This is a genomic window from Lysobacter sp. Root494 (genome assembly GCF_001427225.1).
Classification (GTDB): domain Bacteria; phylum Pseudomonadota; class Gammaproteobacteria; order Xanthomonadales; family Xanthomonadaceae; genus Agrilutibacter.
On the sequence record NZ_LMFH01000008.1, the window covers coordinates 115,171 to 172,841 of the forward strand.

At 64.3% G+C, this 57,671-nt stretch carries 48 protein-coding genes, 1 pseudogene and 1 riboswitch (2 of these 50 only partly in view); of the genes and pseudogenes, 24 read left to right on the forward strand and 25 right to left on the reverse strand.

Features of this window, described 5'->3' with window-relative positions; all coding sequences use genetic code 11:
- Positions 1 to 64 carry the final stretch of an outer membrane protein assembly factor BamD gene (locus ASD14_RS13380; RefSeq protein ID WP_056134776.1) on the forward strand. 809 nt of this gene lie to the left of the window's left edge, so the window shows 64 of its 873 coding nt (coding positions 810–873); the start codon falls outside the window, past its left edge; its stop codon occupies positions 62 to 64.
- Positions 65 to 230: 166 nt separating this feature from the next.
- Positions 231 to 1,070 carry a PhzF family phenazine biosynthesis protein gene (locus ASD14_RS13385; protein ID WP_056134778.1) on the forward strand — a complete coding sequence of 280 codons (840 nt, stop codon included), beginning with the start codon at positions 231 to 233 and terminating at the stop codon, positions 1,068 to 1,070.
- A 169-nt stretch (positions 1,071 to 1,239) separates the two neighbouring features.
- On the opposite strand, the gene ASD14_RS13390 is transcribed toward ASD14_RS13385, so the two are convergent.
- The 6 genes from ASD14_RS13390 to sucC form a co-directional block, all read right to left on the reverse strand.
- Positions 1,240 to 2,874, reverse strand: a complete 1,635-nt coding sequence (locus ASD14_RS13390) for an NAD+ synthase (protein ID WP_056134781.1) — start codon at positions 2,872 to 2,874, stop codon at positions 1,240 to 1,242.
- Between the two features lie 232 nt (positions 2,875 to 3,106).
- Positions 3,107 to 4,126, reverse strand: coding sequence for a ribonucleotide-diphosphate reductase subunit beta (locus ASD14_RS13395; protein WP_056134784.1), 1,020 nt, complete (start codon positions 4,124 to 4,126; stop codon positions 3,107 to 3,109).
- A 133-nt stretch (positions 4,127 to 4,259) separates the two neighbouring features.
- Complete coding sequence (locus ASD14_RS13400) at positions 4,260 to 6,584, reverse strand: ribonucleoside-diphosphate reductase subunit alpha (RefSeq protein ID WP_082539014.1); 2,325 nt, start codon at positions 6,582 to 6,584, stop codon at positions 4,260 to 4,262.
- A 395-nt stretch (positions 6,585 to 6,979) separates the two neighbouring features.
- Positions 6,980 to 7,231: riboswitch (cobalamin riboswitch) on the reverse strand.
- A 36-nt stretch (positions 7,232 to 7,267) separates the two neighbouring features.
- A complete protein-coding gene (locus tag ASD14_RS13410) occupies positions 7,268 to 8,362 on the reverse strand; it encodes a DNA topoisomerase IB (RefSeq protein ID WP_056134790.1) in 1,095 nt (364 codons plus the stop codon).
- A gap of 454 nt (positions 8,363 to 8,816) precedes the next feature.
- A complete protein-coding gene (sucD, locus tag ASD14_RS13415; RefSeq protein WP_056134793.1) occupies positions 8,817 to 9,692 on the reverse strand; it encodes a succinate--CoA ligase subunit alpha in 876 nt (291 codons plus the stop codon).
- 14 nt (positions 9,693 to 9,706) lie between these two features.
- Positions 9,707 to 10,873 (reverse strand): ADP-forming succinate--CoA ligase subunit beta, encoded by a 1,167-nt coding sequence (gene sucC / locus ASD14_RS13420; RefSeq protein ID WP_056134796.1) that lies wholly within the window; start codon positions 10,871 to 10,873, stop codon positions 9,707 to 9,709.
- A gap of 170 nt (positions 10,874 to 11,043) precedes the next feature.
- Between sucC and ASD14_RS13425 the strand changes: the two genes are divergently transcribed.
- The 16 genes from ASD14_RS13425 (at position 11,044) to ASD14_RS13500 (ending at position 28,114) form a co-directional block, all read left to right on the forward strand.
- On the forward strand, positions 11,044 to 12,648 hold the full coding sequence (locus ASD14_RS13425) for an ATP-binding protein (RefSeq protein ID WP_056134800.1): 1,605 nt from the start codon (positions 11,044 to 11,046) through the stop codon (positions 12,646 to 12,648).
- 269 nt (positions 12,649 to 12,917) lie between these two features.
- Positions 12,918 to 14,396, forward strand: coding sequence for a sigma-54 dependent transcriptional regulator (locus ASD14_RS13430; RefSeq protein WP_056134803.1), 1,479 nt, complete (start codon positions 12,918 to 12,920; stop codon positions 14,394 to 14,396).
- Between the two features lie 508 nt (positions 14,397 to 14,904).
- Complete coding sequence (locus tag ASD14_RS16620; RefSeq protein WP_056134806.1) at positions 14,905 to 15,303, forward strand: prepilin-type N-terminal cleavage/methylation domain-containing protein; 399 nt, start codon at positions 14,905 to 14,907, stop codon at positions 15,301 to 15,303.
- A gap of 68 nt (positions 15,304 to 15,371) precedes the next feature.
- Positions 15,372 to 17,321 (forward strand): hypothetical protein, encoded by a 1,950-nt coding sequence (locus ASD14_RS16245; RefSeq protein ID WP_056134808.1) that lies wholly within the window; start codon positions 15,372 to 15,374, stop codon positions 17,319 to 17,321.
- Between the two features lie 167 nt (positions 17,322 to 17,488).
- Entirely contained in the window at positions 17,489 to 18,355 is an 867-nt protein-coding gene (locus ASD14_RS16250; RefSeq protein ID WP_056134811.1) for a glycosyltransferase family A protein, read from the forward strand.
- A gap of 9 nt (positions 18,356 to 18,364) precedes the next feature.
- The gene (locus tag ASD14_RS13450) at positions 18,365 to 19,285 is read left to right on the forward strand and encodes a hypothetical protein (RefSeq protein ID WP_082538992.1); all 921 of its coding nucleotides are present in this window, start codon (positions 18,365 to 18,367) and stop codon (positions 19,283 to 19,285) included.
- 81 nt (positions 19,286 to 19,366) lie between these two features.
- Positions 19,367 to 20,137 (forward strand): glucose-1-phosphate cytidylyltransferase, encoded by a 771-nt coding sequence (gene rfbF, locus ASD14_RS13455; RefSeq protein ID WP_056134818.1) that lies wholly within the window; start codon positions 19,367 to 19,369, stop codon positions 20,135 to 20,137.
- Positions 20,119 to 21,219, forward strand: a complete 1,101-nt coding sequence (rfbG, locus tag ASD14_RS13460) for a CDP-glucose 4,6-dehydratase (protein ID WP_056134821.1) — start codon at positions 20,119 to 20,121, stop codon at positions 21,217 to 21,219. Before rfbF ends, rfbG begins: the two co-directional genes overlap by 19 nt.
- Complete coding sequence (rfbC, locus tag ASD14_RS13465) at positions 21,216 to 21,764, forward strand: dTDP-4-dehydrorhamnose 3,5-epimerase (protein ID WP_056134823.1); 549 nt, start codon at positions 21,216 to 21,218, stop codon at positions 21,762 to 21,764. Before rfbG ends, rfbC begins: the two co-directional genes overlap by 4 nt.
- A complete protein-coding gene (locus ASD14_RS13470) occupies positions 21,764 to 22,987 on the forward strand; it encodes a class I SAM-dependent methyltransferase (RefSeq protein ID WP_056134826.1) in 1,224 nt (407 codons plus the stop codon). Before rfbC ends, ASD14_RS13470 begins: the two co-directional genes overlap by 1 nt.
- Positions 22,984 to 24,102, forward strand: coding sequence for a DegT/DnrJ/EryC1/StrS family aminotransferase (locus ASD14_RS13475; protein WP_056134829.1), 1,119 nt, complete (start codon positions 22,984 to 22,986; stop codon positions 24,100 to 24,102). The genes ASD14_RS13470 and ASD14_RS13475 overlap by 4 nt, the downstream gene beginning before the upstream one ends.
- Positions 24,099 to 24,944, forward strand: coding sequence for a phytanoyl-CoA dioxygenase family protein (locus tag ASD14_RS13480; protein WP_056134832.1), 846 nt, complete (start codon positions 24,099 to 24,101; stop codon positions 24,942 to 24,944). Before ASD14_RS13475 ends, ASD14_RS13480 begins: the two co-directional genes overlap by 4 nt.
- Before the next feature lie 158 nt (positions 24,945 to 25,102).
- On the forward strand, positions 25,103 to 26,104 hold the full coding sequence (locus ASD14_RS13485) for a class I SAM-dependent methyltransferase (protein ID WP_056134836.1): 1,002 nt from the start codon (positions 25,103 to 25,105) through the stop codon (positions 26,102 to 26,104).
- Between the two features lie 6 nt (positions 26,105 to 26,110).
- Positions 26,111 to 26,626 carry a GNAT family protein gene (locus ASD14_RS13490; protein ID WP_056134840.1) on the forward strand — a complete coding sequence of 172 codons (516 nt, stop codon included), beginning with the start codon at positions 26,111 to 26,113 and terminating at the stop codon, positions 26,624 to 26,626.
- Positions 26,623 to 27,342 carry a WbqC family protein gene (locus ASD14_RS13495; RefSeq protein ID WP_056134844.1) on the forward strand — a complete coding sequence of 240 codons (720 nt, stop codon included), beginning with the start codon at positions 26,623 to 26,625 and terminating at the stop codon, positions 27,340 to 27,342. The genes ASD14_RS13490 and ASD14_RS13495 overlap by 4 nt, the downstream gene beginning before the upstream one ends.
- Positions 27,332 to 28,114, forward strand: coding sequence for a cephalosporin hydroxylase family protein (locus ASD14_RS13500; protein WP_056134846.1), 783 nt, complete (start codon positions 27,332 to 27,334; stop codon positions 28,112 to 28,114). The genes ASD14_RS13495 and ASD14_RS13500 overlap by 11 nt, the downstream gene beginning before the upstream one ends.
- Before the next feature lie 20 nt (positions 28,115 to 28,134).
- Here ASD14_RS13500 and ASD14_RS13505 read toward each other — a convergent pair whose 3' ends face one another.
- Positions 28,135 to 28,989, reverse strand: a complete 855-nt coding sequence (locus tag ASD14_RS13505) for a glycosyltransferase family 2 protein (protein ID WP_056134849.1) — start codon at positions 28,987 to 28,989, stop codon at positions 28,135 to 28,137.
- 160 nt (positions 28,990 to 29,149) lie between these two features.
- Here ASD14_RS13505 and pilB point away from each other — a divergent pair, with 160 nt between their 5' ends.
- The 4 genes from pilB to coaE all read left to right on the forward strand — a co-directional run bounded on the left by pilB (position 29,150) and on the right by coaE (position 33,804).
- Positions 29,150 to 30,868, forward strand: a complete 1,719-nt coding sequence (gene pilB / locus ASD14_RS13510) for a type IV-A pilus assembly ATPase PilB (protein WP_056134853.1) — start codon at positions 29,150 to 29,152, stop codon at positions 30,866 to 30,868.
- 111 nt (positions 30,869 to 30,979) lie between these two features.
- Entirely contained in the window at positions 30,980 to 32,176 is a 1,197-nt protein-coding gene (locus ASD14_RS13515) for a type II secretion system F family protein (protein ID WP_157475429.1), read from the forward strand.
- Between the two features lie 14 nt (positions 32,177 to 32,190).
- Positions 32,191 to 33,057: an A24 family peptidase gene (locus ASD14_RS13520; protein ID WP_056134861.1), complete on the forward strand. Its 867-nt coding sequence runs from the start codon at positions 32,191 to 32,193 to the stop codon at positions 33,055 to 33,057.
- Positions 33,058 to 33,186: 129 nt separating this feature from the next.
- Positions 33,187 to 33,804 (forward strand): dephospho-CoA kinase, encoded by a 618-nt coding sequence (coaE, locus tag ASD14_RS13525; RefSeq protein WP_056134864.1) that lies wholly within the window; start codon positions 33,187 to 33,189, stop codon positions 33,802 to 33,804.
- Between the two features lie 250 nt (positions 33,805 to 34,054).
- Here coaE and ASD14_RS13530 read toward each other — a convergent pair whose 3' ends face one another.
- The 3 genes from ASD14_RS13530 to ASD14_RS13540 form a co-directional block, all read right to left on the reverse strand.
- Positions 34,055 to 35,074 (reverse strand): Nudix family hydrolase, encoded by a 1,020-nt coding sequence (locus ASD14_RS13530; RefSeq protein WP_082538994.1) that lies wholly within the window; start codon positions 35,072 to 35,074, stop codon positions 34,055 to 34,057.
- 127 nt (positions 35,075 to 35,201) lie between these two features.
- Positions 35,202 to 37,931, reverse strand: a complete 2,730-nt coding sequence (secA, locus tag ASD14_RS13535) for a preprotein translocase subunit SecA (RefSeq protein ID WP_056134866.1) — start codon at positions 37,929 to 37,931, stop codon at positions 35,202 to 35,204.
- A 332-nt stretch (positions 37,932 to 38,263) separates the two neighbouring features.
- Positions 38,264 to 39,091 (reverse strand): M23 family metallopeptidase, encoded by an 828-nt coding sequence (locus tag ASD14_RS13540; RefSeq protein WP_157475432.1) that lies wholly within the window; start codon positions 39,089 to 39,091, stop codon positions 38,264 to 38,266.
- A gap of 112 nt (positions 39,092 to 39,203) precedes the next feature.
- On the opposite strand from ASD14_RS13540, the gene ASD14_RS13545 reads away from it, so the two are divergent.
- Positions 39,204 to 39,656 carry a DUF721 domain-containing protein gene (locus ASD14_RS13545; RefSeq protein ID WP_056134872.1) on the forward strand — a complete coding sequence of 151 codons (453 nt, stop codon included), beginning with the start codon at positions 39,204 to 39,206 and terminating at the stop codon, positions 39,654 to 39,656.
- Positions 39,657 to 39,972: 316 nt separating this feature from the next.
- Here ASD14_RS13545 and lpxC read toward each other — a convergent pair whose 3' ends face one another.
- The 15 genes and pseudogenes from lpxC to mraZ form a co-directional block, all read right to left on the reverse strand.
- Complete coding sequence (gene lpxC, locus ASD14_RS13550) at positions 39,973 to 40,884, reverse strand: UDP-3-O-acyl-N-acetylglucosamine deacetylase (protein ID WP_056134875.1); 912 nt, start codon at positions 40,882 to 40,884, stop codon at positions 39,973 to 39,975.
- A gap of 371 nt (positions 40,885 to 41,255) precedes the next feature.
- Positions 41,256 to 42,485, reverse strand: coding sequence for a cell division protein FtsZ (ftsZ, locus tag ASD14_RS13555; RefSeq protein ID WP_056134878.1), 1,230 nt, complete (start codon positions 42,483 to 42,485; stop codon positions 41,256 to 41,258).
- A gap of 108 nt (positions 42,486 to 42,593) precedes the next feature.
- Positions 42,594 to 43,844, reverse strand: coding sequence for a cell division protein FtsA (ftsA, locus tag ASD14_RS13560; RefSeq protein ID WP_056134881.1), 1,251 nt, complete (start codon positions 43,842 to 43,844; stop codon positions 42,594 to 42,596).
- Between the two features lie 59 nt (positions 43,845 to 43,903).
- Positions 43,904 to 44,584: pseudogene (locus ASD14_RS13565) on the reverse strand (cell division protein FtsQ/DivIB); the annotation flags it as partial.
- The gene (locus ASD14_RS13570) at positions 44,581 to 45,558 is read right to left on the reverse strand and encodes a D-alanine--D-alanine ligase (protein ID WP_056134886.1); all 978 of its coding nucleotides are present in this window, start codon (positions 45,556 to 45,558) and stop codon (positions 44,581 to 44,583) included. The gene ASD14_RS13570 and the pseudogene ASD14_RS13565, both read right to left, overlap by 4 nt.
- Positions 45,555 to 47,009 carry a UDP-N-acetylmuramate--L-alanine ligase gene (gene murC, locus ASD14_RS13575; RefSeq protein WP_056134889.1) on the reverse strand — a complete coding sequence of 485 codons (1,455 nt, stop codon included), beginning with the start codon at positions 47,007 to 47,009 and terminating at the stop codon, positions 45,555 to 45,557. Before murC ends, ASD14_RS13570 begins: the two co-directional genes overlap by 4 nt.
- Positions 47,006 to 48,121, reverse strand: coding sequence for an undecaprenyldiphospho-muramoylpentapeptide beta-N-acetylglucosaminyltransferase (gene murG / locus ASD14_RS13580; RefSeq protein WP_056134892.1), 1,116 nt, complete (start codon positions 48,119 to 48,121; stop codon positions 47,006 to 47,008). Before murG ends, murC begins: the two co-directional genes overlap by 4 nt.
- On the reverse strand, positions 48,118 to 49,425 hold the full coding sequence (gene ftsW, locus ASD14_RS13585) for a putative lipid II flippase FtsW (RefSeq protein WP_056134895.1): 1,308 nt from the start codon (positions 49,423 to 49,425) through the stop codon (positions 48,118 to 48,120). The genes murG and ftsW overlap by 4 nt, the downstream gene beginning before the upstream one ends.
- Positions 49,425 to 50,522 (reverse strand): phospho-N-acetylmuramoyl-pentapeptide-transferase, encoded by a 1,098-nt coding sequence (gene mraY, locus ASD14_RS13590; protein ID WP_056134898.1) that lies wholly within the window; start codon positions 50,520 to 50,522, stop codon positions 49,425 to 49,427. Before mraY ends, ftsW begins: the two co-directional genes overlap by 1 nt.
- The gene (gene murF, locus ASD14_RS13595) at positions 50,512 to 51,873 is read right to left on the reverse strand and encodes a UDP-N-acetylmuramoyl-tripeptide--D-alanyl-D-alanine ligase (RefSeq protein ID WP_157475434.1); all 1,362 of its coding nucleotides are present in this window, start codon (positions 51,871 to 51,873) and stop codon (positions 50,512 to 50,514) included. The genes mraY and murF overlap by 11 nt, the downstream gene beginning before the upstream one ends.
- A gap of 29 nt (positions 51,874 to 51,902) precedes the next feature.
- Positions 51,903 to 53,375, reverse strand: a complete 1,473-nt coding sequence (locus tag ASD14_RS13600; protein WP_056134903.1) for a UDP-N-acetylmuramoyl-L-alanyl-D-glutamate--2,6-diaminopimelate ligase — start codon at positions 53,373 to 53,375, stop codon at positions 51,903 to 51,905.
- Complete coding sequence (locus ASD14_RS13605; protein ID WP_056135385.1) at positions 53,372 to 55,198, reverse strand: penicillin-binding protein 2; 1,827 nt, start codon at positions 55,196 to 55,198, stop codon at positions 53,372 to 53,374. The genes ASD14_RS13600 and ASD14_RS13605 overlap by 4 nt, the downstream gene beginning before the upstream one ends.
- A 106-nt stretch (positions 55,199 to 55,304) precedes the next feature.
- On the reverse strand, positions 55,305 to 55,571 hold the full coding sequence (gene ftsL / locus ASD14_RS13610; RefSeq protein ID WP_056134906.1) for a cell division protein FtsL: 267 nt from the start codon (positions 55,569 to 55,571) through the stop codon (positions 55,305 to 55,307).
- Positions 55,568 to 56,521, reverse strand: a complete 954-nt coding sequence (gene rsmH, locus ASD14_RS13615) for a 16S rRNA (cytosine(1402)-N(4))-methyltransferase RsmH (protein WP_056134909.1) — start codon at positions 56,519 to 56,521, stop codon at positions 55,568 to 55,570. The genes ftsL and rsmH overlap by 4 nt, the downstream gene beginning before the upstream one ends.
- The gene (gene mraZ / locus ASD14_RS13620; RefSeq protein WP_056134912.1) at positions 56,518 to 56,964 is read right to left on the reverse strand and encodes a division/cell wall cluster transcriptional repressor MraZ; all 447 of its coding nucleotides are present in this window, start codon (positions 56,962 to 56,964) and stop codon (positions 56,518 to 56,520) included. The genes rsmH and mraZ overlap by 4 nt, the downstream gene beginning before the upstream one ends.
- A 506-nt stretch (positions 56,965 to 57,470) precedes the next feature.
- On the opposite strand from mraZ, the gene ASD14_RS13625 reads away from it, so the two are divergent.
- Positions 57,471 to 57,671, forward strand: the 5' end (the start) of a protein-coding gene (locus ASD14_RS13625; RefSeq protein WP_056134915.1) for a vanadium-dependent haloperoxidase. Its footprint extends 1,029 nt past the window's final position; 201 of the gene's 1,230 nt are visible here — the first part of the coding sequence; the start codon lies at positions 57,471 to 57,473; its stop codon lies beyond the right edge, outside the window.

A 57,671-nucleotide genomic window follows, 5' to 3' on the forward strand; every position in this document is an offset into this window, starting at 1 on the left:
CAACCTGCGAAAGCTCAATCCGTTCGCGGGCGAGAAGTCGGCGCTGGATAACGACGGCAACTGAGCGACTGGTTTCCACCCGTGCATGACGCCGCCCTCAGGGCGGCGTTTTTGTTTTGGTCCGCGGGCGCCGTTCCGAAGGGAAGCTCGCAGAACGCTGCGTGCCTGTTGCCGCACCCCGCACGTCGCCTTCGGCGCCACACTGTCCGCCCCTACCGGTCGACACTGCCATGAACGAACCCGAGATCCTCCGCTACACCGCGTTCACTGCGATTCCCAGCGGCGGCAATCCAGCCGGCGTAGTGCTGGATGCCCGCGGACTCGATGCCGCACGAATGCAGGCCATCGCCGCCGACGTGGGTTACTCGGAGACCGCGTTCCTGGTTCCTCGCACCGGCAACGAATACGACGTGCGCTATTACTCGCCGGAAAAGGAGATCACCTTCTGCGGTCATGCCACGATCGCCGCCGCGGTGGCGCTGGCGGAACGCACGCATCCAGGGACCATCCGTTTACACACGCGCGCCGGTGAAGTTGGAGTGGAAACGCACCGAGAAGGCACGCGCACCACCGCCACGCTCACCAGCGTGGAGCCGCACGTCGAAGCCGTTTCGGATGAAGCGCTGGGCGGTGCGCTGGGTGCGTTGCGGTGGTCGCCGGAGGATCTGGACCCTGCCCTGCCGCCACGCATCGGTTTCGCCGGAGCACGGCACCTGATCCTTGCCGCGCGCACGCGCGAACGTCTGAGCGCGCTCGACTACGACTACGCGGCGCTCAAGGAACTCATGCTGGCTCTCGACCTGACGACCGTGGCGCTGGTCTGGCGTGAGGCGCCGACGCTCTTCCATGCACGCAATCCATTTCCGCCCGGCGGCGTGGTGGAGGATCCGGCGACGGGCGCCTCGGCGGCTGCGTTCGGTGCGTACCTGCGTGAACTGGGCCTGGTTGCCACGCCCGCGACGGTCACGATTCATCAGGGCGTGGACATGGGGCGGCCGAGCCTGCTGACTGTCGATATCGGCGAGCACGGCGGGATTCGCGTTACCGGGCAAGCGGTGCCGGTTGAATGAGCTTCTTCAGCGCGCGCCTGTGCGGTGCGGAGGCAACACGGCGCCGCGCAGGCGCGCCGCTACAGGTGACTGTGAAGCACGAGCAAACCATTTGTCGCGACCGGATGCGCGCCACGACACCTCGCCGCGAGCAAAAGCGGCTGCGATCAAACGCGCCGCAGCGCGTGATCTACCTGCCGTCCATGTACCCATTCGTGATCGGGTAGCGGCGTTCGCGCCCGAATGCGCGCCGTGAGACTTTTGGTCCCGGCGCGGCCTGGTGCCGCTTCCATTCGCTGATGCGCACCAGCCGCAGCACTCTTTCCACCGTTGCCGCGTCGTAGCCCGCGGCAACGATCTCCGCGCCCGACTGCTCCAGGTCGACATGGCGATAGAGGATCGCGTCGAGCACGTCGTAGGGCGGCAGTGAATCCTGGTCCTTCTGGTTCTCACGCAGTTCCGCCGACGGCGGACGATCGATCACGCCCTGCGGAATCACGATGTCACCCACCGTGTTGCGCCAGCGGGCGAGCGCGAACACCTCGGTCTTGTACAAGTCCTTCAGCGGCGCGTAGCCGCCGCACATGTCGCCGTAGATCGTCGCGTAACCGACGGCGTATTCGCTCTTGTTGCCGGTGGTCAGCAGCAGTCCGCCGAACTTGTTGCTCAGCGCCATCATGATCGCGCCGCGACTGCGCGACTGCAGGTTCTCTTCGGCTACATCGAGCGGCTTGCCTTCGAACTGCTCCGACAGTGCATCGAGGAAACCCTGGAACGGCTTCTCGATCGGCACGGTGATCATGCGCACGCCCTGCGCGCGGCACTGTTCCTCGGCGAGATCGTTCGACAGTCCGGCGGTATAGCGCGAAGGCATCCGCACGGCGGTGACGTTCTCCGCGCCCAGGGCGTCCACGGCGATGGCGAGCACGAGCGATGAATCGATGCCTCCCGACAGGCCAATCCATGCGTGCTTGAAGCCGTTCTTGGCGAGATAGTCGCGCGTTCCGCGCACCACCGCGCGCCAGGCCAGCGCATCGCGGCTCTCGTCGCCGTCGTCGATCCACTGCACCGGCGAGAACTTGCGCGTAACCGTGTCGAAGTCGACGACCAGCCACTGGTCGGTGAAGGCAGCCGCAGCGGGATGCACGGTGCCATCGCCATCGGCGACCACCGATGCCCCGTCGAACACGACGGCGTCCTGTCCGCCGACGAGGTTGAGGTAGGCGATCGCCGCACTAGTTTCCCGTGCACGCTGTGCCAGCAGGTTGTCCCGCTGCGCGTGCTTGTCGCGCTCGAACGGCGACGCGTTCGGCACCATCACCACCTGCGCGCCGGCCGCGACGGTCTGCGCGAAGACTTCGGGGAACCACAGGTCTTCACAGATGATCAGCCCGACCTGCGTGTCCTTCACCGCGAAGACGCAGTTGTCGCGATCCGGATCGACCTCGAAATAGCGGCGCTCGTCGAACACGGCGTAGTTCGGCAGTTCGCGCTTGCGATAGGTCTGCGCGACCTGGCCATCGCGCAGCACGCTGGCCGCGTTGTACACCACCGCACCGGCGGACTGCGGCCAGCCGACGATCGCGACGATGCCGGTGGCCGCGCGTGCGATGCGCTGGATCGCGGCCTCGCAGTCGGCGAGGAACGAAGGCCGCAACAGCAGGTCCTCCGGGGGATAACCGCTGAGCGCCAGTTCGGGGAACAGCACCAGGTCGGCGCCGTATTCCTCGCGTGCGGTAGCGATCATCTCGATGATGCGATCGACGTTCTTCGTCACCGCGCCCACCGGGAAATCGAACTGCGCCAATGCGATCCGCAATGTCATGCCCTGCTCCAGCTTGCGTGTGCGCGCATTCTAACGGCGGCGATCACGCGGGTCCTCCCCTCACCCTGCTTCGCTACGCGAAGCTGTGCCTCTCCCCGCAGGCGGAGCGAGGGTGGGCTATAGCTGTGGCTTCAGCGTGGCCGAGGGATGGATTAAGCAGCTGCCATTCCCCTCTCCCCGCATGCGGGGAGAGGGACCGCGTCGCACAGCGACGCAGGGTGAGGGGCGGTTTTCAGAACGCCTCTTCGAACGCCACCGCACCGCTGATTCCCACCTGGTACGCCGACACGCGACGCTCGAAGAAATTGGTCAACTCCTGCACGTCCTGCAGGTCCATGAACGGGAATGGATTCTTCGTCCCAAATTCCGGCGCCATGCCGAGCGCGGCCAGGCGCAGGTCGGCGACATATTCGAGGTACTGGCGCATCTCGCGCGACGACAGTCCGTTCACACCGCCGGAGAGCACGTCATCCGCGAAGCCGGCTTCCACTTCGATCGCCTCGCGCAGCATCGCGCGCACGTCGCGTTCCATGCCGGCATCGAACAGGCCCGGATCCTCGCTCCGCACTGTGCGGATCACTTCGAAAGCGAAGGCCATGTGCCCGGACTCGTCGCGGAAGACCCAGTTGGTTCCGGCGGCGAGCCCCGGTAGCAGGCCGCGCGAGCGCAGGAACCAGACATAGGCGAACGCGGCGAAGAAGAACAGCCCTTCGATGCAGCACGCGAAGCAGATCAGGTTGAGCAGGAACGCGCGGCGCTGCTCGCGTGTCTCCAGTCGCTGCACGGACTGGATCGAGTCCATCCATTTGAAGCAGAACGCGGCTTTGCTCCGGATCGAGGGAATGTTCTCGATCGCGTCGAAGGCCTCTTCGCGGCGTGCCGGGTCGGGAATATAGGAGTCGAGCAGCGTGAGGTAGAACTGCACGTGCAGTGCTTCCTCGTATAGCTGTCGCGACAGGTACATGCGCGCCTCGGGCGCGTTGATGTGCTGGTAGAGGTTCAGCACCAGGTTGTTGGCGACGATCGAATCGCCCGTGGCGAAGAAGGCGACCAGGCGTTCGATCAGGTGGCGGTCGGCGGCGCTGAGCTTGTGGCGCAGGTCGTTGAGGTCGATGCCGAAGTCGATTTCCTCGACGGTCCAGGTGTTGCGGATCGCGTCCTTGTACATCTCGTAGAACTGCGGGTAGCGCATCGGCCGCAGGGTGAGGGCGAAGCCGGGATCGAGGAGATGGGATCGGGTTGCGGCGGACATGCGGCGGTCTCCGGAGAATGGAAGCCCTCTCCGCTACGCGGAGAAGTTGAAGGTGCGGGGAGCGGCGGGGCGTCGCTAACGGATCCACTTCCTTGTGGTTTTGGACGCCGCCCCACCGTCCCCGCATGGGCAGTTACTGGCAGGCCTCGCAGGCCTCCGGGTTTTCCAGCGAGCAGGCCAGCGCCTGTTGCTCGGTGTAAGCAGGCGCAGCAATCGTGGCCTTCGCAATGCGCGTCGCCGGACGCGACCGCAGGTAATAGGTCGTCTTCAGCTTCGACTTCCACGCATACATGTACATGGACGAGAGGCGGCCGATATTCGGACTCTCCATGAAGAGGTTGAGCGACTGGGACTGGTCGAGATAGGGACCTCGCGCGGCAGCCAGGTCGATCAGCGCTTTCTGCGGCAACTCCCATGCGGTGCGGTAGACGGCCTTGAGCGCTTCGGGAATCCCTGCCACGTTCTGGACGGAACCTTCAGCCAGCTTGATCGCGTCGCGCGTGGCTTCGGTCCACAGGCCGAGCTTCTTCAATTCCTCCACGAGATAGCGGTTGATCTGCAGGAAATCGCCCGACAGCGTCTCGCGCTTGAACAGGTTGGATACCTGCGGCTCGATGCATTCGTAGCAGCCGGCAATCGACGCGATCGTCGCGGTGGGTGCGATGGCAATGAGCAGCGAGTTGCGCAGGCCATGTTGCGCGACACGCTGCTTCAGCGCCTCCCATGCGCCGGTTTCCGTAGGAGTTACGCCCCACAGGTCGAACTGCAGTGCGCCGGTCGCCGCGCGCGTTTCCGCGAACGACGGATGCGCGCCCTGCTTCTCGGCCAGTTCGCACGACGCCTCCAGCGCATGCAGGTAGATGCGCTCGGCAATCTTCGTGGACAGCTGCAGCGCGTCGACCGAATCGAACGGCAGGCGCAGTTTGAAGAACACGTCCTGCAGGCCCATCACTCCAAGTCCGACGGGGCGCCAGCGCAGGTTGGAGCGACGCGCGGATTCGATCGGATAGAAGTTGAGGTCGATCACGCGGTCGAGCTGACGCACCGCGACGCGCACGGTTTCGGCGAGCTTGTCGAAATCGAACGCCATCTTTCCGTCGTCGAACTGCGCCACGTGCTGCGCAAGGTTGATCGACCCCAGGTTGCACACTGCCGTCTCCTCGGCGGAAGTGACCTCGAGGATCTCCGTGCACAGGTTGGACAGGTGCACCGTACGGCCTGGGCCGACCTGGTTGCAGGCTCGGTTGGAGGCGTCCTTGAACGTCATCCAGCCGTTACCGGTTTCGCCCAGCACCTTCATCATCCGGGCGTACAGCTCGCGCGCCTTGACTGTCTTCGCGGCGAGGCCCTGCTGTTCGGCCTGCATGTAGGCGCGCTCGAAGGCTTCGCCCCACAGGTCCACGAATTCCGGCACCGCGTACGGATCGAACAGCGACCAGTCGCCGTCGGCCTCCACGCGCTGCATGAACAGGTCCGGCACCCAGTTGGCGAGATTGAGGTTGTGCGTGCGGCGCGCCTCGTCGCCGGTGTTCTCGCGCAGCTCGAGGAATTCCTCGATGTCCGCATGCCAGGTTTCCAGGTAGATGCACGCCGCGCCCTTGCGCTTGCCGCCCTGGTTCACCGCGGCGACCGACGCGTCCAGCGTCTTCAGCCACGGCACGATGCCGTTGCTGCGCCCGTTGGTGGACCGGATCAGCGAGCCGCGCGAGCGTATGCGCGAATAGGCTTGTCCGATGCCGCCGCTGAACTTCGACAGCTGCGCGACTTCGCCGTAGCGCGCGTAGATATCGGTCAGCGAATCCTGCGGCGAATCGAGCAGGAAGCAGGACGACAGCTGCTCGTGGCGCGTCCCGGAATTGAACAGCGTCGGCGAACTGGGGATGTAATCGAGCGAGGCCATCAGCCGGTACAGCTCGAGCGCCGACGCCGGCGAATCGGTCAGCGCGACCGCGATGCGCATGAAGAAGTGCTGCGGCGTCTCGATCACGCTGCGGCGCTGCGGGTGCTTGAGCAGGTAGCGGTCATACAGCGTGCGCAGGCCGAAGTATTCGAAGCGCTGGGTCTGCGCGGCATCGATCGCGTCGTTGAACTTGCGCGCGTTGGCCTCGACCGTTTCGCGCACACGGTCGTTGATCAGACCGAGTTCATGGCCGAGGACAATCGACTGCGAGAACGAATACACGCCCAGGCCTGCGACTTCCTTGTCGATGTATCCGGCGAGCAGGCGCGCGGCGAGGCGCGCGTATTGCGGTTCCTCCGCAGTGAAGGCGGCGGCGGTGCGGATCGACAGTTCGTCGAGCTCGCGCGTGGTCGCGCCGTCGTAGATGCCGGCGATGGTCTTGAGCGCGACCCGCATCGGGTCGATTTCGTTGAGGCCATCGCAGCAGCGCGTCACCGCGCGCACGATCTTGGCGACGTCGACCGGTTCGCGGCGGCCGTCACGCTTGGTGATGGTCATCGTTGCCGGTGCATGCGGCGGCGTCAGCGCAAAGCTGCCCTGCGACGTGCTGGTAGGCGACGAATTCGTGGAAGCAGGCGATGCGTCTTCGCCGACCGGTGTTCCGGTCGCGATTTCGGCAAGTGTTTCGGTATGCATGGCTGTCCTCTCCGTAGAAGGTGGAGAAGAAGCGAAAGCGGTCGCACGCGTTGCGATTGGGTGCCAAACCCGTCGCGACGACGCACGCACCAGCCCCCGCCCCCTCGGGCGGGCCGGCTTCAACGCGGAGAGATGGAATGAAATGCACGAACGGTGCGACGACGCGGGACGAACGTGTCCGCATGATCGACCGTCGCTCCCCGCGGAGACGCCTGGCCAAGCGGTAGTTCGCGAAGCGCGCGATGGAATGCGGCGACACGGAGACTTCCGGTCGTGGCAGGTTTTCGGGCTTCCGGTCGTGCGGTTCGCGATGCGAGCCGTCTTCCTACTGCGCGTCGCTTCCCAGCTGCATCCCCTTGGGGATCGGGCCAGTGCCATTGACGCGGGTCGTTACCAGTTACCGCTGCGGGGCAGCTCCGGAATCGGCTTGCTCATGTGCGAGCGCGCCTCACCGGATTCCCTTTAAGCCTTCCCCTGGCGGGGTCGGCACCATCGACGACCACAAGATAGTGTGGTCATTCGAATCGGTCAACACGAAATGTTGATTACCTTGTCTTGCCAGCAAGACCCCGTCGCTCGCGGCGCAGGAAGCGCAGCAAGGCCTGCTCCCACTGGCGTTGGCCGCGCGCGTCTTTGGTGAACGCATGCAGTCGCCCGGCTCCCCACGCGTCGAGCACCACCGGATCGATGTACGACTTGCGGCACACCGCGGGCGTGTTGCGCAGCTGTTTGGCCACTTCGGCAATCACCGCGTTGCGCGTGGCTGCGATGCTGCGCTGGCTAGGCTGCGGATCCGCGTCGCCGGGGTCCGCTTCGCGCGCGAGCAGTCGCATCGCGGCAAGCGTGCCACCCCAGGTGCGAAAGTCCTTTGCGGTGAAATCGGCGCCCATCGCGTCGCGCAGGTAATCGTTGACCATGCCGGAGTCGATCGGCTGCACATGGCCGTCGTCGTCTTCGTACTGGAAGAGTTGCTGGCCGGGAAGTTGCTGGCAGCTCCGAACGAGCCTGGCGAGACGCGTGTCGTCCAGAACGACGTCGTGCTCCAGCCCGCCCTTGCCACGGAAGCGCAGCCGCGCGCGCCCACCGCGCAGGAATTCGACATGGCGGTTGCGCAGCGTGGTCAGGCCAAAGGCCTTGTTGCCGCGCGCGTATTCCTCGTTGCCGATGCGAACCATCGTGTCCGCCATGATCGCGACCACCACCGCGAGCACCTTGTCTCGCGGCAGCCCGGACATCGCGAGATCGCGGCGCAAGCGCCGCCGCAGCCGCGGCAGCGAACTGCCGAAGGCGACGATGCGGTCGAACTTCTCCGCGTCGCGCACCTCGCGCCAGCGCGCGTGATAGCGGTATTGCTTGCGACCGCGCGCATCGCGTCCGGTCGCCTGCAGGTGGCCGTTGGCGCGAGTGCAGATCCACACGTCGCGGTACGCGGGCGGGATGGCCAGTGCGCGGATGCGAGCGAGCGTGTGCGTATCGCGAATGGATTTGCCGCTGCTGTCGAGATAGACAAAGCCGTTGCCGGAGCGGCGGCGGCGGAAACCGGGGTCAGCGTCGCTGACGTAGACGAGGCCGCCTTGCACTGCGGATTCGAGCGCGGCGTCGATGGCGTCGCCGTTGCTTGCGGGCTTGCTGGCTGGCATGCGCGCAGGATCGGGCGTGCTGCGTCAACGTGATGAGCAGCCGTGAAGGAATCCGTGCTGCCGCGCGTCGACTTCGCCGCCGCGCCCCTCATCCGCCCGTTGGGCACCTTCTCCCCGCAAGCGGGGAGAAGGAACCGCAGTCGCTCCGCAGAGCAATACCCCTCTCCCCGCTTGCGGGGAGAGGGACCGCTTCGCGCAGCGAAGCAGGGTGAGGGGAAGTGGCGTGAACGGAAGCGAGGCGGTGCATTGCGCCAGCTTCGCCGCCGCGCCCCTTTATCCGCCCTGCCCTCAACGGCCTGTCGGCCGTTTCGACCTTCTCCCCGCAAGCGGGGAGAAGGGAAACATCACGGCGAGAGAAGGAAAAAAATCGCGGCGGCTCGATCTCTTCACCAAAAACAGAAGCCGCCCGAAGGCGGCTTCTTCAAACACTACGATGTAACGAATTCCGCGCGGCTTACTTCGCCAACCGCTTCGCAATCGCCGCGCCCAGGTCGCCCGGCGACTTCACCGTGGTGACGCCGGCCTTTTCCATCGCGGCGAACTTGCCTTCCGCCGTGCCCGAACCGCCCGAAGCGATCGCCCCGGCGTGGCCCATGCGCTTGCCCTTCGGCGCCGATGCACCGGCGATGAAGCCGACCACCGGCTTGGTGACGTATTCGGCGATGAACTCGGCTGCTTCTTCTTCGGCGCTGCCGCCGATCTCGCCGACCATGATGATGCCTTCGGTCTGCGGATCGTCCTGGAACCACTTCAGCGCGTCGATGAAGTTGGTGCCGTTGATCGGGTCGCCGCCGATGCCGATGCAGGTCGACTGGCCGAGGCCGACATCGGTGGTCTGCTTTACGGCTTCATAGGTCAGCGTGCCCGAGCGCGACACGATGCCGATCTTGCCCGGCATGTGGATGTGGCCCGGCATGATGCCGATCTTGCATTCGCCGGGCGTGATCACGCCGGGGCAGTTGGGACCGACCAGCACGACGTCGTCGTAGCCGTTGAGCGTGTTCTTCACGCGCAGCATGTCGAGGACCGGAATGCCCTCGGTGATGCAGACGATGACCTTGATGCCGGCATCGGCGGCTTCGAGGATCGCGTCGGCCGCGAACGGCGGCGGCACGTAGATGACGGACGCATCGGCGCCGGTTTCGGCGACCGCATCGGCGACGGTGTTGAACACCGGCAGGCCGAGGTGCTCGGTGCCGCCCTTGCCCGGCGTCACGCCGCCAACGACCTTGGTGCCGTAATCGAGCATCTGCTCGGCGTGGAAGGTGCCCTGCGAGCCGGTGAAGCCCTGGACGATCACCTTGGTGTTCTTGTTGATCAAAACGCTCATGGGATCGTTATTCCTTACTTGCCGGCGACGGCCGCAACGGCCTTCTTCGCGCCGTCGTTGATGTCGTCGGCGGGGGTGATGGCCAGGCCGGAGTTCTTCAGCAGCTCCTTGCCGGCTTCCACGTTCGTGCCTTCGAGGCGGACGATGACGGGAACCTTGACGTCGACTTCCTTGACCGCGGCGATGATGCCTTCCGCGATCATGTCGCAGCGGACGATGCCGCCGAAGATGTTGACGAAGATCGCCTTCACCTTGTCGCTCGACAGGATCAGCTTGAAGGCTTCGGTCACGCGTTCCTTGGTGGCGCCACCGCCGACGTCGAGGAAGTTCGCCGGCGAACCGCCATTGAGCGAGATCACGTCCATCGTCGCCATCGCGAGGCCGGCGCCGTTGACCATGCAGCCGATGTTGCCGTCCATCGTGACGTAGTTGAGGTCGTACTGGCTGGCGCGGACTTCGGTCTCGTCTTCCTGGCGGATGTCGCGCATCGCGGCCAGTTCGGGGTGGCGGAAGGTCGCGTTGTCGTCGGAGTTGATCTTGCCGTCGAGCACGGCGAGGTTGCCGTCGGTGAGGATGGCGAGCGGGTTGAGTTCAACCAGCGCCAGGTCCTTGTCGTTGAACAGCTTGTACAGGCCCAGCATGATCTTGCTCAGCTGGTTGACCTGCTTGGCATTGAGGCCGAGGGCAAAGCCGAGTTCGCGCGTCTGGTACGGCTGCAGGCCCTGCACGTAGTTCACGTGCAGCGTCTTGATCGCTTCGGGCTTCTCGTGCGCGACCTGTTCGATGTCCATGCCGCCTTCGGCGGAGGCGATGAAGGTGATCGACTTGGTACCGCGGTCGACGAGCACCGACAGATACATTTCCTTGGCGATGTCGGTGGCCTGGGTGATCAGCACGCTGTCGACCGGCAGCTCCACGCCGGCGGTCTGGTAGGTCGCCATCTTCGTGCCGAGCATGCCCTTGGCGTAGTCGCGGACCTGATCCAGGGTCTTGGCGAGCTTCACGCCGCCGGCCTTGCCGCGGCCGCCCGCGTGGATCTGGGCCTTGACGACCCAGAAGTCGCCGCCGATGGCCTTGGCGGCATCGACCGCCTCTTCCGGCGTGCGCGCTACGCGCCCGGCCGGCACCGCAATGCCGTAATCGGCAAAGAGCTGCTTTGCCTGGTATTCGTGGAAATTCATGCGTCACCGAGGGGAAGGAAAGAACCCGCGCCGGAATCGCGGCCGTGGGCCGCCGCGCGAGGGGCAGCATTGTCGCCGATCGGGGAGGACGGGGCAAAACGCCCAATCCCATCCATTGGTAGAAGGCGGCCCACCTATACTCGGCCCGCGCCACACCCAGGGACTCCCGCTTGCCCACTCGCCCCGCCGACGAAGCCGACAGCGCGCTGCGCCGCGAGTTGCATTTCTTCACCCTGTACCGGTTGCTGGAAGCGGCGATCCTGACCTTCCTGCTGTTCGGACCGATCCGGCAGTACCTGAGCGAACCGCGCGACGAAGGCATCGCCAAGACGACGGCGATCATCTATCTCTTCGCCGCGACCCTGCTCTTCCTGATCCGCAAGCGCGGCGACCTGCAGCTGCAGGCGCTGATCGGCATCGCCTTCGATCTGTTCTTCGGCGTGCTCGCGGTCTATGCGATGCCGAACACGCGCGCCGGCATCGTGCTGATGCTGATGTTCAACGTCGGCGCCGCGGCGCTGCTGCTGCCGGCGCGATTCGGGCTGGGCATCGCCGCGATCGCGGCGACGGGACTGCTCTTCGATTACTTCTGGAATCTGGCCGCCGGCGCCATCACCCCCGGCATCGGCGAGCCGCTTATGTACGCGATGGGCTACATCGCCGTTGCCACGTTGACGAACGTGCTGGGGCGACAGATGCGCCAGAGCGTCGACCTGGCCGAACGCCGCGGCGAAGACATCGCGTCACTGGCCGAAGTGAACGAACTCATCATCCGCCGCCTGCGTACCGGCGTGCTGCTGGTCGATCAACGCGGTCATCTGCGGCTGGCCAATGAGGCCGCGATGCTGCTGCTCAGCGATACCAACGAGCATCCCGGCGAAGGCCGCGACCTGCGGCTGGCCGCGCCAGCTCTCGCAAAACGCCTCGACGACTGGCGCAAGAACGGCCGCGCCGATGACACGCCGCTGCAGCTCGCACCCGACCTGCCGGACGTCGTGCCGCGCTTCACCCGCCTGCGCGCGGGGAGCGACCAGGCGCTGATCTTCCTCGACGACACCAGCATCGTGTCGCGGCAGGCGGAGTCGATGACGCTGGCCACGCTGGGCCGTTTCTCCGCCAGCCTCGCGCACGAGATCCGCAACCCGCTGGCGGCGATCAACTACGCGGTGCAGTTGCTCGAGGAATCCAAGGACCTGCCCACCGCCGACCTGCGCCTGCTGCAGATCGTGCGCCAGCAGGGACAGCGCATGAACGGCATCGTCGAGAACGTGCTGGGTCTCGCGCGTCGCGAGCCGGCCAAGCCCGAGCATGTCGAACTGATGGCGTTCGCACGCCGCTTCGTCGAGGACTACGTGGCCAGCCATCCGCTGGAACACGACACCCTCAACGCGACTGGCGCCGCCACGACGCTGACCACGCTGTTCGATCCACGCCAGCTGCACCAGATCCTCACCGCGCTGGTCTACAACGCCCTCATCTATGGACGCATGCCCGGGCAGTCCGCGCGCGTCACGATTCACGTTGCCGTGGACGAAACAGGGGCGCCGACGATCGATGTGCGTGATCGGGGACCAGGCATACCCGAGTCGGTGGCAGGCCAGCTCTTCCGTCCCTTCTTCACCACCTCGGGGCACGGCACCGGCCTCGGCCTCTACATCGCGCGCGAACTGTGCCGCGCCAACCAGGCCACGCTGGAATACGTGTCGATGCCGGGAGGCGGCGCGTGTTTCCGGATCGGCTGTCCGGCGCCGAGTCCGTTGCTGGGGAGTGGTTGAGATTGCGGAGCGACGCGCCTGTTTTCCGCGCCAGCCGCAAGCTGCTGCGTCCTGCGACTGACGCATGAGTGGATTACGCGCTCGCGCGAATGCCTCGGCGCACTCGCGCGCGATACCGCATCGGGCTTGCCGCGGGAATAACGCAGGCCCGTTCGGCCTCAATCCGGCCCAACCGTTCACTTTGCGTAAAACGGGAATCAGGGAACGGGACCACCGTCGCTTGGTCCTGTCCCCGTCATTCCGTTATCGTGTCGCACGCGGAGGGGTGGATGACCGACACACGTAGTGCATTGATAGTCGACGACGAGCGCGATATCCGCGAGCTGCTCGTCATGACGTTGGGCCGCATGGGCCTGCGATGCGACACCGCCGCCACCCTCTCCGACGCGCGCGCCCAGCTCGCGGCCAATTCCTATGATCTCTGCCTGACCGACATGCGCCTGCCCGACGGCTCGGGCATGGACCTCGTTGCCGAGATCAGCCAGAAGCACCCCAACACCCCGGTGGCGATGATCACCGCCTTCGGCAATGTCGAAGCCGCGGTGGAAGCATTGAAGGCCGGCGCCTTCGACTTCGTCGCCAAACCCGTCGACCTGCCGGTGCTGCGCGATCTCGTGCGTCACGCGCTGGATCTCCACGAGAAGCGTCGTACCGCGAACAATGCAGATCCGGTCGCCACGCGCTTCTTCGGCGACTCTCCCGCAATCGTCGAACTGCGCCAGACAATTGCGAAAGTGGCCCGTAGCCAGGCGCCGGTCTACATCGCCGGCGAATCGGGCGTAGGCAAGGAACTCACCGCCCGCACGATCCACGAGCAGGGGCCGCGCGCGAGCGGGCCCTTCGTTCCGGTCAACTGCGGCGCGATTCCCGCCGAACTGATGGAGAGCGAGTTCTTCGGCCACAAGAAGGGCAGTTTCACCGGCGCCCACGCCGACAAGCCCGGCCTGTTCCAGGCGGCCGACGGCGGCACGCTGTTCCTCGACGAAGTCGCCGAGCTGCCCCTGCCGATGCAGGTCAAGCTGCTCCGAGCCATACAGGAAAAATCGATCAAGCCGGTCGGCGCGAATGCCGAGATCAATGTCGACGTCCGCATCCTGTCGGCAACGCACAAGAACCTCGCGGCGCTGGTCGAGGACGGCCGCTTCCGCCACGACCTGTACTACCGCATCAACGTCATCGAACTGCGCGTCCCGCCGCTGCGTGAACGCCTCGAAGACCTGCCGGGCCTGGCCGAACGCGTCCTGGTCCGCCTCGCCGCTTCGCAGCACCGCCTGGTTCCTGCCCTTTCGCCCGAAGCCCTGGAAGCACTGCGCGCGCACCCCTTCCCCGGCAACGTGCGGGAACTCGAGAACATCCTCGAACGCGCCCTGGCCCTCGCCGACGGCGAGCGGATCGAAGCCAGCGACCTGCGCCTGCCCAAGCCGGCACCGGCCGCTGCGGCGGCAGCCGTCGCCGGCCATTCGCCCGTTTTCGGCGCACCGCCCCTCCTGCCCCCGCAGGCGCACCCCGCGCCCGCCGTTCCGGCTTCCGTCCGCGCGACCGGCACCCACGCCGCCATCGACCCCCGCGCCCTCAACCCCCGCGACACCGCCAGCAGCCGCCTGCCCGAGTACATCGAGCAGATGGAACGCCAGGCGATCGAGCAGGCGTTGCAGGAGAACCGGTTCAACAAGACGCGGACGGCGCAGGCACTGGGGATCACGTTCCGGGCGTTGCGGTACAAGTTGAAGAAGCTCGGGATCGACTGATCCGCAGGACGCGTTGGAACCTGGTTGTTCCGCGGCCTGACCCGACTCCGGCATACAATCGTCGCGCGATTCAGGCGCTGGAGAGCCACGTGAGGTTGAGAAGACTGGCGCTTCTCAAGGAACTCAAAACCTCCAAAAACTCGCCAGCCGCAGGGCGGACTGCGCCTTGCCCAGAACGCGGCGCGACCTGGAGCTGGCATACGTCTGTCGGACGCCACGATCTTGGACATGGACAAGGACATTGGCAGCCCCTAGTCGTGCTTGCTCCGCAAACCTTGACCCAGTACGGCACTAGCTGACCAGAAGCGTCACTTCGCAATTGGCGACTGCCTTCCCTGAGTCCAACCACGTGACACCCCGCTCAGTTTGAGATGCAAATTCCCGCTGGCCGGTATTGGCACGCGCTCTGCGTATAACCTCATGCACGTGCGGCATGCACGGCAGGCCGACGGGCCGGGTGAAAACCGGCTGTGGCACGTGAAGTTCAATCACTCCTAGGGGAAACACCATGAAGAAGCAGCAGGGCTTTACGCTGATCGAACTGATGATCGTGGTTGCGATCATCGCCATCCTGGCCGCCATCGCGCTGCCGGCTTACCGCGACTACACCATCAAGGCCAAGGTCACCAATGCCATCGGCTCGGTGGCGGGTGAGAAGATCAAGGTCGGCGAGAACTTTGGCGCCGGCGAAACCAACCTGTGCACCGGCATGCTTACTACCATCTGCACCGACGCGAGCGGCACGCTGGAAGGCTCGTACCAGACGGCGGCGATCACGCTGGAGCCGCAGCTCCCCGCCAACCCGGGTGGCCGCATCATCTGGCATTGCAGCGGCACCTTCGGCGGCACTGCGCTGACCAATACCCAGAAGCCGGCGGCTTGCGACAACACGGCGGCAGGGGAATAAGCCTTCCGCTCTTTAGCAGTCCGAATCCCGGGGATTCCCCGGGATTCTTTTTTATGCGGCACCGACTGATGGACTCGCTCAAACCCACCCCCCTGATGCTGCTCGTGGCAACGGCCGTCGCCACCGTGCTGGTGTACTGGCACGGGCTGGCCGGGCCGTTCCTCTTCGACGACTACCCCAACCTCCGGCACATCCCCTTGTGGCTGGACGGCAAGCTGGGGCTTTACGCGCTCCTGTTCGAACGCGGTGGCGGCGCCTTCGGCCGGCCGCTGTCGATGGCCACTTTCGCGCTGAACGCCAAGCTTCTGGGCTACACCCCCTTCACCTTCAAGCTCGTCAACCTGGCGGTGCATCTGCTGATCGGCGGGATCGTCTTTTCCTTGGCCCGCCGCGTGCTGCAGCTCGATGCAGCACTGCGCCCTTGGGCGGCATGGCTGGCGAGCACGGTGGCGGCCTTGTGGCTGTTGCACCCCCTGCATGCCAGCACGGTGCTGTATGCCGTCCAGCGCATGGCGCAGCTGTCGACGCTGCTGGTGCTGTCAGGTCTATGGCTCTACCTTGGACTCCGCCAGGAAATTGTCCGGACTTCTTCCCGGTACGCCACGGCGGGGGTGTTCTTGGGCATCCCACTGCTTACCGTGTGCGGCTTCCTGGCCAAGGAGAATGGCGCGCTCCTGCCCTTGCTGTGCTGTGTCATGGAACTGTGCATGTTCCCGCGCGCCGGGCGCCCCCGGAGCATCAAGGGCTTCCTCTGGGCCTTCGGCGCGCTCCCCCTTGTCGCGGGCGTCGCCGTCTTTCTTTCGCGCCCGGAAAGATTCCTGGCCGCGTACACGGGGCGCGACTTCGATCCGTACGAGCGCGTGCTCAGCCAGGGACGGGCGCTGTGCGACTACATATCGCAGCTGCTACTGCCCAATCCATCGCGCATGGGCATATTCACGGACGACTTCGCCATTTCCAAGGGCTGGTTCGATCCTCCGACCACCTTCCTTGCATTCGCCGCGCTTGCCATCGCCAGCATAGCCGCGTGGCGTTTCCGCAGGTACTCGCCAGCGGTGGCGTTCGGCTGGGCGTTCTTCCTCGTCGCCCACTCCCTTGAAGCATCCATCGTTCCCCTCGAGCTCTACTACGAGCACCGCAACTATCTGCCATCGTTCGGCCTGCTGGTTGCCGTCGTCGCGCTGCTGGCGCTACTTGCATCTCGCTTGGCACGACAGGGCGTGCGCACGAATCGAATCGCCAAGATGGCAATGGCGGGCATGCTGGTGGTATTTGCGATCAGCACGCACGGCCGCGCCCTGGTGTGGCGGAACTCGCTGACCATCGCGACAGCCAGCCTGTTGTCCCATCCTGAATCGATCAACGCGAACTCCTACGTCTTCCTGCACGCGGTCACGCTGCGGGATGCCCCCGCCGCCAACCGCGTAGTTGCATCGTTGATGGCGTCGGAACGGCCACGCAACCGTGCATTGGGGCACCTGTATCGAGCGTATGCGGGTTGCGTAGTAGAGGGGAGGGCCGATGCCCAAGACCTGGAAGCCTTCGCAACGCTTTCGCCTCCGCCGGTCACCATCCCGGAGAGCCAGCCGTTCTATCGGCTCTACAACATCATCGCGACAAACAAGTGCGAGGGCGTGACCGATCGACAGATCGGCTCCGTGATCCAGCGTCTTGCCGACCGTTCCGAGCGCACGACCGGCCAAGCTGTCGCACCTCTTCGTTATCAGTCGGCTGCATATTTCGCCCGTGCCCAAGCCTGGACAGAGGCGGAAGACCAGGCCAAGCGATCCATGCAGCCCGGCACACCCGTCGTCTACACCGTGCCCCTTGTGCAGGCCTACCTCGCAACGAACAGGGTGGAGCTGGCGCAACGTACGCTTCAAGAGGCGAAGATGCGCGTCGACTGGTCAAACTCCGCGGAGGCGGACTTGATGCGCCGGATCGAACAGCAAGTACAACTCCTGAAAGGCCAGCCGCAATCAAAACCAGCGCAAGGCAGCTCGATTGGAGCAGACTGAGCCACGCTGCCTGCAAGCAGGAGCGGCGATGCCCGCCTGCGGATTGCGTGCCAGATCCCGTAACAGGATTCCCATTCAATCCAGACCACGGAGCCGCCGATCAACTCGGGAAACGCGATGTAGTCTTTGAGCCGCTACAACCAGAAGAACGGAACTGGAAGCACATCGTGGCCGCCACCATCGAAACCCCACTCGTCAGCATCGGCCTTCCCGTCTATAACGAGGAGCGCTTCATCGACGCCACGCTGGCGTCATTGAGGCAGCAGGACTACCCGTACATCGAGATTCTCGTCTCGGACAATGCATCAACGGATCGTACCGTCGAGATCTGCAAGAGACACGCGGCCGAGGACATCCGCATCCGCATCAAAGTGCAGACAAGTAACTCCGGAGTAACGCCCAATTTCGAAAATGCGTTGGCAATGGCCAATGGACGCTACTTCATGTGGGCAGCCGGCCACGATCTGTGGACCCCGAATTTCGTCTCCGAATGCGTCGCGCTGCTCGAGCGCCAGCCGGGCGCTTGCCTGGCGTTTGGCAGCTCACGGTGGATCACTGGCGATGGAGAACCGCTACCGATCGAATCGGGTTGGACCGACACTCGCGGCATGAGCGCAGTGGCCAGGGCATTCACGATCTTCTGGGGCAACATGCATCCTGTCGTCGGGATGATCCGTACCGCCGACCTTCGCGCTTGCCTGCCGCTACACCAGCTTGCAGGTGGCGACCTCGTGCTCCTGATGCAGCTCGCATTGCGCGGGCACTTCGTGCACGCCACGCGGGCGGAGTGGTGCCGGCGGGAGTTCCGCATGGAAAAGAGCCATTCGGAAAAGCTCAAGCGCTATGCCGGTGCCAGCACCAGGATCGTGCGCTCTCCGCTGGGGAAGCTGTTTCCGATGCTCGAACTCCCGGCCGCCCTGGTAAAAGTGCTGATGAAATCCAACCTCCCGGCGTCGGACAAGGTATTGGCGCTAGCTACGCTAGCCCCGTCGCTTCCCCTGCGATATCTCGTTGGCAAGCGCGGCCAAGCCTGAGTGGTCACCATGCGGGACGGCTACTCTTGGTTTCGCCACGCCTTGGCAAGCGCACGCTGGGTGTTCGGTCCTTTCGCGGTTTTGTTTCTGGTCGTAGCGGGCATCGGTGCTCGCGGAACCTTCGAGAACGTCGTCCGTCACGCGCACTGGCCAGCGCTCATCATCGCCGTGCTGCTGTGGTCCGCATTGCACCTTCTCAGCCCCGCCTTCACCTGGGTGGTACTACGGGGCTTCGGCACGAATGTGCGTTACGTAGATGCCTTGGCGATCCATGTGAACCGGCTTCCGGCGCGTTATCTGCCGGGCGGAATCTGGCACACGGTATCCCGGGTGGTCGACCTTCATGGAAAAGGAGTGAGCCGCACGCAATTGGCGACGATGGTGGCGCTCGAGAACATACTGCCCGTGTCGGTTGCGCTGGTACTAGGCGGCGCCTTCCTGCTTGCGGCCGGACAGGACTCGCGTCCCGGTGCTGCCTGCATGATGGGCGGTGTCGCGATCCTCGCTTGCTTGCCGGCACTGCTACGTCATCGGGCTGTCGCCGATTGCCGGATGGCTGGTGGTACTTACTTCCTGGCGATCAGCATCACCGCTGCCTTCTGGCTTGTCGCTGCCACTGCCTTTGCCCGCTACTGGCTTGCGTTCCCGGCGCAGGCAGAGTCCGGATTGGCCGACATCTATGCCGCCTACCTGCTCGGTTGGGCTTCCGGATTCATCGCCGTATTCGCCCCCCAAGGCTTGGGCGTATTCGAATCGGTGGCAGGCGCGTTGCTGCGTGGCGCGCTGCCATTCGCGGGGGCGACGATGCTGGTCGCGGGATTCCGCGTGACGATACTGGCAGCAGATGTGATCGCGTATGCGCTTTTTTCAGCCGTCCGGTTTGCAAGGCGAAAAACGCACGTTGACACCATCTCCAACGGTCGGCTCTAATCAAAAACCGGGGGCCACGACAATGTCTGGCATATCTTTTGGGGGGCATGCAGCCACCTCTGGTCAGTGGATTTGCAAGCCATGAAAGCAGTCATCCTTGCTGGCGGACTCGGCACTCGCATCAGCGAGGAAACCATCGTGCGTCCCAAGCCGATGATCGAGATCGGAGGTAAGCCGGTGCTCTGGCACCTCCTCAAGGCGTACTCCCATCACGGCATCAACGACTTCATCATCTGCCTCGGCTACAAGGGGTACATGGTGAAAGAATACTTTGCCAACTATTTCCTCCATACGTCCGACGTCACCTTCGACTTGGCGCGTAACCAGATGGACGTACATCATCGCCATGCCGAACCCTGGCGCGTGACGCTGGTGGACACGGGCGAGGAAACGCAGACCGGCGGCAGGCTCAAGCGCGTCGCCGAGTTCCTGGACGGCGAAACCTTCTGCTTCACGTACGGTGATGGCTTGTCGGACGTCGACATCGGCAGCGAGATTGCATTCCATCGCGAGCGCGGCGCGTTCGCGACCGTGTGCGCGGTGCAACCCCCGGGACGGTTCGGCGCACTCGACATCGAAGGCAACCGCATCACACGCTTTACCGAGAAGCCGCAGGGTGACGGCACCTGGATCAACGGCGGATTCTTCGTCCTGCAGCCGGAGGTCCTCGCCTATATCGACAATGATGAATCCATCTGGGAGCGCGAACCACTTGAGCGCCTGGCGCGCGATGGGCAACTGTCGGCTTACACGCACAATGGTTTCTGGCACCCGATGGACACGCTTCGCGACAAGAACAAGCTGGAAGAACTCTGGCAAAGCGGGAGCGCACCTTGGAAGGTCTGGGACTAAGCACCCTGTTCGGTGGCGCGTATTCCGGTCGGCGTGTGCTGGTCACCGGACACACAGGGTTCAAGGGTTCGTGGCTCGCGATGTGGTTGCAAGCACTCGGCGCGGAGCTAGCCGGGCTTGCACTGCCGCCCGATACGGAGCCATCGCATTGGCGGCTGCTGGACATGAAGCTCAAGCGCGAATACCTGGTCGACGTACGTGACCGAGGTGGTGTGCTTGATGCACTGCACGACTTCCAGCCCGAGTTCGTGTTCCATCTCGCCGCCCAACCATTGGTCCGGCGCAGCTATCGCGAGCCCGTGGAAACGTTCGCCACCAATGTGCTCGGTCTGGTACACCTGTTGGAAGCTGCGCGCCACTGCGATAGCGTGCGCGTTCTGGTCAACGCCACGACCGACAAGGTATATGAACCCTTCGATGTGCCAGGTGGCTACTGCGAAGACGACATCTTGGGCGGGCACGACCCCTACAGCACATCGAAAGCCTGCGCAGAGTTGGTATCGGCCTGTTATCGCCGCAGCTATTTCGACGGTGCCGACTCGCACGCTGTCCGGTTGGCAACCGCTCGTGCCGGTAATGTCATCGGCGGCGGAGACTGGGCGGAGGATCGCCTGGTACCGGACGTCGTCAGGGCCATGGCTGGCGCCGGTACGGTACGGCTCCGCAACCCCATGTCGACCCGCCCATGGCAACACGTGCTGGAGCCGCTTTCGGGTTACCTCTGTCTCGCGCAGGCAATGATCGAAGGCCGCGAAGCGGGAGGCGCCTGGAACTTCGGGCCCTCGCGCGGCTCGACGATGGCCGTGGGCGACGTGGTTCGACATTTCCAGCATGAATGGCCCGGACTCCAAGTCGAGCATGATGCCGGCCCGCACCCGCATGAAGCGGAGAAACTGACGCTCGACTGCGGGAAAGCCGCCCGCGAACTCGGATGGCATTCAGTGTGGGACGCGGAGCCCACCGTTGCCCACACCGCGCGTTGGTACCGCGATTTTCTCGACGCTGGCCATATCCACAGTCGCCAAGACCTGGATGCCTATGTCGCCAGTGCACGGCGCCAGCGGCAGGCTTGGGCGTCATGAGGATCACCGCCACTCCCTTGTCCGGGCTCGTGACCATCGACACCCAGTCGCATGAAGACAGCCGCGGCCGCTTCGAACGGATCTTCTGCGAGGCAGCGCTGCGCGAAGTGCGCCCAGGCCTCCGGTTCGTGCAGGTGAATCTCTCGACCACCGCGCTGCGCGGTACCGTACGGGGCATGCATTTCCAGCGGACGCCGAGCGCGGAGGCGAAACTGATCAAGTGCCTGCGGGGTTGCGTGTTCGACGTCGCCGTGGACCTGCGCGCCGATTCGCCAACGTTCCTGCGCTGGCACGGCATGGAGTTGAGAGACGACGAACCCCGTGAGGTGTTCATTCCCGAGGGCTTTGCCCACGGATTCCAGTCACTGAGCGATGATGCCCAGTTGCTCTACTTCCACACTCAGCCATGGACTCCCTCGTGCGAAGGAGGAGTCAGGCACGACGATCCGCGTTTGGCGATCAAGTGGCCGCTGCCCTTGGCTCATATTTCCGAGCGCGATCTGGGCCATCCGTTGATCGACGGCAAATTCGAGGGCTTGGACTAATGGATTGCCGCTTCTGCGCAACGCCGCTTGTCGATGTCTTTCTCGACCTCGGTACATCGCCTCCGTCCAATGCGTACCTTGCACTGGAAGCGTTGCAGTCGCCAGAGACCTGGTTTCCGCTCAAGCTGTTCACATGCAGGCAGTGCCATCTGGTGCAGGTGGACGAGGTGCAGGGGCATGCTGAGCTGTTTGCGTCCGATTACGCGTATCACTCCTCATACTCGCGTTCGTGGCTCGAACATGCCCGGCGTTACGTGGACAAGGTGGTACCTCGGCTTGGCCTGGGTCCGGACAGCCTTGTCGTCGAACTGGCCTCCAACGACGGGTACTTGCTCCAGTACATGGCGGAAAGATCAGTCCCCTGCCTTGGCATCGAGCCCACGGCGGGCACCGCCGCCGTCGCGCAATCCAAGGGCATAGACACGCTGGTGAGGTTCTTCGGCCGGCAACTGGCCGACGAGCTTGTCACCACACGCGGCCACGCCGACCTCATCGTAGCCAACAATGTCCTGGCCCACGTCCCCGACATCAATGATTTCGTTTCCGGCATCGGCCGACTGCTCTCTCCAGCCGGCACAGTGACTGTCGAATTCCCGCACCTGCTCGAACTGGTCGAGAAACATCAATTCGACACCGTTTATCACGAGCATTTCTCCTATCTCTCCCTCAGGACCGTGCAGGCGATCTTCGCCGCGCATGGCCTGCGAATCTGGGACGTCGAGGAGTTGCAGACGCACGGTGGTTCGCTACGGGTATGGAGTTCGCACGCTGGAGCGACCTACGCCAAGACGTCCAATGTCGAGCGCGTGCTCCAAAGGGAACGCGATGCCGGGATGTCCACAATGGAATGGTACGAGGGCTTCCAGAAAGTCGCAGAGCAAGCCAAGAACGCGTTCATAGCGTTTCTGCTGGAGCAGAAACGCGCAGGCAAGACCCTTGCGGCCTATGGTGCGGCCGCAAAGGGAAACACCTTGCTCAACTTCGCCGGCATAAGGAGCGACCTGATTGCCTTCGTTGCCGATGCGTCTCCGTACAAGCAAGGCCGGTTCCTGCCGGGATCCCGCATTCCCGTGGTCAACGAGCAACACCTGCGTGACGCACGACCTGATTTTGTCGTCGTGCTCCCATGGAACCTCAAACAGGAAATCACCGAGCAGCTCTCCTACGTCCGTGAGTGGGGTGGGCAGTTCGTCTTCGCCATACCGCAGTTGGCAACTGAATGAACCAGAATCCACGGATTCACTACACCAAGCCCTCCATAACCGAACTGGAGGTAAGTTACGCGGTCGACGCGGCGGCCAACGGCTGGGGCGAGCATTGCTACGACTACATCCATCGCTTCGAAAGGATGTTTCGCGAGCACATAGGCGTCACCCACGCCATCGCCACCTCGAGCGGCACCGGCGCGCTTCATTTGGGGATGGCAGGTCTTGGCATTGGGCCCGGTGACGAAGTAATCCTTGGCGACATCAACTGGATCGCATCGGCCGCGCCCATCGTGCATCTTGGTGCCACTCCGGTCCTGGTCGACGTGGACGCGGTCTCCTGGTGCCTGGATCCGGTCAAGGTCGAGCGTGCGATCACGCCGAACACCAAAGCGATCCTCGCTGTTCACCTCTACGGCAATCTATGCGAGATCGATGCGCTGCTTGATATCGGCCGCCGCCACGGCATTCCCGTGATCGAAGACGCTGCCGAGGCCATCGGTTCCATCTGGCACGGCCGTCGCGCCGGATCGATGGGTGCATTCGGGGCGTTTTCCTTCCACGGCACCAAGACCATTACGACCGGAGAAGGCGGCATTTTTGTCACCAACGACGATGCCCTTTATGAAAAAGTATTGACGCTTTCCAATCATGGGCGCGCCAAAGGGGAAACCCGTCAGTTCTGGCCGGCGGTGATCGGGTTCAAGTACAAGATGTCCAATATTCAGGCTGCCATAGGATGCGGACAGCTTGAGCGCGTGCACGAGCTGGTCGCGGGGAAGCGCCGCGTATTCGAGGCCTATCGCCGCGCGCTCGGCAGCCTGCCGCTTGCCATGAACCCGGAACCTTCGGGAACGACCAATGGCTACTGGATGCCGACAGCGGTATTCGATCCCGGCTGCGGATTCGATCGCGACAGCCTCCTTTCGGAGTTCCGCGAAGAAAACATCGACGGCCGCGTCTTCTTCTGGCCGCTGTCCACCCTGCCCATGTTCGAACCACGACCAGAAAACCTGGTCAGCCTGTCGCTGTCGCAGCGCGCGATCAACCTGCCCAGTTACCACGATCTGGACCAAGGCGGAATTGAACGCGTGACCAGGATCGTATCCCGCCACGCTGGAGTCGCCCGATGAGCTGGAATGGCGTGCTGGACGATTCGCAACGCGACGCATTCCATCGCGACGGGTTTCTCGTCATCCGCGCCTTCTACGATGTGCAAGCCGACATCGCTCCCATCCAGTTGGGAATTCGTCGTGTAATAGGGCAGGTCTTGCTGCGCCACGGCATCACCAATACCTGCAGGACTGCCGCAGATGCGTCGTTCGATGATGATTACCAGGCGTTGATCGCGAAAGACCGGTCCTTCGGCGGCGAGGTCTACGATGCTGTGAAACAGATCCCGGCCTTCACCCGCCTGCTTGGCAAGCCCGAGCACGAAACGCTGTTCGCGCTGCTGCGCCCAGGCTCCATACCGGGGATCGCGGCAGGTGGCTCCGGCATTCGTATCGACAACCCGGGCGAAGATCAATACAGGGCCGAGTGGCACCAGGAATACCCATCCCAGTTGCGCAGCCTGGACGGCCTCGTTTTCTGGAGCCCGTTAGTGGAGATGACCAATGAGTTGGGGCCGGTGCGTTTCTGCCCTGGCTCACACTTGGCCGGGCCCCAACCGGTGCACACTCATGCATCTGGAAATGGCAAGACCGGCGCTTATGCCGTACGCCTTCGCGACGAGCAGCAATTGCTGGAACGGTATCCGCAGGTCGCGCCGCTTATGTCTCCCGGCGATCTGGCGGTGGTGGACTTCCTGACTCTGCACGCTTCCGGATACAACACCAGCCGCCGATCGCGCTGGTCGATGCAGTTCCGTTACTTCAATTTTGCCGAGCCGACCGGCATGTCCCACGGTTGGAAGGGTTCCTTTGCTGCCGGTGTGGACTTCAGGGCGATCCACCCGGAACTCTGCGCAGACTGAACATGCCAATGCCCTCCTGCTTTGTCTGCGCACATCCCGGTTGCGAGGTCCTCTATCGATCGCAAGGCGATCGATCGCTCACTTCGTTGTGCCAGATCCATCCCGGCCGGACCTCGGTCTATGTGTGTCCAGCCTGTGGACATTGTCAGAGCGACGTCATGGCGGATGTCGACGTCTATTACGACACCGAATACGACATCCTCGTCGACAGCGAGGAAGAGGATCAGATCTACGAAGTGGTGGCGGGCAATCCCCTGTACCGCACGGAGCATCAGGTGCGAACCCTCCAGCGCAAACTGCCACTGGAAGGTCACGTGGCGCTGCTCGATTACGGCTGCGCGAAAAGCTCCACCATTCGCATGCTCGCGACGCTCTCTCCCGGGATAGTGCCGCATTTATATGACGTGAGCTCGCGCTACATTCCTTTCTGGGAAAAGTTTACGCACCCGGCCCATTGGGCAGTGAATTCACCCAAGCCGGAATGGGATTCCTATTTCGATGTGGTGACGTCGTTCTTTTCGCTGGAACATATCCCCACTCCCGCGCGCACGATGCGGGAGATCGCTCGCCTCCTGAAGCCAGGAGGACACTTCTATGCCATCGTCCCGAACGTAGCCACCAATGTGGCTGATCTCGTCGTTGTCGATCACTGCAATCACTTCTCGGCCACTTCGTTGACGCGACTCGTGTCTGACGCCGGCCTCGAGTTGCTCGAGATCGATGCGAACGCGCACAGGGGGGCGTTCGTTGTCGTTGCCATGAAACCCCGGGCGCTGCCAGCTCCTGCAGCGCTCGATCCTGCGAAAGTCGGGCACGTCCGTGCCGAGCTCGCTGGCATTGCCGCATTCTGGGACAAGGCAGCCAGCCGGGTACGAGACTACGAAGCGTCAATAGGCGGTGATGCTGCCATTTATGGCGCGGGCTTCTATGGGGCATTTATCGCCACCAGCCTGTCCAATCCCTCCATCATCAGCTGCCACATCGACCAGAATCCATACCTCCAGGGCCAGACATTCGACGGCAAACCGGTGATAGCCCCAGATGACCTGCCGACAGATGTCAGCTCTATCCTGGTCGGCCTGAATCCGGCCCACGCACGCAAGATCATTTCTGAGGTTGCCGTCCTTCGCGAACGCGATCTGGATTATTTCTTCCTATGAGCAAACATGATGCTGCTCGGCGATAAGGTGATACTTCGCGAATGGCGTGAGTCCGATCTGGAACGATTGTCCGCGCTGCGAAACGACATCGACCTCCAGCGGCTGCTCATGTCCCAGGCCAGGCCCAACTCGGTCGAACGGGTTCGTCAGTGGCTCGTCGAGCGCAGCGCCCGCGATGACATGGTCTTCTTCGTCGTCGCCGACGGCAATGACGAGGCTGTCGGCTATATACAAGTTGCTGCAATCGATCGATTCCACGGCCATGGGGACCTCGGGATCTGCCTATCGCAATCGACCCAGGGCCTCGGCATCGCAGCGGAAGCTTGCCAACTCCTCGAACAGTATCTGATCGACACCCTGGCGCTCCATAAGCTCACACTCAGGGTGCTCGCCGACAATAGCCGCGCGATCGCCTTCTATCGCAAGCACGGATACCGTGACGTGGGCGTTCTCGAGCGTCACTTCCGCGACGGAAACTCCCAGCACGATGTGCTGCTCATGGAACGGTTGCTGCGTCGGTGAACATCGTGATCTCACAGCCGATGCTGTTTCCCTGGATCGGGATGCTGGAGCAAGTCCGGCTCGCTGACTGCTATGTCGACTACGCCGACGTGCAATTCTCCAAGGGCAGCTTCGTCAATCGAGTGCAGGTGAAGACCGGAGCTGGTCCACGCTGGATGACCGTTCCGCTACGCGGTCTCAGCCTCGGGCAGCGCATCGATGAAGTCGCGATCGACGATTCCCTACCTTGGCGCGAAAACCACCTGCAACTTCTGTGCGCGGCCTACGATGGAGCGCCGTATCGAGGTGAGATGCTCGCCTTGGTCGAGGATGTTTACGCAAGGGAATACACCAGCGTCTCGACCTTGAGCCTCGCCTCGTTGATGGCGCTCTGCCGCTACTATGGCCTCGATCGCGAGCGCACATTCGTGCCCTCCTCGCAACTAGGGATCGAGGGAGCGAGCAGCCAGCGAGTTCTTGAAATCGTCCTGAGACTGGGTGGGGACCGCTACATCACCGGGCACGGTGCACGCAATTACCTCGCACACGAGATCTTCGACAAGGCCGGCGTGCGCGTGGAATACATGGATTACCTCAAGGTCCCGTACACGCAACTCCACGGGGAGTTCACCCCGTATGTAAGCGCACTGGACCTAATCGCCAACAAGGGCCCTGATGGTGTCGAATACATCAGGTCCGGGGCGCGCTACTGGAAGGACTTTCTGGATGAACGATGAGATCTCAAAGTTTCAGGCTGAAGTAGCTGGCAACATCGCCGGCCTCAAGCGGGACGCGGATGTCCAGGCCCTGTCGCGAATCTGGCTTCGCGAAATCACCCGTCACAAGTACGCCTACAACTTCAGCTGGATGGGCCGGCCACTCATCCAGTTCCCGCAGGACATGAGCGCCATGCAGGAACTGGTATGGAAGGTGCAACCCGACCTGATCATCGAGACCGGCATCGCCCATGGCGGTTCCCTAATCATGAATGCATCGCTTCTGGCCCTGCTGGACTATGCCGACGCCGCGGCTCTAGGTAACGTCGTTGACCCCGCCAGGCCCAGGCGTCGCGTGGTCGGCGTGGACGTCGACATACGTCAGCACAATCGGGAGGCCATCGAGGCTCATCCGATGGCTAAGTCCATAACGATGATCCAAGGATCGTCCATCGCCCCTGACACCATCGCACAGGTCCGAGCTATCGCTAGGCAGTATTCTCGGGTGATGGTGTGTTTGGACTCCAATCACACGCACCAACACGTCCTCGCAGAGTTGGAAGCCTATGCTCCCCTAGTCACGCCCGGCAGCTATTGCATTGTGTTCGACACGCTGATCGAAGACATGCCTTCGGAGTTCTTTCAAACCAGCAAGTGGGGCATTGGCGACAATCCGAAGACGGCTGTACGCGAATTTCTAGCGGGCCACGACGAATTTGTGGTCGACGAAAATATTGAGGCTCAGCTGCTTATCACCGTAGCGCCAGGCGGGTATTTGCGCCGTAAAGGGTGATTCCCGTAAATATCGGAATCTCACAAATCCCGGCGATAGGTCAACGCGGTGATCTGCTCCGATACCAATCCGATCAGGAACACGATTACTGCAGCACTCAACAACAGCGCGCTCATATTGGTGAAACGACCATAGTGCGCAAACGTCCATCCGTAGTAGCCGACACCCAGCAGCCCGAACGAAATCGCCGTGGGAGCGAACAGCTTGAGTGGCGAGTACAACGTTGCGATCTTGAAGATGATCAACAAAAACCGCACGCCGTCGCGCAGGGGCCTGATGTGGCTGTTAGTACCGATGCGCTTGGTCACCGGAATCGGTACGTAGGTAACCGGATAGGCGCTACGGAAGAATGCCATCGTGCTGGTGGTCGGGTATGAAAACCCATTTGGCAGCAGGTGCAGAAACTCGCGAAAACGGTCCGCACGCACTGCCCGGAACCCCGACGTGAGGTCCGCGACCTCATGGCCCGTCATCCAACTAGCCAGACGGTTGTAGAGTGAGTTGGCTAGGCCGCGACCGACGTTTGCCTGCCCGGCCGCATTGCGGGCACCGACCACCATGTCGTAGCCTTGTTCCAGCCGTTTAAGTAGTTCCGGGATGAACGCAGGATCGTGTTGTCCGTCCGCGTCCATGAAAACCAGAACGTCGCCGGCCGCTTCACGTGCCCCCCGCTTGATTGCCGCTCCATTGCCCATTGAATAGGGCGTTGAGAGCACTTGGGCCCCATGTTGGCGGGCAACCGCGGCGGTTTCGTCAGTGGACCCATCGTCGACTACGATGATTTCCGCATCCGGCATGAAGGCCCGCAGCTTGGGCAATGTCCGGGCCAGCCCCTCTACTTCGTTCTTGGCCGGCAATATCACTGATATCTTCATAGCCCCCCCACGAGGGCACAAAGAGTAACAGCCCGGAGATCGCTGCGAGGGCATTCGTCACATCTTGCGCAGAGACTCCGACGTCGCCAACGTGAACGCGCTCTTGGAGGACTTGATTGCGGTAAAGTCGCAATGGGGAAGTGTCCGAAGGGCTCGAATCATGGCCGCCAATCTGGTGGGAATTACTGGCATCGCCCGGCGCCTCGTCTTGGATGGGGTCCTGGAAGAGCAGCCTGCGCGCGAGGCCATGGCGGCGGCGACCGTCGAGCGCAAACCCATGGCGCTCTACCTGGTCGAGAAACGGCTCGTGTCCCCGGCCCAGCTGGCCGCCGCCAATTCCATCGAATTCGGCGTGCCGCTGTTTGACGTGGCGGCCCTCGATCCGGGACACAGCGCAATCAAGCTTGTCAGCGAGGAGCTCGTTCGCAAGCACAACGTGCTTCCCCTGTTCAAACGCGGCAACCGCCTTTTCGTTGGTATCGCGGATGCAACTAACACGCGCGCCCTCGACGAGATCAAGTTCCAGAGCAACATGGCCGTGGAAGCGATCCTTGTTGATGAGGACAAGATCCACCGCACCATCGAGCAGTGGCTCGCGAGCGCCGATGCGCTGAACGACGCGATCGCGGACGAGGAAGGGATCGAGAACCTGTCGACCTCGGGCGGCGATGATGACCTGGCGGCGGCCGGCGATTCCGGCGTGGACGCCAAGGGCGACGACACACCGGTCGTCAAGTTCATCAACAAGGTGCTGGTGGACGCGATCCGCAAGGGCGCGTCGGACATCCACTTCGAGCCGTATGAAACCGACTACCGGGTGCGCGTGCGCATCGACGGCATCCTCAAGCAGGTCGCCAAGGTTCCGGTGAAGTTGCAGGCCCGCATCGCCGCGCGCCTGAAGGTCATGGCCCAGTTGGACATCGCTGAGAAGCGCGTGCCGCAGGACGGCCGCATCAAGCTCAACCTGTCCAAGACCCGGCAGGTGGACTTCCGCGTCAGCACCCTGCCGACGCTGTTCGGTGAAAAAGTCGTCCTGCGTATCCTCGATGGCGGCGCCGCCAAGCTCGGCATCGAGAAGCTGGGCTATGAGCCGGACCAGCAGAAGCTGTTCGTGGACGCGGTCGTCAAGCCGTACGGGATGGTGCTGGTCACCGGCCCGACCGGTTCGGGCAAAACCGTGTCGCTGTACACCGCGCTCAACATCCTCAATAACGACGAGCGCAACATCTCGACGGTCGAGGATCCGGTCGAAATCCGCGTGCCCGGCATCAACCAGGTGCAGATGAACGTAAAGCGCGGCATGACCTTCGCCGCCGCGCTGCGCAGCTTCCTGCGTCAGGACCCGGACGTGATCATGGTCGGCGAAATCCGCGACCTGGAAACCGCCGAGATCGCGGTCAAGGCCGCGCAGACGGGCCACATGGTGCTCTCGACCCTGCACACCAACGACGCTCCGCAGACCATCGCGCGCCTGATGAACATGGGCGTGGCGCCGTTCAACATCACTTCGTCCGTGACCCTAGTGATCGCACAACGCCTGGCGCGGCGCCTGCACGACTGCAAGAGGGAAGTGCACCTGCCCGAGCATGCGCTGCTGGCGGAAGGCTTCACCCACGAGGAGATCGTAGGCGGCCTGGAGGTCTACGAGGCGGTGGGTTGCCCTGACTGCACCGAGGGTTACAAGGGCCGTACCGGCATCTACCAGGTCATGCCGATGACCGAGGAAATTCAGGCCATCGTGCTGGAAGGGGGCAACGCAATGAAGATTGCCGAAGCCGCCCAGAAATCAGGCGTCCGCGACCTTCGCCAGTCAGCGCTGCTGAAGGTGAAGAACGGCGTGACCAGCCTGTCGGAAATCAATCGCGTCACCAAAGACTGATGCTTCTCCTGCTACCGCCGTTGCCGCAATAGATAACCACTGGGGATTGCCACCGTGTCCGCATCCAAGACCGCCACCAAGAACGCACTCCGCACCAGCGACCCGTTGACGATGTTCGTCTGGGAAGGCAAGGACAGGCGCGGCGTCACCATGAAGGGCGAGCAGCCTGCCAAGACCGCCAACATGGTGCGCGCGGAACTGCGCCGCCAGGGCATCACGCCGAGCGTGGTCAAGGCCAAGCCCAAGCCGTTGTTCGGAGGCACCGGCAAAACGATTGGCGCGAAAGACATTGCAGTTTTCAGCCGGCAGTTGGCGACCATGATGAAGTCGGGCGTGCCCATCGTGAATTCGCTGGAGATCATCAGCAACGGCCAGAAGAACGTCCGGATGCAGAAGATGGTCGATGCGCTCCGCGCGGACATTGCGGGTGGCTCGTCGATCTACGAGGCGATGAGCAAGCACCCAGTCCAGTTCGACGAACTGTATCGCAACCTGATCAAGGCTGGCGAATCGGCGGGCATCCTGGAGACGGTGCTCGACACGATCGCCACCTACAAGGAAAACATCGAGTCGCTGAAGGGCAAGATCAAGAAGGCCCTGTTCTATCCGGCGACGATCATCGCGGTCGCAATTTTGGTTTGCGGCATCCTGCTGGTCTTCGTGGTGCCACAGTTCCGTGAGGCATTCCAGAGTTACGGCGCGGATCTCCCGGCCTTCACCAATCTGGTATTCGGCATCTCGGCCTTCATGGTGAGTTGGTGGTGGGCATTCGCCTTGGTTGCAGCTGCTGCAATCGGTGGTTTCATATTCGCGATGAAGCGCTCGCCAGCGCTGACGCACTTTGTCGACCGGATGATGCTCAAGCTGCCAGTCATCGGGCAAGTCCTGCACAACGCCGCGGTCGCCCGCTTCTCCCGCACACTGGCGGTAACGTTTGCCGCAGGCGTGCCGCTCGTGGAGGCACTGGACACAGTCGCCGGCGCCACCGGCAACCAGGTTTACGAGCAAGCCGTGCACCGAATGAAAAACGACGTCGCGGTGGGTTATCCCGTCAACGTCGCGATGAAGCAGGTGAACGTCTTCCCGCACATGGTCGTGCAGATGACCGCCATCGGTGAAGAGGCGGGTGCGCTCGACACCATGTTGTACAAGGTCGCCGAGTTCTATGAGCAGGAAGTCAACAACGCGGTCGATGCGCTCTCGAGCCTGATCGAGCCGATGGTGATGGTGGTCATCGGCACCATGGTCGGCGCGATCGTCATCGCCATGTACCTGCCGATCTTCAAGCTAGCCATGACGGTCGGCTGACGGTCCGCTGATCGATGGCATTCCTCGACCAGAACCCCGCCATCGGCTATCCGCTGGTGGCGGGATTTGGGCTGCTGGTGGGCAGCTTCCTCAATGTGGTGATCCTGCGGCTGCCGAAGCGGCTGGAGTGGGAGTGGAAGCGCGATGCACGCGAAGTGCTCGCGGAGCCGGAGGTTTACGATCCGCCGCCGCCTGGGATCGTTGTCGAACGTTCGCACTGCCCACACTGCAAGCACCAGCTGAGCTGGTACGAAAACATTCCGGTCTTCAGCTGGCTGGCCTTGCGCGGCAAGTGCCGCCACTGCAAGGCGCCGATTTCGCCGCAGTATCCGCTGGTCGAACTGCTGACGATGCTGCTCTTCGTGGCGGCGGTCTGGCGGTTCGGTTTTGGTTGGCAGGGCTTTGGCGCGATCGTATTTACCGGATTCCTGGTCTCGATGTCGGGGATCGACCTGCGCACGCAGTTGCTGCCTGACAGCCTTACGTTGCCGTTGATGTGGCTCGGTTTGATCGCGGCTTCCGACAATCTGTACATGCCGGTGAAGCCGGCGCTGTTGGGCGCCATCGTTGGTTACGCCAGCCTGTGGTCGGTGTGGTGGCTCTTCAAGCAACTCACCGGCAAGGAAGGCATGGGGCATGGCGACTTCAAGCTGCTCGCCGCGATCGGTGCATGGACCGGACTCAAGGGCATCCTGCCGACGATCCTGCTGTCGTCGCTGGTCGGTGCGATCATCGGCTCGATCTATCTCGCCCTGAAGGGACGCGACCGCTCCGTGCCGATTCCGTTCGGGCCGTACCTGGCGATCGCCGGATGGATCGTGTTCTTCTGGGGACAGAAGTTGATCGATGCGTACATGCGCATCTCCGGGTTGTCCGGCTGACGGCGCGGCCCGGGTCCGGGCCCACGTGAACCCTCGCAGGAATGCCTCGGGCGCGACTGTTTTCGCGCCGGCCCTGTCGCGCCCAAGGTCGCTCCTACAGTGCCGCCGTGATCGGCGAGAATCCCCTCCATGAGCGACTACATCATCGGCGTTACCGGCGGCGTTGCATCCGGCAAGAGCGTGGTCACCGACCGCTTCGAGGCGTTCGGGATCGTGGTTGCCGATGCCGATGTGGCGGCGCGCGAAGCCGTTGCACCGGGTTCGGCTGGACTGGCGGCGGTGGTAGAGATTTTTGGCGCGTCGGTGCTCGCCGCCGATGGCGGCCTCGATCGGGCGGCAATGCGCCAACGCGTCTTCGGCAACGAGGTGGCGCGGCAGCAGCTCGAGTCGATCATCCATCCACTCGTTCGCGCGCAATTGCGGCGCGAATGCGAATCCGCCGCGGGCGCCTATGCGCTCGCGGCGATCCCCCTGCTGGCCGAAGGCGGCGGACGCGTGGCTTATCCCTGGTTGCAGCGCATCCTCGTGGTGGACGTGCCACTCGAAGTACAACACTCGCGCCTGATGCTTCGCGATGGCATCGATGCCGATCTTGCAGCGCGCATGATCGCCGCGCAGGCATCGCGCGAGCAGCGACTCGCGATCGCCGACGACGTCATCATCAATGATGGAGGGATCGACGAACTGCAGGGTCACGTAGCGCAACTGGACCGGCGGTATCGGATGTTGGCGGAGCAACTGGCCTGACGCACCAAGCGAAGTGCCGGCGAGAAGCCGGACGTGCTTCGCTACCGGTTACTTCACTGCAGAAAAACTGGAGCAACTGGACAGTCGCTGTCGGATGCTGGCGAACCGACCCAGTGCAGCGGGTGCTAGCGAGTTGCAAGAAGGGCCAACTGTTTTCGTGGATTAGCGGACAGGTGCGCGAAGCGTTGCTCGCAGGACTTCTGCAGACGTTCTTCAGCCGCATGGCGAACGCCATTCCGCCGGTGCGTCCCTACATTTCAGGCCAGAGGCTGCGAATCGCGGCGATTCCCTGCGCTCCGTGGAGACGCGCTTCCGCGATGTCATCGATACCCATCCCGCCGATTGCGTAGACCGGTAGCGATACGGTTTCGCGCATTGCCGCGAAACCCTCCCAACCCAGTGGCGTCGCATCGGGATGGGTCGCCGTCGGCTTGATCGCACCCACGACGGCGAAGTCACAGCCGATCGCCTGCGCGGCACGCAACTCGTCCATGTTGTGGCAGGACGCGCCGACCGGTTGCCCGTTTGCCAGCGGCCGGCTGGTGAATCCGGAAAGCTGGCTGGCGCGCAGGTGCACGCCCACGCCGACCAACGCAGCGAGTTCGAGGTTGGCGTTGATCAGCACTTCGGCATCCGCTGCGCGGCACAGCGCGACGCCTTGCGTGGCGAGGCGTTGCCAGCGCACGGGTTCGCATGCGGGCGCGCGCAGTTGCACGCGGCGGATGCCGCTTGCCAGGGCGCGCTCCAGCGTGGCGAGCCAGCTCGCATCGTCGCCGCCGGGCTCCGGAGTGACCAGGTAGCGGTCGGGCTGCAGCAACGCGGCCACGACCGGAATGTCGGCGGGCGGCATCGCGTAGTCGGCGAGTTTGTGCGGCGCGACCCAGGCGAGTGCCTGGCCTTCCAGGCCGCGCACGGTGCCACGCCACGCGCGGACTTCGCGTACGTCGAGGCGGAGACGCTTGGCGGGATACGCCTGCGGAACCCGGATCAGCGGCGCACCGACGTCGATCTCGATGCCTAGTTCTTCGCGCAGTTCGCGCTTGAGCGCCTCTTCCGCGGTTTCGCCAGGCTCGTGCTTGCCGCCGGGGAATTCCCAGAGGCCGGCAAGGTCGCGTCCCTCGGTACGGCGTGCGAGGAGGATGCGGCCGCGGCGGTCGCGGATGACGCCAGCTACGACTTCGATCGTGCGCGAGGACGGAGCATTGGGCTCGTCTTCGGACGAACGGACTATTGTGGCGATGACGGGCTCTGGCGGGGCAGTAGATGACATGATGCGGTTGCGAAGAAGTCGCTTCCGTTCGCCCCCTCATCCGCCCTTCGGGCACCTTCCCCCCGCGAGCGGGGAGAAGGGAAGATCAAGAGCGCTTCCGGGCGGAATTTCCAGCAAGAGGCTCGGCTCAGGCCAGCTGCCCATGGCAATGCTTGTACTTCTTGCCGCTGCCGCACGGGCACGGATCGTTGCGGCCGACGTTGGCGAACACGGTGTTGTCGCGGGAAGCCTGCGCCTGCACGGCTTCCTCGTCCGCACCGAACCCGCCCGCGTCGGCATGCTGGAACTGCATCTGCCGCGCCTGCGCTTCAAGCGCCGCGCGCTCCTGCGCTTCCATCGCGGCGATTTCTTCCTCGCTGCGGATGCGTACGCGCGAGAGCAGCGTGACGACCTCGCGCTTCACCTTCTCCAGCATGTCGCTGAAGAGTTCGAAGGCTTCCTTCTTGTATTCCTGCTTGGGCTGCTTCTGCGCATAGCCGCGCAGGTGGATGCCCTGGCGCAGGTAATCCATGCGCGCGAGGTGCTCCTTCCAGTTCTGGTCGAGCACGTTGAGCATGATGTGCTTCTCGAGCATGCGCATGGTCTCCGGACCGAGCTGCTGCTCGCGATCGGAGAAATGCTTGGCGATCGCATCCTGCACGATGCGCATGACCTTCTCGGCGTCGATTTCCTTCGCGTCGGCCACGGCCTGCACCAGCGGAAGCTGCACGCCGAATTCCTGCTCAGTGGTCGACTGCAGGCCGGGGACATCCCACTGCTCGTCGATCGATTCCGGCGGAACGAAACGGTTGACGATTTCGGAAACGACATCCTCGCGGATGCCCTCGATGTTTTCCTGCACGCTCTCGGCTTCGAGCAGTTCGTCGCGCTGGCCGTAGATCACCTTGCGCTGGTCGTTGTTGACGTCGTCGTAGTCGAGCAGGTTCTTGCGGATGTCGAAGTTGTGCGCTTCGACCTTTCGCTGTGCGCCGGCGATCTGCTTGGTGACCAGGCCGCTTTCGATGACGTCGTCTTCCTTCAGGCCCATGCGCGCCATCGCCTTCTGCACCCAGTCGGCCGCGAAGATGCGCATCAGGTTGTCTTCGAGCGACAGGTAGAAGCGCGAGGAACCCGGATCGCCCTGGCGGCCGGAACGTCCGCGCAGCTGGTTGTCGATGCGACGCGATTCATGGCGTTCGGTGCCGATGATGTGCAGGCCGCCGGCCTGCTTCACGGCTTCGTGGCGCGCCTGCCAGTCGGACTTGATGCGTTGCTTGGTGACCTCGTCGATCGGCGCGCCGGTGGCGGCTTCGTGCTCGGCGATTTCGGCATCGAGCGAACCGCCCAGCACGATGTCGGTACCGCGACCCGCCATGTTCGTGGCGATGGTGACGGCACCGGGACGGCCGGCCTGCGCGACGATCTGCGCTTCGCGCTCGTGCTGCTTGGCATTGAGCACTTCGTGGCGGATGCCCGCGGCGTTGAGCTGCTCGCTGAGCATCTCCGACACTTCGATCGACGTCGTACCGACCAGCACCGGCTGGTTGCGCTTGTTGGCTTCGCGAATCTCGTTGATCACCGCGCGGTATTTGCCGGCGCGGTTGAGGAACACCGCATCGGGATGATCCTTGCGGACCATCGGGCGATGGGTCGGGATCACGATGACTTCCAGGTTGTAGATGCTCTGGAACTCGTAGGCTTCCGTGTCGGCCGTGCCGGTCATGCCGGACAGCTTCCGGTACATGCGGAAGAGGTTCTGGAAAGTGATGCTGGCGAGCGTCTGGTTTTCGCGCTGCACCGGCACGCCTTCCTTCGCTTCCACCGCCTGGTGCAGCCCGTCGGACCAGCGGCGGCCGGCGAGCGTCCGTCCGGTGAATTCGTCGACGATGATCACTTCGCCGTCGCGCACGATGTAATCGACGTCGCGCTGGTAGATCGCATGCGCGCGCAACGCGGCGTTGAGGTGGTGCACCACGCTGAGGTTCTGCGCGCTGTACAGGCTGTCTTCCTCGTCCTGCAGGATGCCGGCCTTGCGCAGCAGTTCCTCGGCGTGTTCCTGGCCTTCCTCGGAGAGGTGGACCTGCTTGCCCTTCTCGTCGACCCAGTAGTCGCCCTCGCCTTCTTCCGTCGCCTGGCGGGTGAGCTGCGGGACGATGCGGTTGACCTTGATGTACAGCTCCGGCGATTCGTCGGCCGGACCGGAGATGATCAGCGGCGTGCGTGCTTCGTCGATGAGGATCGAGTCGACTTCGTCGACGATCGCGTAATGCAGGCCGCGCTGGAAGCGGTCCTCCTTCGACAGCGCCATGTTGTCGCGCAGGTAGTCGAAACCGAATTCGTTGTTGGTGCCGTAACTGATGTCGGCGGCGTAGGCGGCGTGCTTGTCGGCGTGCGGCATGCCGGGATAGACGACGCCGACCGACAGGCCGAGCCAGTTGTACAGCTTGCCCATCCACGCGGCGTCGCGGCGGGCCAGGTAGTCGTTCACGGTGATGACGTGGACGCCTTTGCCTTCCAGCGCATTGAGGTAGGTCGGCAGCGTGGCGACGAGGGTCTTGCCTTCACCGGTTCGCATTTCGGCGATCTTGCCCAGGTGCAGGACCATGCCGCCGATCAACTGGACGTCGTAGTGGCGCATGCCGAGGACGCGCTGGGCGGCTTCACGGCAGACGGCGAAGGCTTCGGGGAGGATCCTGTCGAGCGATTCGCCGTCCCGGATGCGCTGCTGGAACTCGGGCGTCCTGGCCTGCAGCTCGGCGTCGGACAGCTTCTGCATCTCCGGCTCGAGGGCGTTGATCTTGTTGACCGAGCGTTGCAGCTGGCGGAGCAGGCGTTCGTTGCGACTGCCGAAGACGCGGGTAAGCAGGCTGTTGAGCATTGTTGGACCGGAGAATTCGTCGTAAGCGGGATCGCGTCGGTTCGATGACGGCACAGGGCCGGTCGTTCCCCGACAGCGGAAATAAAAAAGGGCGCGGGGCGCCCTTTCTGGCACGTCGATTGTAGCTGGTGGCGCCCGCCGGCGGTTGCAAGGGTGCGGGCGTCACCAAATTGAACAGGGCTCGCAAGGCTTGCTCGTCATTCCTGCGAAGGGCTTCGCCACAGCCACAGAACCGGCGACTTGCGCCTGGCGTTGAAGGTACGCGGCCCCTGCTTGCCGAAGAAACAAAAACGGCGCGCCTAGGCGCGCCGTTGCGGCGAAGTTGCGGCAGCTCAGCCCTTGGCGAGCGGCGACTGCTGGCTGAGGAACTTGCGCGGGTTCACGTACTGGCCCCTTTCCCACACTTCGAAATGGACGTGGGCGCCGGTGGATCGACCGGTCGAGCCGGCCTTGGCGATTTCCTGGCCCGCGCGGATCAGCTCGCCAACGCGGCGTTCCAGGCGCGAGTTGTGCGCGTAGCGGGTGACGTAGCCGTTGCCATGGTCGATCTCGATGACGTTGCCGTAGCCCGAGCGCACGCCCGAGTAGCTGACGACGCCATCGGCCACCGCGAGCACGGGATCGCCGACGTCGGCTTCGAAGTCGATGCCCTTGTGGAACTGGCTGCCGCCCACGATCGGATCGGCGCGGCGGCCGAAGCTCGAGGTGATGTAGCTGTTGGCGATCGGCTCGCGCGACGGCACCGAATTCATGTCGAGCTGGCGATTGAAGAGCATCGACTCCAGCACCGACAGCTGCTCGCCGGAATCGGCGAACTGGCGGTTCAGGGTATCGAGGCCCTCGCGCAACTCAGGCTCCGAGATGTCGCGCACCGGGCCGGCACCGCCGACGCCGACCGGCTTGTCGAAGTTGAATTCACCGTCCTGCAGCTGGCCGATGCGGGTGAGGCGTTCGCCCAGCGCGTTGAGGCGGTTGGCTTCGGCCTGCAACTCGCCCAACCGTGCGGCAAGCGCGTTGATTTCGCGCTGCGACTGGCGCTGGGTCGTGGCGAGTTGCGCCTGCTGGTTGCCCAGCTGCAGGCGCAGGCCCGCGGTGCCCACCAGTCCGGCGGCACCACCGGCAAGGAAGCCCACTCCCAGCAGCGCGCCGACAACGAACATCGGCTTGCGGGAGCCCAGCGTGCTGATCGAATCAGCCAGGCGGGCCAAGGGCTTCTTGCGGAATTTGTTTACGATGAGTGGATGAGTCATCTGTCCGACGTGTGTTCTTGACGTGTCCAAGCCTTCAATCCCGCGTCGCCCTTCCGGTCCGCAGGCTGCGCTCGATGCGCTGCTTGCCGAACCCTCTGGCGACCCGATCCGCAGAGCGCTATGGCTCGACGGGCTGGACCATCAGTTGCGTCCCCTCCTGCCACCGACGCTGGCCCCGCATGCGCGGTTGGCCAACTTCGAGCGCGGCAGGCTCGTTTTCATCGTCGATGCTCCGATCTGGCGGGCCAAGCTGAGGCTCGCGGGACCGGAACTTCTCGATGCAGCCCGATCCATCGGACTTGAAGCGACCGAACTCGTGATCAGGACGACCGTGAGTTCGCCGGCAGATCCGGTTTCGCCACCCCAGGCGAATCCCAGAACCCGACCGATGTCGAAGACGGCGCACGATGCATTGCAGGCCGCATTGGCATCCCTTCAGAAGCCCGATGCTCCGGGCTCCGACGACTCCGGTTGACCGCTTCCCGAACCGTTCCCCGTCTTAGCCGGGTCGGCCACTTCTGCGGACGGGGGGATGCTAACGGCCTAGAGGCCTGATTTTGTTAAGGATCCGGAAGCCAGTTGGCAGAACCGCGTTAAGTTTTGGTTAGTTCATGCACACGGATTTCATCTCTGTGACCGGGGTCGCCTTGGGGGAATACCCCCAAAGGCCCGGTCTGCGAGGTTGAGCCGCTGAACCGGGGGTCAAGTCGCGCTGAAACAGCGGCTTGCTGCGATGCGCCACGGTTTTCCGGCGTTTATCCGATGGTCACGCCAAGGCGCGTGCCGCAACCTCAGACGGTCTGCGGCGATCCGTACGCGACCGGAGCCGGCTGGCTCTCGTCCGCGAAAGTCACTTCTTCCCACGCCGAGCGTTCGGCCAGCAGGGCGCGGACCAGCTTGTTGTTGAGGGCATGGCCGGACTTGTAGCCCTCGTACGCACCGATGACCGGATGGCCGGCGAGATACAGGTCGCCCACCGCGTCGAGGATCTTGTGGCGGACGAATTCGTCGGCGTAGCGCAGGCCGTCGTCGTTGAGGACGCGGAATTCGTCGAGCACGATCGCGTTGTCCATCGAGCCACCCAGGCCGAGGTTGCGTTCGCGCATGTATTCGAGGTCGCGCATGAAACCGAAGGTCCGCGCGCGGCTCACTTCCTTTACATAGGAAGCGGTGGAGAACTCCACCTCGGCACGCGACTGCGATGCCGGGATCGCCGGATGGTCGAACACCACGGTGAAGCCGATGCGGAAGCCATCATGTGGCTCGAAACGCGCGATTTTGTCGCCGTCGCGCACTTCGACCGGATGCTTGATGCGGATGAAACGCTTGGGGGCTTCCTGTTCGCGGATGCCTGCCGACTGCAGCAGGAACACGAACGGGCCCGCCGAACCGTCCATGATCGGGACTTCCGGCGCTGACAGGTCGATATAGCAGTTGTCGATGCCCAGGCCAGCCAGTGCCGACAACAGGTGCTCCACGGTCATCACCTTGCCCGTGCTGCAGCTCAGACCGGTGCAGAGCACGGTCTCGGTCACGAGGTCGGCGCGTGCGGGAATCTCCACGACGGGATCGAGATCGATCCGGCGGAACACGATGCCGGCATCCACGGGAGCCGGACGCAGGGTGAGAAAAACCTTCTCGCCACTGTGCAGGCCCACGCCGGTGGCGCGGATCACGTTCTTGAGAGTTCGCTGGCGGAGCATCGTGCGGTAGGAGCCCTTGGACCGGGGGATCGGGACCTGTTCTGTCGCCGGATGTAGGGAGTTTCCCCCTTAAAACGGGCGGCAAGATTAACACGCAGCCGGCTGAACCTTAACGGAAAAGACATGCCGCGGAAACGGTTTTGCGAGGCTCCGGTCACGCTTTCCACGGGAGGCCGGATGAGTGTCTTACGGAAAAAGCCGGTCGACAGAGCCGACCGGCGCAAGAGCCTCCGGCGCAGGCGGCCCGGAGCCTGGGATTCAACCGGCCGGGGACGAGTCCGGCCGGAGGTGGATCGCCCGGATGACGGGAGCTACCCGCATCCGGTTCCTACTACTTACAACTAAGGAGTACGGCAGGTCGCAGCGACGCCTCAGTCGGCCTGGCGGCGCAGGAACGCCGGGATGTCCAGGTAGCTGCTGTCGGCACCGAAGTCGGCCACTGCCGGCGCAGTAGTCGGCTCCGCGCGACCACCGCGCAGGCTGCCCGCGAACGACGGGGGACCCTGGAAGCCGTCATCGATCGGCAGCCCGGTGGTGCCATCGCGCTTGACCTGCGTGCGGACCAGTTCGACCTGCGGACGGCGGCCGGCGTCGCTGAAGTCCGCGCGTTCGCCGGTGCGAATCGGCTGGCGCACGACCGCGCGGTTGAGGCCGGTGGCCACCACGGTGACCTTGACCTCGTCCTGCATGTCGGGATCGAGCACGGTGCCGATGACGACGGTCGCGTCTTCGGAAGCGAAGTTCTCGATGGTGCGGCCGACTTCGTCGAACTCGGCCATCGTGAAGTCCGGGCCGGCGGTGATGTTGACCAGGATGCCGTTGGCGCCGGACAGGTTGACGTCGTCGAGCAGCGGGTTCTGGATCGCGGATTCCGCCGCGGCCTGCGCGCGATCGTCGCCGCGGGCCGAGCCGGTGCCCATCATCGCCAGGCCCATCTCGCTCATCACGGTGCGCACGTCGGCGAAGTCGACGTTGATCAGGCCCGGACGCACGATCAGGTCGGCGATGCCCTGCACAGCGCCAAGCAGCACGTCGTTGGCGGCGCGGAACGCCTGGATCATCGTCGCGTTGCGGCCGAGCACGGTGATCAGCTTCTCGTTCGGGATCGTGATCAGCGAGTCGCAGTGGTGCGACAGCTCCTCGATGCCCTTGAGCGCGACCTGCATGCGGCGGCGGCCTTCGAACGGAAATGGTTTCGTGACGACGGCGACGGTCAGGATGCCCATTTCCTTCGCCAGCTGTGCGACCACGGGTGCCGCACCGGTGCCGGTGCCGCCGCCCATGCCCGCGGTGATGAAGACCATGTCGGCGCCGGTCAGCGCGTCCATGATGCGTTCGCGGTCTTCCAGGGCTGCTTGACGACCAACCTCCGGATTCGCGCCTGCACCCAGGCCCTTGGTGACGTTGCTGCCGAGCTGCAGCTGCAGCTTCGCGCCACAGTTCTTGATCGCCTGCGCGTCGGTGTTCGCGGTGATGAACTCCACGCCATCGACGCTGCCGTTGACCATGTGCGCGACCGCGTTGCCGCCGCCACCGCCGACGCCGACGACCTTGATCACCGCGTTCGGGGCCATTTTTTCCATCAGTTCAAAGTGAGCCATGTCCTCGTCCTCTTGTTATGTGTTGCTCGTGATTGATCGGGGATGCCAGTTGCCTTCTGCCTGCCCTTCACCTGCTACGTAGCCGCGCCCTCGCGACGACGCAAAAAATCAGAATTCGCCGCGATACCAGCTCTTCAGCCGGTTGAGGAAACTGCCGGGACGTCCCGTCGAAATCGTCGGGCGGCGCGGGTTCTCGATCTGGCTACCCATCAGCAGCAGGCCGACGCCGGTGGCATGCACCGGGTTGCCGACTACTTCACCGAGCCCGGTCACGTGCTGCGGAATGCCCACGCGCACCGGCATCTGCAGCATCTCTTCGGCGAGTTCGACCACGCCTTCCATCTTCGCGGCGCCACCCGTGAGCACCATTCCGGCGCGCACGTGCTGTTCGAAGCCACTGCGGCGCAGTTCGGCCTGGATCATTTCGAAGATCTCTTCGTAACGCGCCTGCACGGCTTGCGCGAGTGAAGCGCGCGGCATGCGGCGCGGCGGACGATCGCCGACGCTGGGCACCTGGATCGATTCTTCCGCGGTCGCCATCTGCGCCAACGCGCAGGCATAGCGCACCTTGATCTGCTCGGCCTCGGGCGTCGGCGTGCGCAGCATGTGCGCGATGTCTTCGGTGACCTTGTCGCCGGCGATCGGCAGGCTCGCGCTGTGCGCGATCGCGCCCTGCACGAACACCGCGATGTCGGTGGTGCCCGCGCCGATGTCGACCAGCACCACGCCGAGTTCGCGTTCGTCGCTGGTGAGCACGGCATGGCTGGACGCGAGCACGCCGAGGATCAGGTCGTCGACCTGCAATCCGCAGCGCTGCACGCACTTGCTGATGTTCGCCGCCGCCGATTGCGCGCAGACGACCAGGTGCGCGTGCACCTCCAGGCGTACGCCGGTCATGCCGACCGGATTGCGGATGCCTTCCTGCGAATCGTCGAGTACGTAGTCGCGCGGGATCGCGTGGAGGATCTTCTGGTCGGCGGGGATCGCTACGGCCTTTGCGGCGTCGAGCACGCGGTCGAGATCGGCGTAGGTCACTTCGCCATCGCGGATCGGCGCGATGCCCTGCGAATTGCGGCACTGGATGTGGCTGCCGGAAATCGACGCGTACACCGAGCGGATCTCGCAGCCCGCCATGAGCTCGGCTTCCTCGATTGCACGCTGGATCGACTGCACCGTCGATTCGATGTCGACGACCACGCCGCGTTTGAGTCCGCGCGACTCGTGCGAGCCGATGCCGATGACTTCGATCGGCGTACCGGGCCGGCCGTCATTGGGCGTGTACTCGCCCACCAGCGCCACCACCTTGGAGGTGCCGATGTCGAGGCCCACGATCAGCGATTTGTCGCCCTTGCGATTCATGTATTTCCCTGCACTTGCGGCGCATCGATGGAAACGGGGGCCGGAGCCGGCTTCCACGTCAGCGCGAAACCATTGGTGTAACGAAGATCGGCACGCGCGAGCTGCTGCGTGTTCTGGGTGAGCAGCTGCGGCAAAAGACGTACGAAGCGATCGAGCCGAGCACGCGCCTCGCTGCGGCCGACGATCACGACGGCGCCGTTGTTCAAACCAAGCGTCCAGCTGCCGCGCGGATCGAGGGCGACTTCATGCACGTCGATACCGACCTTGGCGAACAGCTCGCGCGATTCGTTGTAGAGCGCGACGACGTCGGCCGTGCGCGCTTCGGGCCCCGCGAACTGCGGCAGGCCCTTCGGTACCTGGATGCCCTTCGCCGGGAACAGGCGACCGTGCTCGGACAGCAGGCGATCGGCACCCCAGCGCGCGAACGGCTTGTGTTCGACTACGCGCACTTCCAGCGTATCGGGCCAGCGCTTGCGCACTTCCGCGGTTTCGACCCACGGCAGCTTCGCGACGGCATCCTGCGCGGCGGCCAGATCGACCGCGAAGAAGCCCCGCTGCGCATACGGCAGCAACGCCTTGCGAAGCAGCGCGCCATCGACGCGACGGAATTCGCCGGTCGCCTGCAGCTTCGTCAACGGCCAATGGTTCGCGCCGACCCAGCCGTTGAGCACGGCCACGACCGGCATCACGACCAGCACGACGGCAAGAATCCAACCGGCGATGCGCAGCAGCGCGTTCACTTCGACGCGGCCTCCGAAATGGGGTCCTGAACGGTCTGTTCGAGAATCCGCCAGCACAGTTCCTCGAAACCGATGCCGACGTTGCCCGCGGCCTTCGGCACCAGCGAATGACTGGTCATGCCGGGCGCGGTGTTCACTTCGATCAGCTGCAGACCGCGCACGCGATCGCGCATGACGTCGACGCGGCCCCAGCCCGTGCAGCCCGCCGCCTTGAAGGCAGCGAGCGCGACGCGACGGATCTCTTCTTCATCCGCGCCTTCCATGCCCGGACACAGGTACTGCGTATCGTCGGCGATGTACTTGGCGTGGTAGTCGTACCACTCGCCTGCCGGCACGATGCGGATCGACGGCAGCGCGGTTTCGCCGAGGATGCCGACGGTGTATTCCTCGCCCTGCACCATCTGCTCCATCAACAGCTCGCCCGCGTATTCCTTCGCGAAGGCGATCGCGGATTCGAGGTCGGCATCCTTTAGTACGCGGAACACGCCAACGCTGGAACCTTCGCTGGAAGGCTTCACGAATACCGGGAAACCGAGCTCGTTCGCCGCCGCGCGCAGGTCGTCGCCTTTGGCGATGCGCGCGAAGCGTGGCGTCGGCAAGCTCGCAGCGATCCACACCTGCTTGGTGCGGATCTTGTCCATCGTCAATGCCGAACCGAGCACGCCCGGACCGGTGTACGGCACGCCCAGGGCTTCGAGCAGCCCCTGCAGCACACCGTCTTCGCCGCCGCCCCGGTTGCCGTGGAGGATGTTGAAGACGCGATCGACCTTGCCCGCACGGATCGCTTCGACCAGCGCGGGAATGCCGTCGATCGCGAACGCCTCGACATCGCGCGCGCGCAGGGCCTCGAGCACGTTGCGGCCGGAATCCAGCGAGACTTCGCGCTCGGTGCTGGTGCCGCCCATCAGCACGGCGACGCGGCCGAAGACGGCCGGATCGGTGACGCGCAGGGGAGCGAAATTCGTGCTGCTCACTTCTGTCCTCCTGCAAATCCATTGGCTGCGATCTGTTGCGCGGCGTGGCCGATGTCGCCTGCGCCCATCATCAGCAGCAGGTCGCCGTCGCCAAGCACGTCGGGCAGCACGTCGGTGAGATCGGCGGCACCGTTGACGACGATCGGATCGACGCGGCCTCGCGTGCGGATCGCGCGCGCCAGCGACTTGGCGTCGGCGCCTGCGATCGGTGCTTCACCTGCCGGGTACACCTCGGTGAGCACCAGCGTGTCCACGGTTGACAGCACCGCGGCGAATTCATCGAAGAGATCGCGCGTACGGCTGTAGCGATGCGGCTGGAACGCGACGACGAGGCGGCGGTCCGGCCAGCCGCCACGCGCGGCGGCGAACACCGCTTCGAGTTCCTTCGGGTGATGGCCGTAGTCATCGACGAGCTGCACCGTCGCGCCCTTCGCGGTGGTGAGCTGCGCGAGCAGGTTGAAGCGGCGGCCGATGCCGGCGAACTTCTGCAATGCGCGCGCGATCGCGTCGCTGTTCACGCCCAGCTGCCAACCCACCGCGGCAGCCGCGAGCGAGTTCTGTACGTTGTGGCGGCCGGGCAGCGCGAGTTCGACCGGCGTGCGCGAACCATCAGGCAGGCATAGGGTGAAGCGCATGCAGGCGCCGTCCTGGTGGACGTCGTCGGCGCGCACGTCGGCGTTTTCGGCGAAGCCGTAGCTCATCACGTGGCGCGTGGTGTTGCGCGCAAGCGCGGCGACTTCGGGATCGTCGATGCACAGCACGGCGAGGCCGTAGAACGGCAGGTGGTGCAGGAATTCGTCGAACGCGGCCTTTACCTTCGCGAAGTCGCCGCCGTAGTTCTCGAGATGATCGGCATCGATGTTGGTGACGACGGCGATCTGCGGATGCAGGCGCAGGAAACTGCCGTCGCTCTCGTCGGCTTCGGCCACCAGCCAGTCGCCCTTGCCCAGGCGCGCGTTCGCGCCCGCGGCAAGCAGCTGGCCACCTATCACGAACGTCGGATCGCTGCCGCCTTCGGCCAGCACGCTCGCCATGAGCGAGGTCGTCGTGGTCTTGCCATGCGTGCCGGCAACGGCGATGCCACGCTTGAAGCGCATCAGTTCGGCAAGCATTTCCGCACGCGGCACGATCGGGATGCGCTGCGAACGCGCTTCCATCAGTTCCGGGTTGTCGCGCTTGATGGCCGAAGACACGACGATGCAGTCCGCGCCGAGCACGTTCGCGGCGTTGTGGCCGCGCATCACGTTGATACCGAGCGAAGCCAGGCGACGGGTGACCGCGTTGTCGGCCATGTCCGAACCCGACACCTGGTAGCCGAGCGTGCACAGCACCTCGGCAATGCCGCTCATGCCCACGCCGCCGACGCCGACGAAGTGCACGCGCGCACCCGCGCCGCCGCTGGCGATCAGATCGCCGGCGTGCTGCATGCGATGGCGGGCTTCGGGACTCATGAATGTTCCTTGTTCGATTGTTCGATCACGATGGAGGCGACGCGTTCGGCGGCATCTGGTTTTGCCAGCGCGCGCGCGGCGATCGCCATCGGCAGCAGCAGGTCGCGTTCGCCGAGAATTTCCAGCGTCGCGGACAGGCGCTGGGCGAGTTCGTCGTAGTCGCTGCCCTGCGGCAACAGATGCGCGGCACCGCGATCGACGAGGTACTGCGCGTTCTTGGTCTGGTGGTCGTCGACGGCTTGCGGGAACGGCACCAGCAGGCTGCCGACACCGGCCGCGCAGAGTTCGGCGAGCGTGAGCGCGCCCGCGCGGCAGATCACGACGTCGGCCCATGCGTAAGCGGCGGCCATGTCGGCGATGAATGGCTCGACCGACGCGCGAACGCCCGCCTGTTCGTAGGCACGCACCGCTTCATCGCGCATTTTCTCGCCGCACTGGTGGCGGATTTCGACGGAAATGTTGCGCGGCAGTGTGGCGGCCGCCTTCGGCATCGCCGCATTCAGTGCGCGCGCACCCTGGCTTCCGCCCAGCACAAGCAGACGCAGCGGGCCTTCGCGGCCGGCGAAGCGTTCTTCCGGCGGCGCAATCGCCGCGATTTCGCTACGCACGGGATTACCGACGACCTCTTCGTTCGCGAACGTCTGCGGGAATCCGGTGAGCACGCGTCGCGCGAATTTTGCGAGCACGCGATTGGTCATGCCCGGCGCGCGGTTCTGCTCGTGCACGATCAGCGGAATGCCCGCTAGTTTCGCCGCCAGTCCACCCGGCCCCGCCGCGAAACCACCAAAGCTCACCACGGCGCGCGGCTGGCGCTGGCGCAAGGTCTGCCGTGCGGCATTTACTGCGGCGAACAATTTGAACGGCGCCGCCAGCAAGGTCGTGATGCCCTTTCCACGCACGCCACCGACCGCGATCGTGTCGATGGCGAGGCCATGCTGCGGCACCAGGCGCGTTTCCATGCCGCCTTCGCTGCCGAGCCACAGCACTGGCACGTCACGCGCACGCAGCGCCTTCGCCACAGCGAGGCCCGGGAAGATGTGACCGCCCGTGCCACCGGCAAGGATCATCACCGGATGCAGGTCGGAATCAATGGCGGCAGTCGCGATGCTCATGCCGTCCTTCCAAAGGATTTTTCGAACACCGGCTCGACGCGCTGGCGCAGGCGGCTGGTGCCGCGTACTTCGGTGTTCACCGCCGGCAGCGGTTGCGACGTCACCGGCATGGCCGCCGCCGGCGCCTGTGCCTCGCCACGCAGGCGCGCCACCTGGCGCCGCGCGCGATCGAGCTCGAACGAGACGCGCAGCAGCACGCCGAGTGCCGCGCAGGTCAGCAGCACGCTGGAACCACCCGAAGAAATCAACGGCAGCGTCAGGCCCTTCGTGGGCAGCAGGCCGAGATTCACGCCGATCGATACAAAGCTCTGCAGCGACATCCACAGCGCGATGCCGAACGCGACATAGCCGGCGAAGTGGCGGCGCATCTCCACGCACTTCAGTCCGATCCAGAATGCGCGCCCCGCAAGGCCAGCGTACAGCGCGATGATCGCGAACACGCCGACGAAGCCGAGTTCCTCGGCGATGACGGCCAGGATGAAATCCGTGTGCGCTTCCGGCAAGTACGAGAGCTTCTGCACCGACGCGCCGAGGCCGACACCGAACCATTCACCGCGGCCGACCGCCATCAATGCATTGGTGAGCTGGTAGCCGCTGCCGAACGGATCGGCCCAGGGATCGCGGTAGGAAACCAGGCGCTGCACGCGATACGGTTCCATCAGGATCATCAGCGCAAGCACCGGGAGCAGCGCGAGCACCGGGAGCAGCATGCGCGGAAGGTTGGCGCCGCCGAGCACCAGCATGCCCGCGGTGATCGCGAGGATCAGCGCGGACGAGCCGAAGTCCTTGTGGATCACCAGCAACACGCCGACCAGCAGCAGCGCGACCGCGAGCACCTTGAACATCGCGCGCCATGTCGCGCTCACTTCATCGCGGAAGCGCGCGAGGTAGCTCGACAGCCACACGATCAGCATCAGCTTGACCGCTTCGACTGGCTGGAACGTCAGCAGGCCCAGGTTCAACCAGCGCCGCGCGCCTTTCGCGGTGAAGCCGATGCCCGGTACGAGCACCAGCAGCAGCAGCACGAGCGCGGCCAGTGGCAGCCATTGGCTGTGCTGCTCGATGGTCTTCATTTCCGTGCGCATGGCGACGATGGCGAGGCCGACGCCGATCGCAAGGAACACCATGTGGCGGATCAGGTAATAGAACGGACCCGCGTCGCGCCCTTCGGCGATCGCGATCGATGCCGAACCGACCATCACCACGCCCAGGCACGCCAGCACGCACGCGATACCGAGCAGCCACGGATCGTAGCGGCCGCCGATTTCGTCGAGTCGTGTTGCCTGGCGCGAGAGGTCGTTCATCAGCGGATCTTCAGCGTGGCCAGGCCGACGAGGACGAGGATCACCGAGATGATCCAGAAGCGCACGATCACGCGCGGCTCCGGCCAGCCCTTCAGCTCGAAGTGGTGATGTATAGGCGCCATCCGGAACACGCGCTTGCCGGTGAGCTTGAATGACGCGACCTGGATCATCACCGACAAGGTTTCGATGACGAAGATGCCGCCCATGATCACCAGCACCAGTTCCTGGCGGACGATCACCGCGATGCAGCCCAGCACGGCGCCGAGTGCGAGCGCGCCGATGTCGCCCATGAACACCATCGCCGGATAGGTGTTGAACCAGAGGAAGCCGAGGCCGGCGCCGGCGATCGCCGCACAGATGATCACCAGCTCACCCGCACCGGGCACCTGCGGAATCTGAAGATAGTTGGAGAACACCGCGTTGCCCGATGCATACGCGAACACGCCGAGCGCGCAGGCGACGAGCACCGTCGGCATGATCGCCAGGCCATCGAGGCCGTCAGTGAGGTTCACCGCGTTGGAGAAGCCGACAATCCACAGGTAGACGATCGCGATGAAGAAGACCGTGCCGCCGATGCCCACCAGCGGCAGCGCGACGTTCTTGAAGAACGGGATATAAAGCGTGGTCGCCGATTGCACGTCGGCGGTGTAGTACAGGAACAGGCCGGCTCCCAGCCCGATTAACGACTGCAGGAAATACTTGGTGCGCGAACGCATGCCGTTGGGGTCGCGCTTGACGATCTTGATCCAGTCGTCCCACCAGCCGATCGCGCCGCAGGCCATCATCACGGCCAGCACCAGCCATACGTAACGGTTGCGCAGGTCGCCCCACAGCAGCACGGATGCGAGAATCGTCAGCAGGATCAGCGCGCCGCCCATCGTCGGCGTGCCCGCCTTGGAGAAGTGCGACTGCGGACCTTCCTTGCGGATCGGCTGGCCGCCCTTCAGCTGCGCAAGACGGCGGATCACCGCGGGACCCCACCACAACGACAGGAACAGTGCGGTCAGCGCGGCGAGAATGCCGCGAAAGGTGAGATAGCCGAACAGTCCGAAGAGGCTTTGCAGCTGTTCGAGCCAGCGGAAGAGTTCAAGCAGCATCGGAATCCCCCGCGGCGCCGAGCACCGCCTTCACGATCTTGTCCATCGCGCTGCCGCGCGATCCCTTGACCAGCACGCGCACGCCATCGCGCAACTCGCTATTCAGCGCGGCGATGAGTGCGTCGTGGTTGTCGTATTGCGAGGCGCCTTCGCCAAAGGCGTTGGCGGCTTCCGCGCTTAGTGTTCCCAACGCATACAGGCGCCGGATGCCGGCGGCTTTCGCGCGGCGCCCCATCTCGGCGTGCATGTACGCGGCATCGGCGCCGAGTTCGCGCATGTCGCCGAGCACCAGCCAGCCTTCGCCGCCGCGAGCGGACTCGGCGAGCGTGTCGATGGCGGCGGCGAGCGATCCCGGATTGGCGTTGTAGCTGTCGTCGATCAGCACCGCACCGTTGCGCAGGCGATGCGCGATAAGGCGGCCGGCAACGGGCTCGGCGGCGTTGAGGCCGGCGGCGATGGTGTCGAGCGAGACGCCGAGGCCGAGCGCGATGGAAGCTGCCGCGAGCGCGTTGCGCACGTTGTGGCGGCCGGGCATGGCCAGGTCGATTGCGGCTTCGCCCTGAGGCGTCATCATGACGAACATCGAGCCGCCGTCGGTCGGCGTGATATCGCGTGCGGTGACATCTGCGCTGGCTTCGAGACCGAACCGGATCAGCCGATGGCCATGCGAACGCTCAGCGAAGAATGGCGCGAACGCATCGTCGGCATTGATCACCGCGACGCCGTCATCCGGCAGCGCATCGTAGATAGCGCCCTTGGTGTCGGCAACGCCGAGCAGGCTGCCCATGCGTTCGAGATGCGCCGGCGCGATGTTGTTGACGATGGCTACGTCGGGACGCGCGACGGCGGTCAGGTAGGCGATGTCGCCCGGCTGGCCGGCACCCATTTCGTATACGGCGAACTGCGCGTCTTCGGGCGCCTCAAGCACCGAAAGCGGCAATCCGATCTCATTGTTGCGATTGCCCGGATTGGCGTAGGCGCGGCCGGCGCGCGACAGGATCGCCATCACCAGTGTTTTCACGCTGGTCTTGCCGTTGCTGCCGGTGATGCCGACGACCTTCACGCCGCTGCGTTCGCGCTGCACAGCGGCGGCGAAGTCGGCGAGTGCACGCTGGGTGTCGGTGACGACGACCTGCGGCAGCGTGCCGGTGCTGATTGATGCATCGACCACGCGCGACACCAGCGCCGCCGCGACGCCTCCCTGTGCGGCGGCGGGCACATGATCATGCCCGTCGAAGCGTTCACCCTTGAGCGCGACGAACAACGTGCGGCCGCCGACCAGAAGCGCCCGGGTATCTGTCGCGATGGCATCGACGACCACGTCTTCGCCATGCAGGCGGCCGTGGGTCATGCGCGCGATATCGGAGAGATGCAGCGGCTTCACGCGTACACCTCCAGCCGGTTCCGCGCGACTTCCGTGTCGTCGAAGGGATGCTTCACGCCGTCGATTTCCTGGTAAGGCTCATGGCCTTTCCCGGCGATGAGCACGATGTCGTCTGGCCTCGCGTCGCCGATCGCGCGTGCGATGGCCGAGGCGCGATCGCGTTGCACGACGATGTCGTTCGCATGGACGAAGCCGGCGAGGATGTCGGCCACGATCTGGTCGCCGTTTTCGGCGCGCGGGTTGTCGTCGGTGACGATCACGACGTCGGCGTTGGCTTCGGCGATCGCAGCCATCTGTGGGCGCTTGCCGCGGTCGCGTTCGCCACCGCAGCCGAAGACGCAGATCAGGCGCGCCTGCGCGTGGGCGCGGAGCGACTTCAGCGCCTGCTCCAGGGCGTCGGGTGTATGCGCGTAGTCGATAACGACGAGCGGCTTGATGCCGTCGCCACCGAGACGGTTCATCCGGCCATGAATCGGCTGCAGCTGCGAGAGGGTCGAGGCGATCTGCGCAAGGGAATCGCCGAGCGCGTACAACGCTCCGGCGACGGCCAGCAGATTGTCGACATTGAAGCGGCCCAGCAGCGGTGAACGCACTGCGTGCGCTTCACTGCCGGTGACGAGGTCGAACGTGATCCCCGCGCTGTCGAGGCGCAATGCGCCCGCACGCAACATCGCGCCTGCCGCGCCGCGCGAACTGAGGCCGACCGGGTTCACGCCCGCCGGCAGCTGCGCCTGCAGGCGGCGGCCGTAGTCGTCGTCAAGATTGATCGCCGCGGCCTTGAGTCCCGGCCATGCGAACAGGCGCGCCTTCGCCGCGCCGTAGGTTTCCATGTCGCCGTGGTAATCGAGGTGATCGCGGGTGAGGTTGGTGAATACCGCGACGTCGAAATGCACGCCGTCTGCGCGCCCCTGGTCGAGTGCATGCGAACTCACTTCCATCGCCACCGCCTGCGCGCCCTGCTCGTGCAGCTGCGCGAGCAGATCATGCAGCTTGAGCACCAACGGCGTGGTGAAGCCGGTCGGCTGCACCTGACCGTACAGGCCCATGCCGAGCGTGCCGATCGTGCCGCAGCGGATGCCGCGCAGCGTCCATGCTTGCGCAAGCAGTTGCACGGTCGAGGTCTTGCCGTTGGTGCCGGTGACGCCGACGACGGTCATCGCTTCGGTGACCCGGCCATGGAAACGATCGGCGAGCTCGCCCAATCGTGCTCGCAGGTTCGGCACTGCGATCGCATCGGACGGTGCGGGCAGGTCCACCGGTGCCGGCGGCTCGAACAGGATCGCGACCGCGCCCTGCGCGCGCGCCTGGTCGACGAACTTCAACCCATGCGCACCGAAACCGGCGATGGCGACGAAGGCATCGCCCGGCTTCACTTCGCGGCTGTCCATCACCAGGCCGGTGATGCGCAGATCGCCGGGGATACCGGCGACATCGGGAAGCAATTCATGCAGAAGCATGTTGCCGCTCATCGCGCGCCTCCCGTGAGAGGTGCATCCACGGGCGTGGGCAGCGTCGCATCAGCGAGCGGTGCCGCGGATGCGTCGGGAAGTACCGGGCCTTCCTCGCCGCGCAGCTCGCTGGCGTGCTGCGCCTTCGACTGCGCGGCCATCCAGGTGTCGATGTCGTCCGGCGGCACGTCCATCAGGCGCAGCGCGCCGTCCATGACGTTGCGGAATACCGGCGCCGAAACGTAGCCACCGAAATAGCCGCGCTCCGGATCCGGATCGTTGATCACCACGACCATCGAGAAACGCGGGTTCTGCACGGGGACTACGCCGGCGAAGTACGCCAGGTAACGGCGCGTGTAGCCGCCACTCTCGCTGAACTTGCGCGCGGTACCCGTTTTGCCGGCGACGTGATATCCGAGGATCGCGGCCTGTGTCGCGGTTCCGCCGGTTTCGGTCACGGTCTGCATCATGCGCATGACTTCGCGCGCGATCTGCGGATCGAGCACCTGCTTGGGCTCGTGGCGTTCGCCTTTCACGAAAGTCGGCGTGATCAGCTTGCCGCCGTTGCCGAGCGCGGCGTAGACCATGGCGATCTGCAACGGCGTCGCGGACAGTCCGTAGCCGTACGACATCGTGGCTTTCGTGGTGCCGCTCCAGCGCGAAGGCGCGGCAAGGACGCCAGCGGATTCGCCCGGAAAGCCGCTACCCGGCTTCTGTCCATAGCCGAACTGGCGCACGAATTCGTAGAAGTACGTGTCGTCCAGGCGCGCAGCAAGCTTCGCCGCGCCGACATTCGAACTTTTGGTGATGATCCCGGTGATCGTCTGCACGCCGTAGTTGTTGTGGTCACTCACGGTGTAACGACGATCCAGCGCCATGTAGCCCGGATTGAGATCGATGCGCGTGTTGGGCGTGACGATGCCCTTGTTGAGCGCGGCGGCGACGGTGATCGGCTTCATCGTCGAACCGGGTTCGAACACGTCGGTCACCGCGCGATTGCGGTGCGTGTCCGGATTGCCCATGCCCACCGCATTCGGGTTGTAGCTGGGCAGGTTGACCATCGCGAGCACTTCGCCCGACGTGATGTCCATGATTACGGCCGATCCGCTGCTTGCGCCCGTTTTCGTCAACTGGTTGCGCAGTTCGCGATAGGCAAGGAACTGGATGCGGCGATCGATGGTGAGCGTGAGGTCATGGCCGGGCACCGCCGGTTCGATCAGGTCGACGCTCTCGACGATGCGCCCCTGCCCGTCGCGGATCACGCGCTTGGAGCCCGCCTTGCCGCTGAGGATGTGGTCGAAGGAAAGCTCCAGACCCTCCTGCCCGCGATCGTCGACGTTGGTGAAGCCGAGCACATGCGCCATCGCTTCACCCTGTGGGTAGAAGCGGCGGAATTCGCGCTGCGAGAAGACGCCCGGAATGTTGTGCGCCAGGATGCGGCGCGCCTGCTCGGGACTAATGCGGCGCTTGAGGTAAAGGAATTCCTTGTTCGAGCGCTGGCTGAGCTTGCGCGTCAGCACGTCGGCGGGCACCTCGAGCGCCCTCGCCAGCTCCGGAATGCGTCCGGGGCTTTCCAGGAGTTCCTTCGGATTGGCCCACACCGATTCAACCGGCGTCGACACCGCGAGCGGCTCGCCGTTGCGGTCGGTGATCATGCCGCGCGAAGTCGGAATCGGAATCTCGCGCAGCGAACGTGCCTGCCCCTGCTGCAGATAGAAGTCGTTGTTGACCACCTGCACGTCGAACGCGCGCACGACCAGCGCGATCGAACCCAGGCCGAGCACACTGGCGACGATGATCAGCCGCTTGCGAAGATCAAGGCCCACGCGCTGCTGGTTGCGCATGCGCGCGCTACCGGCGGCCGGCTTCGCGTCGATGCGCGCGCGCAGTGCATCGGCGACGCGGCTCACCAGGTGCTGGCGGTTGTTGCGGGCGCTCATGGACGGGCTCTCATGGGCGAATCACCACGATTTCAGCGCCTTCCGGGAACTTCATGCCCAGCCGGTCGCGCGCGACCTGGTCGATGCGGTTGCTTTCGGCCCAGGTCGCCTGCTCCAGCTGCAGGCGTCCGAATTCGATGTTGAGTTCGTCGCGTGCCTTTTCCAGCCGCGTGGCCTGCACGAACAGCTGGCGGTGCTGGTGGCGCGCATGGACGACGGCGAGCGCGCTGGCGACGTTCGCCACCACAAGCACGGTGAGCAGGAGGCGCCAGGTCATGCGGCCTCCGGAAGCTTTTCCGCCACGCGCAGCACGGCGCTGCGGGCGCGCGGATTCGAGGCGGTCTCGGCTTCGTCGGCCTTGCGCGCGTCGCCGATGGCTTTCAGCGTTGGCGTGAATGGGATTTCGACCGGCATGCGGCGATTCGCCGGCGGTGCCTTGGCGTGACGCGCGATGAACTGCTTGACGATGCGGTCTTCCAGCGAGTGGAAGCTGATCACGGCGAGCCGGCCGCCGGCCTTCAATCGCGCGTGCGCCGCAACGAGCCCGTCTTCGAGATCAGCCAACTCACGGTTGATGAAGATGCGGATCGCCTGGAAGCTGCGGGTCGCGGGATGGATCTTCTGCTCGCCACGCGGCACGACCGACGCAATGAGATCGGCCAGCTGCGCGGTACGGGTGATCGGCTGTTCGACGCGACGCGAAACGATGGCACGCGCGATGCGCCGGCTCATGCGCTCCTCGCCGTAGGTCCACAGCACGTCGGCAATTTCCTTGTCGCTCGCGTGTGACAGCCACTGCGCCGCGCTTTCGCCGGATTCGGGATCCATGCGCATGTCGAGCGGACCGTCCTTGCCGAAACTAAAACCGCGTTCGGCAACATCCAGCTGCGGCGAGGAAACGCCAAGGTCGAACAGCACACCGTCCAAGCCTCCGGCCGTCGCTTCCCACTGCGCGAGCTGGGCGAAACTGCCACGGAAGATCACGACGCGCGGATCGGCGCCGAACTCGCGTCCGGCAACGGCGATCGCTTCGGGATCCTTGTCCATGACCAGCAGCCGGCCTCCGGGGCCCAGTAGTTCCAGCACGCCACGCGCATGCCCGCCGCGCCCGAACGTGCCGTCCAGATACGTTCCTTCCGGTTTGACCTGCAGTGCCTCCAGGCACTGTCGATACATCACGGGAAGGTGGCCGGACGCCGTGTCGCGTCCGCTGCCACCCGCCGTCACAGCTGCAGCTCGAGCAGTTCCTCGCTCAGATCGTCGTCGGTCACCGTCTGACGGATCTGCGCGTGGTGCGCCTGCTCGCTCCACAACTCGAATTTGTCGCCCATGCCGAGCAGCACGGCTTTCTTCTCGATACCCACGGCCGAGCGATGGCTGGCCGGAATGCTGATGCGGGCATTGCCGTCGAGTTCGACGAACTCGGCGGCACCGACCAGCTTCAGCTGCATCGAGCGATTGACCTTCTTGGCCTTGGGCAGGGCGTTGACCTGTTCGCGCACGCGCTCCCAGACCGCCCGCGGATACAACCAGAGGGAACCGGATTCGAAGGGGTTGTAGGTGATGACCAGCTGGTTCCCGCACTCGCGCGCGACGAGGTCACGGTAGGCGGTGGGCACCGCCAGCCGGCCCTTGTCGTCGATCGTGATGGCGGTCTCGCCCTGGAACATTCGCCTGCCTGCCGGTTTTCCGCCTCTTCGGGCGGTTTTTGGATCACCTTTGTCGAAGAAAACCACAAAAAACCCGGTTTTCCCTCCAATGACCACCTTAGCACCGGCTTATGGCTTGTCAACGCTTTTTTGGACCCAAATTCACTTTGTGTATCAAGGGCTTGCAGCGTACTTCAGAGTCTTTATCAACAGTTTGCTCCTAAGCTTTGTTTCGTCTCAGGATTTGAGATTGGTGGGCGCCCTGTCATCGCCGGATTCCGTCTGCACGGCCGGCTTCCCGTCATTGTGCGGTGCACAACCCGCCTGAAGCGGGCGATCACGCAATGTGGCCGCCGCGAGTGCTACATCGCGGCGTCCCCCTACGCTCGAACTCCGTGAATACTGCGAATCCGCCGGTTTCCGGCGCTGTCCAGCAGCCACGCCACCGGCGGGCGCTCCTGCTTGCCACGGTCGCTGCGCTCGCAGCCTTGGGGCTGTATGTCTTGCCCCGTCCCTACCCGCGACATGTGGACACCGTTGCTGAATGGAATGCCATCGCCTTCGACGTCTGCTCGGGACTGGGCGGCGGCACCCGGCAATCGCGGGCTCTCGCGGTGACGCACCTGGCGATTCATGACGCCCTCAATTCGATCCGTCCGGTTTACGCCACTTATGCGCGCGGCCTGCCCCGCGGTCCGAAGGCTTCTCCGCAAGCCGCAGTTGCCGCT

Excerpts from the sequence above, each read along its gene's own strand:
- ASD14_RS13385 (WP_056134778.1), top strand. The coding sequence starts at position 231 with ATGAACGAACCCGAGATCCTCCGCTACACCGCGTTCACTGCGATTCCC.
- ASD14_RS13390 (WP_056134781.1), bottom strand. The coding sequence starts at position 2,874 with ATGACATTGCGGATCGCATTGGCGCAGTTCGATTTCCCGGTGGGCGCG.
- ASD14_RS13395 (WP_056134784.1), bottom strand. The coding sequence starts at position 4,126 with ATGTCCGCCGCAACCCGATCCCATCTCCTCGATCCCGGCTTCGCCCTC.
- ASD14_RS13400 (WP_082539014.1), bottom strand. The coding sequence starts at position 6,584 with ATGACCATCACCAAGCGTGACGGCCGCCGCGAACCGGTCGACGTCGCC.
- ASD14_RS13410 (WP_056134790.1), bottom strand. The coding sequence starts at position 8,362 with ATGCCAGCCAGCAAGCCCGCAAGCAACGGCGACGCCATCGACGCCGCG.
- sucD (WP_056134793.1), bottom strand. The coding sequence starts at position 9,692 with ATGAGCGTTTTGATCAACAAGAACACCAAGGTGATCGTCCAGGGCTTC.
- sucC (WP_056134796.1), bottom strand. The coding sequence starts at position 10,873 with ATGAATTTCCACGAATACCAGGCAAAGCAGCTCTTTGCCGATTACGGC.
- ASD14_RS13430 (WP_056134803.1), top strand. The coding sequence starts at position 12,918 with ATGACCGACACACGTAGTGCATTGATAGTCGACGACGAGCGCGATATC.
- ASD14_RS16620 (WP_056134806.1), top strand. The coding sequence starts at position 14,905 with ATGAAGAAGCAGCAGGGCTTTACGCTGATCGAACTGATGATCGTGGTT.
- ASD14_RS16245 (WP_056134808.1), top strand. The coding sequence starts at position 15,372 with ATGGACTCGCTCAAACCCACCCCCCTGATGCTGCTCGTGGCAACGGCC.
- ASD14_RS13450 (WP_082538992.1), top strand. The coding sequence starts at position 18,365 with ATGCGGGACGGCTACTCTTGGTTTCGCCACGCCTTGGCAAGCGCACGC.
- rfbF (WP_056134818.1), top strand. The coding sequence starts at position 19,367 with ATGAAAGCAGTCATCCTTGCTGGCGGACTCGGCACTCGCATCAGCGAG.
- rfbC (WP_056134823.1), top strand. The coding sequence starts at position 21,216 with ATGAGGATCACCGCCACTCCCTTGTCCGGGCTCGTGACCATCGACACC.
- ASD14_RS13470 (WP_056134826.1), top strand. The coding sequence starts at position 21,764 with ATGGATTGCCGCTTCTGCGCAACGCCGCTTGTCGATGTCTTTCTCGAC.
- ASD14_RS13475 (WP_056134829.1), top strand. The coding sequence starts at position 22,984 with ATGAACCAGAATCCACGGATTCACTACACCAAGCCCTCCATAACCGAA.
- ASD14_RS13480 (WP_056134832.1), top strand. The coding sequence starts at position 24,099 with ATGAGCTGGAATGGCGTGCTGGACGATTCGCAACGCGACGCATTCCAT.
- ASD14_RS13485 (WP_056134836.1), top strand. The coding sequence starts at position 25,103 with ATGGCGGATGTCGACGTCTATTACGACACCGAATACGACATCCTCGTC.
- ASD14_RS13490 (WP_056134840.1), top strand. The coding sequence starts at position 26,111 with ATGATGCTGCTCGGCGATAAGGTGATACTTCGCGAATGGCGTGAGTCC.
- ASD14_RS13500 (WP_056134846.1), top strand. The coding sequence starts at position 27,332 with ATGAACGATGAGATCTCAAAGTTTCAGGCTGAAGTAGCTGGCAACATC.
- ASD14_RS13505 (WP_056134849.1), bottom strand. The coding sequence starts at position 28,989 with ATGAAGATATCAGTGATATTGCCGGCCAAGAACGAAGTAGAGGGGCTG.
- pilB (WP_056134853.1), top strand. The coding sequence starts at position 29,150 with ATGGCCGCCAATCTGGTGGGAATTACTGGCATCGCCCGGCGCCTCGTC.
- ASD14_RS13515 (WP_157475429.1), top strand. The coding sequence starts at position 30,980 with ATGTTCGTCTGGGAAGGCAAGGACAGGCGCGGCGTCACCATGAAGGGC.
- ASD14_RS13520 (WP_056134861.1), top strand. The coding sequence starts at position 32,191 with ATGGCATTCCTCGACCAGAACCCCGCCATCGGCTATCCGCTGGTGGCG.
- coaE (WP_056134864.1), top strand. The coding sequence starts at position 33,187 with ATGAGCGACTACATCATCGGCGTTACCGGCGGCGTTGCATCCGGCAAG.
- ASD14_RS13530 (WP_082538994.1), bottom strand. The coding sequence starts at position 35,074 with ATGTCATCTACTGCCCCGCCAGAGCCCGTCATCGCCACAATAGTCCGT.
- secA (WP_056134866.1), bottom strand. The coding sequence starts at position 37,931 with ATGCTCAACAGCCTGCTTACCCGCGTCTTCGGCAGTCGCAACGAACGC.
- ASD14_RS13540 (WP_157475432.1), bottom strand. The coding sequence starts at position 39,091 with ATGTTCGTTGTCGGCGCGCTGCTGGGAGTGGGCTTCCTTGCCGGTGGT.
- lpxC (WP_056134875.1), bottom strand. The coding sequence starts at position 40,884 with ATGCTCCGCCAGCGAACTCTCAAGAACGTGATCCGCGCCACCGGCGTG.
- ftsZ (WP_056134878.1), bottom strand. The coding sequence starts at position 42,485 with ATGGCTCACTTTGAACTGATGGAAAAAATGGCCCCGAACGCGGTGATC.
- ftsA (WP_056134881.1), bottom strand. The coding sequence starts at position 43,844 with ATGAATCGCAAGGGCGACAAATCGCTGATCGTGGGCCTCGACATCGGC.
- murC (WP_056134889.1), bottom strand. The coding sequence starts at position 47,009 with ATGAGTCCCGAAGCCCGCCATCGCATGCAGCACGCCGGCGATCTGATC.
- murG (WP_056134892.1), bottom strand. The coding sequence starts at position 48,121 with ATGAGCATCGCGACTGCCGCCATTGATTCCGACCTGCATCCGGTGATG.
- ftsW (WP_056134895.1), bottom strand. The coding sequence starts at position 49,425 with ATGAACGACCTCTCGCGCCAGGCAACACGACTCGACGAAATCGGCGGC.
- mraY (WP_056134898.1), bottom strand. The coding sequence starts at position 50,522 with ATGCTGCTTGAACTCTTCCGCTGGCTCGAACAGCTGCAAAGCCTCTTC.
- murF (WP_157475434.1), bottom strand. The coding sequence starts at position 51,873 with ATGACCCACGGCCGCCTGCATGGCGAAGACGTGGTCGTCGATGCCATC.
- ASD14_RS13600 (WP_056134903.1), bottom strand. The coding sequence starts at position 53,375 with ATGAGCGGCAACATGCTTCTGCATGAATTGCTTCCCGATGTCGCCGGT.
- ASD14_RS13605 (WP_056135385.1), bottom strand. The coding sequence starts at position 55,198 with ATGCGCAACCAGCAGCGCGTGGGCCTTGATCTTCGCAAGCGGCTGATC.
- ftsL (WP_056134906.1), bottom strand. The coding sequence starts at position 55,571 with ATGACCTGGCGCCTCCTGCTCACCGTGCTTGTGGTGGCGAACGTCGCC.
- mraZ (WP_056134912.1), bottom strand. The coding sequence starts at position 56,964 with ATGTTCCAGGGCGAGACCGCCATCACGATCGACGACAAGGGCCGGCTG.